General features: G+C 57.0%; 57 protein-coding genes (2 of these 57 running past the window's edge). 48 read left to right on the top strand and 9 right to left on the bottom strand.

Annotated elements, in window-relative coordinates:
• The 45 genes from AABE20_RS02205 to AABE20_RS01985 form a co-directional block, all read left to right on the top strand.
• Nucleotides 1–417, top strand: partial view of a sensor histidine kinase gene (locus AABE20_RS02205; RefSeq protein WP_338331606.1) — the final stretch only. The gene continues 957 nt to the left of window position 1, outside the view; the window shows 417 of its 1,374 coding nt (coding positions 958–1,374); its start codon lies off the left edge, out of view; its stop codon occupies nt 415–417.
• A 119-nt stretch (nt 418–536) separates the two neighbouring features.
• Nucleotides 537–3,710 carry an efflux RND transporter permease subunit gene (locus AABE20_RS02200; protein WP_338331605.1) on the top strand — a complete coding sequence of 1,058 codons (3,174 nt, stop codon included), beginning with the start codon at nt 537–539 and terminating at the stop codon, nt 3,708–3,710.
• Nucleotides 3,707–5,020 (top strand): efflux RND transporter periplasmic adaptor subunit, encoded by a 1,314-nt coding sequence (locus tag AABE20_RS02195; RefSeq protein WP_338331604.1) that lies wholly within the window; start codon nt 3,707–3,709, stop codon nt 5,018–5,020. The genes AABE20_RS02200 and AABE20_RS02195 overlap by 4 nt, the downstream gene beginning before the upstream one ends.
• A gap of 41 nt (nt 5,021–5,061) precedes the next feature.
• Nucleotides 5,062–6,630 (top strand): efflux transporter outer membrane subunit, encoded by a 1,569-nt coding sequence (locus AABE20_RS02190; RefSeq protein ID WP_338331603.1) that lies wholly within the window; start codon nt 5,062–5,064, stop codon nt 6,628–6,630.
• Between the two features lie 106 nt (nt 6,631–6,736).
• Nucleotides 6,737–7,171: a 50S ribosomal protein L11 gene (gene rplK / locus AABE20_RS02185; protein ID WP_338331602.1), complete on the top strand. Its 435-nt coding sequence runs from the start codon at nt 6,737–6,739 to the stop codon at nt 7,169–7,171.
• A 4-nt stretch (nt 7,172–7,175) separates the two neighbouring features.
• Nucleotides 7,176–7,868 carry a 50S ribosomal protein L1 gene (rplA, locus tag AABE20_RS02180; protein ID WP_338331601.1) on the top strand — a complete coding sequence of 231 codons (693 nt, stop codon included), beginning with the start codon at nt 7,176–7,178 and terminating at the stop codon, nt 7,866–7,868.
• 284 nt (nt 7,869–8,152) lie between these two features.
• Complete coding sequence (gene rplJ, locus AABE20_RS02175; protein ID WP_165990635.1) at nt 8,153–8,671, top strand: 50S ribosomal protein L10; 519 nt, start codon at nt 8,153–8,155, stop codon at nt 8,669–8,671.
• Between the two features lie 99 nt (nt 8,672–8,770).
• Nucleotides 8,771–9,145, top strand: a complete 375-nt coding sequence (gene rplL, locus AABE20_RS02170) for a 50S ribosomal protein L7/L12 (protein WP_338331600.1) — start codon at nt 8,771–8,773, stop codon at nt 9,143–9,145.
• A 213-nt stretch (nt 9,146–9,358) separates the two neighbouring features.
• Nucleotides 9,359–13,531 carry a DNA-directed RNA polymerase subunit beta gene (gene rpoB, locus AABE20_RS02165; RefSeq protein ID WP_338331599.1) on the top strand — a complete coding sequence of 1,391 codons (4,173 nt, stop codon included), beginning with the start codon at nt 9,359–9,361 and terminating at the stop codon, nt 13,529–13,531.
• A gap of 93 nt (nt 13,532–13,624) precedes the next feature.
• Nucleotides 13,625–17,800, top strand: a complete 4,176-nt coding sequence (gene rpoC, locus AABE20_RS02160) for a DNA-directed RNA polymerase subunit beta' (protein WP_338331598.1) — start codon at nt 13,625–13,627, stop codon at nt 17,798–17,800.
• A gap of 340 nt (nt 17,801–18,140) precedes the next feature.
• On the top strand, nt 18,141–18,512 hold the full coding sequence (rpsL, locus tag AABE20_RS02155) for a 30S ribosomal protein S12 (protein ID WP_003622698.1): 372 nt from the start codon (nt 18,141–18,143) through the stop codon (nt 18,510–18,512).
• 14 nt (nt 18,513–18,526) lie between these two features.
• On the top strand, nt 18,527–19,003 hold the full coding sequence (gene rpsG, locus AABE20_RS02150; RefSeq protein ID WP_165990632.1) for a 30S ribosomal protein S7: 477 nt from the start codon (nt 18,527–18,529) through the stop codon (nt 19,001–19,003).
• A gap of 90 nt (nt 19,004–19,093) precedes the next feature.
• Entirely contained in the window at nt 19,094–20,284 is a 1,191-nt protein-coding gene (gene tuf, locus AABE20_RS02145; RefSeq protein WP_086647124.1) for an elongation factor Tu, read from the top strand.
• A gap of 106 nt (nt 20,285–20,390) precedes the next feature.
• On the top strand, nt 20,391–20,699 hold the full coding sequence (gene rpsJ, locus AABE20_RS02140; protein ID WP_007282720.1) for a 30S ribosomal protein S10: 309 nt from the start codon (nt 20,391–20,393) through the stop codon (nt 20,697–20,699).
• Between the two features lie 10 nt (nt 20,700–20,709).
• Nucleotides 20,710–21,393, top strand: a complete 684-nt coding sequence (gene rplC, locus AABE20_RS02135) for a 50S ribosomal protein L3 (RefSeq protein ID WP_048852977.1) — start codon at nt 20,710–20,712, stop codon at nt 21,391–21,393.
• 4 nt (nt 21,394–21,397) lie between these two features.
• A complete protein-coding gene (rplD, locus tag AABE20_RS02130; protein WP_025826970.1) occupies nt 21,398–22,012 on the top strand; it encodes a 50S ribosomal protein L4 in 615 nt (204 codons plus the stop codon).
• Nucleotides 22,009–22,344 (top strand): 50S ribosomal protein L23, encoded by a 336-nt coding sequence (locus tag AABE20_RS02125; protein WP_059023541.1) that lies wholly within the window; start codon nt 22,009–22,011, stop codon nt 22,342–22,344. The genes rplD and AABE20_RS02125 overlap by 4 nt, the downstream gene beginning before the upstream one ends.
• A 16-nt stretch (nt 22,345–22,360) precedes the next feature.
• Nucleotides 22,361–23,191: a 50S ribosomal protein L2 gene (gene rplB / locus AABE20_RS02120; RefSeq protein ID WP_298798354.1), complete on the top strand. Its 831-nt coding sequence runs from the start codon at nt 22,361–22,363 to the stop codon at nt 23,189–23,191.
• Nucleotides 23,192–23,204: 13 nt separating this feature from the next.
• On the top strand, nt 23,205–23,483 hold the full coding sequence (rpsS, locus tag AABE20_RS02115) for a 30S ribosomal protein S19 (protein ID WP_012812769.1): 279 nt from the start codon (nt 23,205–23,207) through the stop codon (nt 23,481–23,483).
• A gap of 8 nt (nt 23,484–23,491) precedes the next feature.
• Nucleotides 23,492–23,902, top strand: coding sequence for a 50S ribosomal protein L22 (gene rplV / locus AABE20_RS02110; RefSeq protein WP_086647127.1), 411 nt, complete (start codon nt 23,492–23,494; stop codon nt 23,900–23,902).
• 3 nt (nt 23,903–23,905) lie between these two features.
• Complete coding sequence (rpsC, locus tag AABE20_RS02105) at nt 23,906–24,583, top strand: 30S ribosomal protein S3 (RefSeq protein ID WP_165990628.1); 678 nt, start codon at nt 23,906–23,908, stop codon at nt 24,581–24,583.
• Between the two features lie 17 nt (nt 24,584–24,600).
• Complete coding sequence (gene rplP, locus AABE20_RS02100; protein WP_025826957.1) at nt 24,601–25,017, top strand: 50S ribosomal protein L16; 417 nt, start codon at nt 24,601–24,603, stop codon at nt 25,015–25,017.
• Between the two features lies 1 nt (nt 25,018).
• Complete coding sequence (gene rpmC, locus AABE20_RS02095) at nt 25,019–25,255, top strand: 50S ribosomal protein L29 (protein ID WP_338331597.1); 237 nt, start codon at nt 25,019–25,021, stop codon at nt 25,253–25,255.
• A gap of 13 nt (nt 25,256–25,268) precedes the next feature.
• Entirely contained in the window at nt 25,269–25,538 is a 270-nt protein-coding gene (gene rpsQ, locus AABE20_RS02090; protein WP_025826953.1) for a 30S ribosomal protein S17, read from the top strand.
• 18 nt (nt 25,539–25,556) lie between these two features.
• Complete coding sequence (gene rplN / locus AABE20_RS02085; RefSeq protein ID WP_025826951.1) at nt 25,557–25,925, top strand: 50S ribosomal protein L14; 369 nt, start codon at nt 25,557–25,559, stop codon at nt 25,923–25,925.
• Nucleotides 25,925–26,245: a 50S ribosomal protein L24 gene (gene rplX, locus AABE20_RS02080; protein ID WP_165990626.1), complete on the top strand. Its 321-nt coding sequence runs from the start codon at nt 25,925–25,927 to the stop codon at nt 26,243–26,245. Before rplN ends, rplX begins: the two co-directional genes overlap by 1 nt.
• Before the next feature lie 10 nt (nt 26,246–26,255).
• Nucleotides 26,256–26,825, top strand: coding sequence for a 50S ribosomal protein L5 (gene rplE, locus AABE20_RS02075; protein ID WP_338331596.1), 570 nt, complete (start codon nt 26,256–26,258; stop codon nt 26,823–26,825).
• A 71-nt stretch (nt 26,826–26,896) separates the two neighbouring features.
• Entirely contained in the window at nt 26,897–27,202 is a 306-nt protein-coding gene (gene rpsN, locus AABE20_RS02070) for a 30S ribosomal protein S14 (protein WP_025826945.1), read from the top strand.
• A 9-nt stretch (nt 27,203–27,211) separates the two neighbouring features.
• The gene (gene rpsH, locus AABE20_RS02065) at nt 27,212–27,610 is read left to right on the top strand and encodes a 30S ribosomal protein S8 (RefSeq protein ID WP_165990624.1); all 399 of its coding nucleotides are present in this window, start codon (nt 27,212–27,214) and stop codon (nt 27,608–27,610) included.
• A 10-nt stretch (nt 27,611–27,620) separates the two neighbouring features.
• Nucleotides 27,621–28,154, top strand: a complete 534-nt coding sequence (gene rplF / locus AABE20_RS02060) for a 50S ribosomal protein L6 (RefSeq protein WP_338331595.1) — start codon at nt 27,621–27,623, stop codon at nt 28,152–28,154.
• Nucleotides 28,154–28,516: a 50S ribosomal protein L18 gene (gene rplR, locus AABE20_RS02055; protein WP_165990622.1), complete on the top strand. Its 363-nt coding sequence runs from the start codon at nt 28,154–28,156 to the stop codon at nt 28,514–28,516. The genes rplF and rplR overlap by 1 nt, the downstream gene beginning before the upstream one ends.
• Nucleotides 28,517–28,531: 15 nt before the next feature.
• A complete protein-coding gene (gene rpsE / locus AABE20_RS02050; RefSeq protein WP_048852990.1) occupies nt 28,532–29,107 on the top strand; it encodes a 30S ribosomal protein S5 in 576 nt (191 codons plus the stop codon).
• The gene (rpmD, locus tag AABE20_RS02045) at nt 29,100–29,285 is read left to right on the top strand and encodes a 50S ribosomal protein L30 (RefSeq protein WP_048852991.1); all 186 of its coding nucleotides are present in this window, start codon (nt 29,100–29,102) and stop codon (nt 29,283–29,285) included. Before rpsE ends, rpmD begins: the two co-directional genes overlap by 8 nt.
• Nucleotide 29,286: 1 nt before the next feature.
• Entirely contained in the window at nt 29,287–29,775 is a 489-nt protein-coding gene (gene rplO / locus AABE20_RS02040) for a 50S ribosomal protein L15 (RefSeq protein WP_338331594.1), read from the top strand.
• Between the two features lie 140 nt (nt 29,776–29,915).
• Nucleotides 29,916–31,268 (top strand): preprotein translocase subunit SecY, encoded by a 1,353-nt coding sequence (gene secY / locus AABE20_RS02035; RefSeq protein ID WP_338331593.1) that lies wholly within the window; start codon nt 29,916–29,918, stop codon nt 31,266–31,268.
• Complete coding sequence (locus AABE20_RS02030; protein WP_338331592.1) at nt 31,265–31,933, top strand: adenylate kinase; 669 nt, start codon at nt 31,265–31,267, stop codon at nt 31,931–31,933. The genes secY and AABE20_RS02030 overlap by 4 nt, the downstream gene beginning before the upstream one ends.
• 121 nt (nt 31,934–32,054) lie before the next feature.
• Nucleotides 32,055–32,432 carry a 30S ribosomal protein S13 gene (gene rpsM / locus AABE20_RS02025; RefSeq protein WP_086647139.1) on the top strand — a complete coding sequence of 126 codons (378 nt, stop codon included), beginning with the start codon at nt 32,055–32,057 and terminating at the stop codon, nt 32,430–32,432.
• A gap of 63 nt (nt 32,433–32,495) precedes the next feature.
• Entirely contained in the window at nt 32,496–32,888 is a 393-nt protein-coding gene (rpsK, locus tag AABE20_RS02020) for a 30S ribosomal protein S11 (RefSeq protein ID WP_025826926.1), read from the top strand.
• A gap of 110 nt (nt 32,889–32,998) precedes the next feature.
• Nucleotides 32,999–34,018, top strand: a complete 1,020-nt coding sequence (locus AABE20_RS02015) for a DNA-directed RNA polymerase subunit alpha (protein WP_025826924.1) — start codon at nt 32,999–33,001, stop codon at nt 34,016–34,018.
• Nucleotides 34,019–34,049: 31 nt separating this feature from the next.
• On the top strand, nt 34,050–34,475 hold the full coding sequence (rplQ, locus tag AABE20_RS02010; RefSeq protein ID WP_025826922.1) for a 50S ribosomal protein L17: 426 nt from the start codon (nt 34,050–34,052) through the stop codon (nt 34,473–34,475).
• Nucleotides 34,476–34,671: 196 nt separating this feature from the next.
• Nucleotides 34,672–35,712 carry an ABC transporter substrate-binding protein gene (locus AABE20_RS02005; RefSeq protein ID WP_338331591.1) on the top strand — a complete coding sequence of 347 codons (1,041 nt, stop codon included), beginning with the start codon at nt 34,672–34,674 and terminating at the stop codon, nt 35,710–35,712.
• Complete coding sequence (locus AABE20_RS02000) at nt 35,691–36,473, top strand: ABC transporter permease (RefSeq protein WP_408740567.1); 783 nt, start codon at nt 35,691–35,693, stop codon at nt 36,471–36,473. The genes AABE20_RS02005 and AABE20_RS02000 overlap by 22 nt, the downstream gene beginning before the upstream one ends.
• The gene (locus AABE20_RS01995; protein WP_338331589.1) at nt 36,461–37,276 is read left to right on the top strand and encodes an ABC transporter ATP-binding protein; all 816 of its coding nucleotides are present in this window, start codon (nt 36,461–36,463) and stop codon (nt 37,274–37,276) included. The genes AABE20_RS02000 and AABE20_RS01995 overlap by 13 nt, the downstream gene beginning before the upstream one ends.
• 85 nt (nt 37,277–37,361) lie before the next feature.
• Complete coding sequence (locus AABE20_RS01990; protein WP_338331588.1) at nt 37,362–37,595, top strand: hypothetical protein; 234 nt, start codon at nt 37,362–37,364, stop codon at nt 37,593–37,595.
• Nucleotides 37,596–37,649: 54 nt separating this feature from the next.
• Nucleotides 37,650–37,826 carry a DUF1328 domain-containing protein gene (locus AABE20_RS01985; RefSeq protein WP_165990613.1) on the top strand — a complete coding sequence of 59 codons (177 nt, stop codon included), beginning with the start codon at nt 37,650–37,652 and terminating at the stop codon, nt 37,824–37,826.
• 88 nt (nt 37,827–37,914) lie between these two features.
• On the opposite strand, the gene AABE20_RS01980 is transcribed toward AABE20_RS01985, so the two are convergent.
• The 5 genes from AABE20_RS01980 to AABE20_RS01960 form a co-directional block, all read right to left on the bottom strand.
• Nucleotides 37,915–39,468, bottom strand: coding sequence for an efflux transporter outer membrane subunit (locus AABE20_RS01980; RefSeq protein WP_338331587.1), 1,554 nt, complete (start codon nt 39,466–39,468; stop codon nt 37,915–37,917).
• Entirely contained in the window at nt 39,469–42,771 is a 3,303-nt protein-coding gene (locus tag AABE20_RS01975) for an efflux RND transporter permease subunit (protein ID WP_338331586.1), read from the bottom strand.
• A complete protein-coding gene (locus tag AABE20_RS01970; RefSeq protein ID WP_338331585.1) occupies nt 42,768–45,947 on the bottom strand; it encodes an efflux RND transporter permease subunit in 3,180 nt (1,059 codons plus the stop codon). The genes AABE20_RS01975 and AABE20_RS01970 overlap by 4 nt, the downstream gene beginning before the upstream one ends.
• Nucleotides 45,944–47,155 carry an efflux RND transporter periplasmic adaptor subunit gene (locus AABE20_RS01965; RefSeq protein ID WP_338331584.1) on the bottom strand — a complete coding sequence of 404 codons (1,212 nt, stop codon included), beginning with the start codon at nt 47,153–47,155 and terminating at the stop codon, nt 45,944–45,946. Before AABE20_RS01965 ends, AABE20_RS01970 begins: the two co-directional genes overlap by 4 nt.
• Before the next feature lie 179 nt (nt 47,156–47,334).
• A complete protein-coding gene (locus AABE20_RS01960; protein WP_338331583.1) occupies nt 47,335–48,729 on the bottom strand; it encodes an MFS transporter in 1,395 nt (464 codons plus the stop codon).
• Between the two features lie 112 nt (nt 48,730–48,841).
• Here AABE20_RS01960 and AABE20_RS01955 point away from each other — a divergent pair, with 112 nt between their 5' ends.
• From AABE20_RS01955 to AABE20_RS01945, 3 genes are all read left to right on the top strand, one after another.
• The gene (locus AABE20_RS01955) at nt 48,842–49,147 is read left to right on the top strand and encodes an ElaB/YgaM/YqjD family protein (RefSeq protein WP_338331582.1); all 306 of its coding nucleotides are present in this window, start codon (nt 48,842–48,844) and stop codon (nt 49,145–49,147) included.
• A 125-nt stretch (nt 49,148–49,272) separates the two neighbouring features.
• Nucleotides 49,273–49,902 (top strand): ribonuclease HII, encoded by a 630-nt coding sequence (rnhB, locus tag AABE20_RS01950; protein ID WP_338331581.1) that lies wholly within the window; start codon nt 49,273–49,275, stop codon nt 49,900–49,902.
• A complete protein-coding gene (locus AABE20_RS01945; RefSeq protein WP_338331580.1) occupies nt 49,899–51,002 on the top strand; it encodes a site-specific DNA-methyltransferase in 1,104 nt (367 codons plus the stop codon). Before rnhB ends, AABE20_RS01945 begins: the two co-directional genes overlap by 4 nt.
• 89 nt (nt 51,003–51,091) lie before the next feature.
• Here AABE20_RS01945 and AABE20_RS01940 read toward each other — a convergent pair whose 3' ends face one another.
• The 4 genes from AABE20_RS01940 to AABE20_RS01925 form a co-directional block, all read right to left on the bottom strand.
• Nucleotides 51,092–51,685 carry an ankyrin repeat domain-containing protein gene (locus AABE20_RS01940; RefSeq protein WP_338331579.1) on the bottom strand — a complete coding sequence of 198 codons (594 nt, stop codon included), beginning with the start codon at nt 51,683–51,685 and terminating at the stop codon, nt 51,092–51,094.
• A 69-nt stretch (nt 51,686–51,754) separates the two neighbouring features.
• A complete protein-coding gene (locus tag AABE20_RS01935; protein ID WP_338331578.1) occupies nt 51,755–53,905 on the bottom strand; it encodes a VWA domain-containing protein in 2,151 nt (716 codons plus the stop codon).
• Nucleotides 53,902–56,658, bottom strand: coding sequence for a DUF4159 domain-containing protein (locus tag AABE20_RS01930; RefSeq protein WP_338331577.1), 2,757 nt, complete (start codon nt 56,656–56,658; stop codon nt 53,902–53,904). Before AABE20_RS01930 ends, AABE20_RS01935 begins: the two co-directional genes overlap by 4 nt.
• A protein-coding gene (locus AABE20_RS01925; protein ID WP_338331576.1) for a DUF58 domain-containing protein crosses the window boundary here: on the bottom strand, nt 56,655–57,119 show its end. 534 nt of this gene lie beyond the right edge of the window; only the last 465 of its 999 coding nucleotides appear in the window; the start codon falls outside the window, past its right edge — the gene reads right to left on this strand; the stop codon is at nt 56,655–56,657. Before AABE20_RS01925 ends, AABE20_RS01930 begins: the two co-directional genes overlap by 4 nt.

Here is a 57,119-nt window from a genome sequence, read left to right as displayed (position 1 = left end):
TACGAACCCATTGCCGAAATGGAGGACAAAAAACTACAGGCCCTTCCATCCGCGGTGGAAGGGCAGGTATGGGGGGATCGGCATCTTCTGATCGAACTGCTGGCTAATCTGGTTGATAATGCTATCAAATTCACTCCTGAAGGCGGTAGTATCGTGCTGGATGTGCAACAAAAAGATGATGCAATCCTGCTGATCGTCACGGATACGGGCACGGGCATAGCCCCTGAGGAAAGACAGAATGTGTTGTCCCGCTTCTATCGTTCGGACAAGAGCCGGCACGTGCCCGGCAGTGGTCTGGGCCTGAGTCTTGTTTGCGCCATTGCCCATCTGCACGACGCAAACGTAAAGATAGAGAGCGGCCCCAATGGCAGGGGTACATGCTTCAGCATTGCTTTTCCGGCCCTGCTACAGGGCTAGAGCAATGGTTTGTAAAGATAATGTCATAAGCGGGAGAGGGATGTGCGGGTATCTACTGGCAAAATGACGACCATTTCCAGAATGATTGCCGGGCCCGTTGTAAGTCAGGGGCCAGGTGAATGAACCAGATTGTTCTTATAGCACTCAAAAAACCGTACACTTTTGTTGTGCTGTCCATCCTGATTCTTGTTTTTGGAATTAAGGGTATTTTCTCCACCCCAACGGACGTTTTTCCCAGTATCCGCATCCCTGTTGTGGCTGTTATCTGGCAGTATACGGGGCTTATGCCCGAGGATATGTCTGGCCGTGTGGTCTATTATTACGAACGCGCACTGACCGCGACCGTCAATAATATCGAACACATAGAAAGCCAGTCCTATTACGGGCGCGGGATTGTTAAAATCTTCTTCCAGCCCGGCACCAACACATCCGTAGCGCAAACCCAGATCACCTCTGTTTCCCAGACTGTGATCAAGCAGATGCCAACCGGGTCCACGCCGCCACTTGTGCTGGCGTATGATGCATCCTCCGTGCCGGTCATTACGCTTCAGGTGGCCTCCACCTCCATGACCGCGTCCGAGATTTATGATATGTCCTCCAACCTTATCCGGCCTGCGCTGGTTTCGGTGGCGGGGGCGGCTATTCCCAACCCGTATGGGGGTAAGCCGGGGAACGTTATGGTCGATCTGGACCCGGTCAAGCTGCTTGCACACAGCCTGTCCCCGGTCGATGTCTCACGCGCGCTTAACAGCCAGAACATTGTTCTGCCCGCAGGTGACCAGCGTATTGGTCCGTTTGACTGGATGGTCCAGACCAACGCCGCCCCGCGAGAACTGGATGAACTGAACGATATTCCCATCAAACAGGTCGGGCACGCGGTTGTGCGCCTGCGCGATGTGGCATGGGTGCATCAGGGTGGCCCGCCCCAGACCAACCTTGTGCTGGTCAAGGGCCAGCAGGGCGTTCTGATTGTGGTTATGAAGAGTGGTGATGCCTCAACACTGGATGTGGTGGCGGGGATTAAAAAACTGCTCCCCGGTATTGTGCAGACCCTTCCGCCCGGTGTGAGCATCCGTGTGCTCAATGACGCCTCGACCTTTGTTAAAGAGTCCGTGCAGGACGTGGTGCGCGAAATGATTACCGCCGCCATTCTGACCGGGCTTGTGGTGTTGCTGTTCCTCGGGTCGTGGCGTTCCACGGTTATTATTGCCACATCCATTCCGCTGGCCATGCTGTGCTCGATTATCGGGCTGGGCTGGGCTGGGCAGACCATTAACGTCATGACCCTTGGCGGGCTGGCTCTGGCGGTTGGTATTCTGGTCGATGACGCTACGGTCATGATCGAAAACATTGATGCCCATCTGGAGATGGACAAGGATCTGGAGACCGCCATTGTGGATGCGGCCAACCAGATTGTTATTCCAACATTTGTGTCCACCCTATGTATCTGCATTGTGTGGATGCCGCTGTTCCAGTTAACCGGCGTTGCGGGCTGGCTGTTCATGCCCATGGCGGAAGCCATTATTTTTGCCATGCTGGCGTCGTTCATTCTCTCGCGCACACTGGTGCCGACCATGGCCAAATACATGCTGGCCGCACAGGTTGCGGCGCATGCACATGGCCCGCAGGAGCCTAAAACAGTTTTTGGCCGGTTCCAGCGTTCCTTTGAGCGTGGGTTCGAGACCTTCCGCCATCGTTACCATGCCCTGCTGACGTATCTGATCGAGGTGCGTGGTACGTTTGTTCCTGTGTTCGTGCTGTGTTCGTTTGGTTCTCTGGGGCTGCTGTTTTTTGTTGGGCAGAACTTCTTCCCCGAGGTCAATTCGGATGTCATCGCCCTGCATATGCGCGCACCCATTGGCACACGGCTGGAGGAATCTGGCAAAATTTCCCAATTGGTGGACGCGGAGGTCGAGCGCACTCTGCCCGGGCAGGTGGAAGGCATTGTCAATAACTGTGGTCTGGCCTTCAGCCCGCTCAACATGGCCTATATTCCAACCCCCACTGTGGGCACGCAGGATTGCGATATTACAATATCGCTCAAGGATCAGGCCGCACCTGTTGCGGAATACCGGCGTCTGCTGCGCCACAGCCTGAATGAGAAGTTCCCCGGTACGCAGTTTTCCTTCCTGCCGGGGGATCTGACGGCCAAAATCCTTAACTTTGGTCTGCCATCCCCGATTGATGTGCAGGTTGTCGGGCGTGACCTGCCTGCCAACTTCCGCTTTGCCAACCGTATTGCCGAGAAGCTGCGCCATGTTACGGGCCTGACCGATATTTCGGTGCAGGAACCCATGACCACGCCAACCCTGCGTGTGAATGCCCGCCGGATGTACGCCTTGGGCACGGGTATCCGCGAGGCGGATGTGGCCGATAACGTGCTGGTCTCACTTTCTGGCAGTTCGCAGGTCGGGCAGGTTTACTGGCTGGATACCAAGACCGGGGTTTCGCATCTGATCGATATTCAGACCCCCGCCTCGTTCCTCCAGACCATGAATGACCTTGAGATTACCCCGATCGACAAAGGGGATGGCAACCCCAGTGGGCAGACACCCCAGATCTTGGGTGGTCTGAGCCAGATCGAACAGGTTGGAACTCCGGCCGAGGTTGCGCACTACAACATTATGCCCGTGTTCGACATCTATGCTTCCAACGAGGGGATTGATCTGGGCACCGTCTCACGCGAGGTGGAGCGGATTGTGGACGAGTTAAGGCCCGACCTGCCGCGTGGGGCGTCGCTTACGGTGCGCGGGCAGGCCGTTACCATGAACAGTGCCTATGTGCAGTTGCTGGCGGGGCTGGCTATGTCCATCCTGCTTGTTTACCTGCTGATTGTGGTCAACTTTCAGTCCTGGCTGGACCCGTTCATTATCATCACAGCACTGCCCGGTGCGCTTGCGGGCATTTCATGGAGTTTGTTCCTGACTCACACAACACTGTCCGTGCCTGCCCTTACGGGGGCAATCATGTGCATGGGCACGGCCACGGCCAACGCCATTCTGGTTGTGGCGTTTGCGCGCGAACGGCTGGATGAGCACGGAGATGCCATTCTGGCAGCACTGGAGGCAGGGTTTGAGCGTATTCGCCCTGTTATGATGACAGCCTCCGCCATGATTATTGGCATGTTGCCCATGTCCTTGAGCAATTCGCAAAATGCGCCTTTGGGCAAGGCGGTCATGGGGGGGCTGTTGGTGGCAACGGTGGCCACGTTGCTGTTTGTCCCCTGTGTGTTTGCAATGTTGCACAACAAAAAAGAAGTGCCGACGACAAAAGAAGAGGAAGCTGGCGTATGACCCCGGAGCACGACAACACGGGTGGCGTGGACGCCAAGGCAAAAGCAGCGGCGGCCGCCCGTAAAAGAAAAATGGGGTTTGCTGTTGTTGCGGGCGTGGCAGGCTTCCTGATCATTATGGGGCTTGTGCAAAGGCACTCGGCCTATGTGCAGCTTGCGCAGGAAACAGCGCAGGACGCGGTGCCTGTTGTGCAGATCATCTACCCGCAGCAGGGTCCAGATGAGCGTGAACTCTCCCTGCCAGCCAATATTGCCGCGTGGTATCAGGCCCCGATCTACGCTCAGGTCTCTGGCTACGTCAAAATGTGGTACAAGGACTTTGGCGCACGCGTAAAAGCGGGAGACGTACTGGCCGAAATTGATACGCCGGGTCTGGATGCCCAGTACGCCGCGGCCAAGGCTGACTATAATGTGGCTCTGGCCCGTTACAAACTGGCGCAGATTACCGCCCGACGCTGGAAGGCGTTGCAGGGCACGCAGGCCGTCTCCCAGCAGGAGGTGGACGTGCAGGCCGCCAATGCCGAGGCGCAGAAAGCACAGGTCGAGGCCGCTCAGCATGACGTGGAGCGTTATGCAGCACTTGAGGCGTTCAAAAAGATCGTTGCTCCGTTTGACGGGATTGTCACATCGCGCATGGCCGATGTGGGCGATTACGTGAACGCCGGACGGGGGGATGTGGATTCACGCGGGAATGCCACCGAACTGTTCAGTGTTGCGGACGTGCACGCCATGCGCGTGTTTGTGGCAGTTCCACAGGATTACGCGGATATTATCTCTCCACGCCTACAGGCGAACCTGATTGTACCGCAGTACCCCGAACGCACGTTCAAGGCCCACTATCTGGCGACCGCAAGCGCGTTCAACCCCAATACCCGCACCGTGACCACCGAACTGGTTCTGGACAACAAGAGCGGGGAGCTATGGCCAAATTCCTACGCCACGGCGACCTTCCGCGCACCGGCTGACCCTGACCAGCTTATTCTGCCCGAAGGGGCAATCGTGTTCCGGCAGGAAGGCACACAGGTGGCTCTGGTGGATGATAGCAACCATGTGCATCTGGTCAGTGTGGCCCTTGGGCGCGATCTGGGCACAACGGTGGAAGTGCAGCGTGGGGTTAAAAAAACGGATCGGGTGATCAACAACCCCTCCGCTGGCCTGCTGGATGGGCAGCTTGTGCGGATTGTCAAAGGCACACCCGGCTACAATGTGCCGCCTACACCCCCAGCAAAAGCGGCCCCGCCCAGCAAGGATGACACACGCGCCATGCCTGAAGATAACCGGCCCATGCCGGAATCCGGGGGGCGTCAATGAGGGGGAACGGGCAGGGCGCCAGACTTTTTGCATCACGGTTAATGCTTGGCACCTGCCTTTTGTCCGTGCTGGCAGGGTGCGACATGGCGCCAAGGTACAAGCCCGCTACCTTTGCCTACCCAGATAACTGGCACGGTGGCGGTGTTATGCAGCCAGCGGGTGGGGCAGATACAACGCTCAGTCCCAACTGGTGGACCGTGCTGGGAGACCCGGTGCTGAATGATCTGGAGGAACAGGCCATGCGCCTGAACCCGGACCTTCAGGCGCAGGCGGAGGCCTTCCTTCAGGCGCGTGATCTGGCCATGGAAGCCAAGTCAAAGCTTTATCCCCAGATCGGCGGCATGGCGGGGGGGGCAAAATACAAAGGCTCTGACCATCGTCTGTGGCGTGGGGCGGGGTCTACCGGGCCAATGTACATGTCGTCCGAGCAGTATTCGGGTACGGCTACGTGGGAGCCGGATTTCTGGTCTGCTATCCGTAACAAGACCCGCATGGCCAAGCAGAACGTGCAGGAACGCGCAGCGGACTACGCTGCGGCAAGGCTGAGCCTACAGGCCGAGCTTGCCAGCGATTACGTTATTCTGCGTGGGCTGGATGCGCAGGATGCCGTTTATCAGGATTCCATCCGGTACTATAAAACCGCGGTGCAGATTACCAATATGCGTCTGGCGGGCGCTATTGCGCCGGGTATGGATGTCTCCCGCGCGGAGGCGCAGCTTTACACCACACAGGCGCAGGAGACCGATATTCACACCCAGCGTGATGTTATGGAACATGCCATAGCAACGCTGGTTAATCAGGCTCCCGCCGCGTTCCACATTGCGCCGGTGGATAAGTTGAACTTTGCTCAGGGGCCATTGCCGGTCGCCCTGCCGTCCACATTGCTCGAACGGCGGCCCGACATTGCCGCGGCAGAGCGGCGCATGGCGCAGGCCAACAGGGCCATTGGGGTATCGCGCGCGGCTTTTTATCCGCATGTGACTTTTAACGCCATGACCGGGTTTATGGATAACGGGTTCGACCTCGCATCCCTTTCCAACTCCATGTACCAGTTTGGTGCGCAGGCCCTTCTCCCGCTGTTTCAGGGCGGGTTGCGGCGCGCGGACCTGCAACGGAGCTGGTCGCAGTACCGCGAGAAGGAAGACATGTACCGCAGCACGGTGCTGGATGCCTTCAGGGAGGTTGAAGATGGGCTGACGCGTGTCAACAGGCTCAAGGTGCAGGTGGGGCAGCAGTCCAACGCGGTGGACGCCGCATTGCGTACGCAGGGCATGACTATGGCGCTGTATACGGGGGGGCTGACCAACTATCTGGACGTTGTGGTGGCGCAGGTTGCCGCGTTGAATGCGCGCATCGCCATGGTGCAGACCTGCACACGCGCCATAGATGCCCGTGTGGAGCTGATTCGCGCACTGGGTGGTGGATGGTCGCGTAACCAGCTGCCTCGGGGCGAAAATGTGCTCATGCCCTTCAAGCCGCTCCAGTACAGCAATCTGCGTCAGGCTCCGGCTGCGGGCGGGATTACAACCGTGCGGGACCCGGCCAGCATGGACCTTGGTGGGGGCATAAAAACACACGTCCCTCTTGACAGTCCTTCCGCGCACAGGTAAGCGCGCTTTTCCTGATCGGAACGCGGGAGGTTTCTGCCAGCGCCTTGTGTGCAGGCAGGAATCGTTACGAACCGCGGTCCGGGTACATTTTTGAGGAGTCCCGGATATGGCCAAAAAAGTTGTTGGCTACATCAAGCTTCAGATTCCCGCTGGTAAAGCAAACCCTTCGCCGCCAGTTGGTCCGGCACTGGGTCAGCGCGGTCTGAATATTATGGAATTCTGCAAGGCATTTAATGCCAAGACCCAGGGCCTTGAGCCTGGTATGCCGATTCCTGTGGTGATCACTGCCTATGCTGACCGTACGTTCAGCTTCATCACCAAAACCCCGCCGAACACCTACTTCCTGCTCAAGGCCGCCAAGATTTCCAAAGGCAGCCAGACAGTTGGTAAGGGCGCTTCCGTGGGTAAGGTGACCATGGATCAGTTGCGTGAAATTGCAGCCCAGAAGCACCAGGACATGAACGCAAACGATCTTGACGGCGCTGTGCGCATGCTGGTCGGTTCTGCCCGTTCCATGGGTATTGACGTGGTGGAGGGCTAAGATCATGGCACAGAACAAGCGTCTTAGGGCTGCTCGCGCCAAAGTCGTTGCCGGTCAGGCATACAATCTGGACGAAGCGATTGCTCTGGTTAAGGGCAACGCAACGGCCAAGTTTGACGAAACGGTTGAAATTGCCCTGAACCTGGGTATCGACCCCCGTCATGCTGACCAGATGGTCCGTGGTTTTGTGTCCCTGCCCAACGGCACGGGCAAGACTCTGCGTGTTGGTGTGTTCGCACGTGGTCCCAAGGCTGAAGAAGCTAAGGCAGCCGGTGCTGACGTGGTTGGCGCGGAAGATCTGATGGAGCAGGTGCAGGCTGGCGAAATCGCTTTCGACCGCTGCATTGCAACACCGGACATGATGGCTCTGGTGGGTCGTCTGGGTAAGATTCTCGGTCCGCGTGGCCTGATGCCTAACCCCAAGCTGGGCACCGTGACCATGGACGTTAAGGGTGCCGTTACGGCAGCCAAGTCCGGTCAGGTTGAATACCGCGCTGAAAAGACCGGTATCGTCCATGCGGGCGTTGGTAAGGCTTCCTTCGGTGCGGACAAGCTGGCTGAAAACGTACGGGCATTTGTTGATGCCGTGCAGAAAGCCCGCCCAACCGGCGCTAAAGGCACCTACCTGAAGAAAGCTGCCCTGACCTCCACAATGGGGCCGGGCGTGCAGCTGGATGTCTCTGCCTTCGCAGGCTGAGCAAGAATGTGGCCGGGCTGGCCCCTGTGGTCAGTCCGGTGCATGAAAGAAGTGGTTTACTGCTTCTTATACCTGTCCGAGACCGCACGTGGCTTTGCTCTTAATCAGCTCTCCGGGGCTGGCGCGCGGTAAGACGGGGATGCTGGTTGCAAGCTGAGAGTTTTTCGGCAGTGCCAGATATTCCGTTTATCAAGGACAGGCGAGCGGGTTCTGTTTGTTGCAGAACCTAAAGGGCAACCCGTTCCCTCAGGTTTATATCTGATGGAACAAGACGGAGACGGGATTTGGACCGTACGGAAAAGAAGGCCCTTGTTGCCTCTCTGGCCGCCGTGTTCGCCGAAACGTCCATGGTTGTGGTTACCCGTAATAACGGGTTGACCGTAGCTGATGTGACGGATCTGCGACGCAAGGTGCGGGCAGCGGGTGCAGACTACAAGGTTGCCAAAAACCGGCTGGCAACTCTCGCCCTGGATGGGACCCAGTTCAGCGGCATCGCGCCGTTGCTGACGGGGCCGACCGCGCTTGCATGGGCGGACGAACCTGTATCAGTGGCGAAGGTGATCGTTGAGTTCGCCAAAACCAATGACAAGCTTGAGCTGCTTGGCGGTTCTCTTGGTTCTCAGGTGCTTGATGCAGCTGGGATCAAGGCTCTGGCCGAGCTGCCGTCGCTCGACACGCTGCGCGCGCAGCTCGTGGGTCTTATCTCCACGCCCGCTACGCGCATTGCCAGTGTTGTTCAGGCGCCGGCTGGCCAGCTTGCTCGTGTTTTTGGGGCCTATGCCAAAACGGGTGAAGCTGCCTGACCACGTGCTCCCGGTCGGGGGTATGTACAAGAAATTACGCGTAGCCTCTGTGTGGAGGTTGCGTTTTGCTAACCAGTGTTTATATTAGGAAGTCTGACTATGGCTGATCTTGCTAAGCTTGTTGACGAACTGTCCGTTCTGACCGTTCTTGAAGCTGCTGAACTTTCCAAGCTGCTCGAAGAAAAGTGGGGCGTTTCCGCTGCTGCTCCTGTTGCAGTTGCTGCTGCTGCTCCGGGCGCTGCTGCTGCTCCTGCTGAAGAGCAGACCGAATTCACGGTTATTCTGGCCGCCGCTGGCGAAAAGAAGATCAACGTGATTAAAGAAATCCGTGGCATCACGGGTCTGGGTCTGAAGGAAGCTAAGGACCTGGTTGAAGGCGCTCCCAAGACCGTTAAGGAAGGCGTCAGCAAGGACGAAGCTGCCAAAATCAAGAAGACTCTTGAAGATAACGGCGCAACCGTCGAAGTTAAGTAAGATTGCCTTGATCCCGGCCGTACTGGCTGGGGTGAAGGAAATTGAGGTTCTCGGGTGGGGGTGTATACCTCCGCCCGTTTGCCTGTTTCAGGTTGATCTGGGGCAGGTAGCCGGGTAAATCCGGTATGGTTTTGGCCGAAATAGGTCGGACCATCAGGCTCGCGGCAGACCACGAGCCTGATGGTCCGAGATAAGGGCGGGGCAGGAGCGACGATGAACGCAATCACCAAATCGTTCACAGGACGGAAGCGGATTCGCAAGAGTTTCGGGCGGATTCCCGAAATCGCCCCGATGCCGAACCTGATAGATGTGCAGCGCGCATCTTATGAGACTTTTCTTCAGGCCAATGTGTCGCCTGATGCGCGCATGCCTACGGGTTTGCAGGAGGTATTCCGCTCCGTATTCCCGATCAATGACTTTGCGGGTCGTGGTCGTCTGGAGTTCGTAAGCTACGAATTCGAAGACCCGAAATATGATGTTGAGGAATGCATTCAGCGTGGCCTCACATTCTCTGCGCCGCTCAAGGTCATTCTGCGTCTGATCGTGTGGGATGTGGACGAAGACACAGGTTCGCGCTCCATCCGTGACATTAAAGAGCAGCCGGTTTACATGGGCGATATGCCGCTCATGACTGATAACGGTACCTTTATCGTTAACGGCACGGAACGCGTTATTGTCAGCCAGATGCACCGCTCCCCCGGTGTGTTTTTTGACCACGACAAGGGGAAGACGCACTCATCTGGCAAATATCTGTTTGCCGCGCGCGTTATCCCGTATCGTGGCTCCTGGCTCGATTTTGAATTCGACGCAAAAGACCTGCTTTACGTCCGTATTGACCGTAAGCGTAAGCTGCCCGTCACCACGTTGCTGTATGCGCTTGAAGGTGCGGCCTCGGCTGCGGCCCGCAAAGCCAAGCTGGCTGAAGGTGGGGATGTGGATGCGCTGGATATTCATGGCATGGATGCCAATGAAATCCTTGGCTACTTCTACGATACGGTAACCTTCACCAAATCCGCCAAGGGTTGGGCGCGTCCGTTTGACGCCGACTCTTTCCGTGGTCTCAAGCTGCTGGCGCCGCTGGTGGATGCCGAGACAGGCGAAGTGGTGGCCGATGCCGAAACCAAGCTGACGGCACGCCTTGTTCGTAAAATCGCCGAAAAAACCCGTGAAGTGCTGGTGGGTGAAGTTGATCTGATTGGGCGCTTTATTGCGCACGATATGGTCAACATGAACACCGGCGAAATCTACGGTGAAGCAGGCGAAGAAATTACCGAAGCCCGTCTGGCCGCTCTGGAAGAAGCCGGGATTTCTGAACTGCCGGTTCTGGCGATTGATTCCGCCAAAGGCCCGTGGATCCGCAACACGCTGACCGTTGATAAAAACAGTGGTCGCGATGAAGCGCTGATCGACATTTACCGCGTCATGCGCCCCGGTGAACCACCGACTGCGGAAACCGCAGAAGCTATGCTGCAGGGCCTGTTCTTTGATGCTGACCGCTACGACCTGTCTGCGGTTGGTCGTGTCAAAATGAACATGCGTCTGGACATTGATGTGCCAGATACGGTGCGTGTGCTGCGTAAGGACGATATCCTGCGCACCATCAAGGTTCTGTGTGACCTGAAGGATGGTCGCGGTCAGATTGATGATATTGATAATCTGGGTAACCGTCGTGTTCGCTCCGTGGGCGAACTGATGGAAAACCAGTATCGCATCGGCCTGCTGCGCATGGAACGCGCCATTCGCGAACGTATGGGGTCTGTGGATATTGATACGGTCATGCCGCATGACCTGATCAACGCCAAACCTGCTGCTGCTGCGGTGCGTGAGTTCTTTGGTTCCTCGCAGCTCAGCCAGTTTATGGATCAGACCAATCCGCTGTCCGAAGTCACGCATAAGCGTCGTCTTTCAGCGCTTGGCCCGGGTGGTCTGACGCGTGAACGCGCAGGCTTTGAAGTCCGTGACGTGCATCCGACACATTATGGCCGTATCTGCCCGATTGAAACGCCTGAAGGCCCCAACATCGGTCTGATCAACTCGCTGGCCACGTACGCCAAGGTCAACAAATACGGGTTTATTGAAACACCGTACCGTCTGGTTAAGGACGGCGTGTTGCAGGACGGCTGGAAATACCTCTCCGCCATGGAAGAGGAAAAACTGGTTGTTGCACAGGCCGACGCCAAGGTGAACGATCAGGGCGCTTTGACCAGCGACCTTATTTCCGTGCGCCGTAATGGTGACTTCCGTCTGGTTCCCCCGACCGAAGTCACAGCCTGTGACGTATCGCCCAAGCAGCTTGTGTCTGTTGCCGCCGCACTCATTCCGTTCCTTGAGAACGATGACGCGAACCGCGCACTCATGGGTTCCAACATGCAGCGTCAGGCTGTGCCGCTGGTGCGCTCGGATGCGCCGCTGGTTGGTACAGGTATGGAAGCGGCTGTTGCGCGTGATTCCGGTGCGACCATTGTTGCCAAGCGTAACGGTATTGTGGACCAGATTGATGGTGCCCGCATTGTTGTGCGCTCGACCGACGCCAGCGGCGCCACGCAGGGGGTCGATATCTACCGCCTGCGCAAGTATTCCCGCTCCAACCAGTCCACCTGCATCAACCAGCGTCCGCTGGTCCATGTGGGCGATCAGGTCAGTGTGGGTGATATTATTGCTGATGGTCCTTCCACAGAACTGGGTGAACTGGCTCTGGGGCGTAACGTGCTGGTCGCGTTTATGCCGTGGAATGGGTACAACTTCGAAGACTCCATCCTGATTTCCGAACGGATTGCCAAGGATGACGTGTTTACCTCGATCCATATCGAGGAATTCGAAGTCATGGCGCGTGACACCAAGCTTGGTCAGGAAGAAATTACGCGCGACATTCCCAATGTTGGTGAAGAAGCCCTGCGTAACCTTGACGAAGCTGGCATTGTTTATGTTGGCGCCGAGGTTAACCCGGGCGATATTCTGATCGGTAAGGTCACACCAAAGGGCGAAAGCCCGATGACGCCGGAAGAAAAACTCCTGCGCGCCATCTTTGGTGAAAAAGCATCCGATGTGCGTGATACATCCCTGCGTCTGCCGCCCGGCACAACAGGTACCATTGTTGACGTACGTGTGTTCTCCCGCCGCGGTGTGGACAAAGACGAACGTGCAATGGCCATCGAACGGGCTGAAATCGAACGTCTGGCCAAAGACCGCGATGACGAACGGGCTATTCAGGAACGGTCTTTCTACAGCCGTCTGCGCGAAAAGCTGCTCGATCAGACCGCAGGTGCCGGTTACAAGGGTATTCGGTCAGGCACGGTCATCACGCAGGATGTGCTTGATGAGCAGCCTCGTGCAACGTGGCGGCACATTGTTGTCACCTCGGACAGTGTTATGGCCGAGCTGGAAACCCTGCGCCGCGAGTTTGATGCCGCCATTGCCCGCATTCAGGCACGCTTTGAAAGCAAGGTTGAAAAACTCCAGCGTGGTGATGAACTGCCACCCGGCGTGATGAAGATGGTCAAGGTGTTTGTCGCGGTTAAGCGTAAGCTTCAGCCGGGTGACAAAATGGCCGGTCGTCATGGGAACAAGGGTGTTGTCTCACGCGTGGTGCCTGTGGAAGATATGCCATTCCTTGAGGATGGTACTCCTGTTGATCTGGTTCTGAACCCGCTTGGCGTGCCATCACGTATGAACGTGGGTCAGATTCTGGAAACGCATCTGGGCTGGGCTTGCGCTAACATTGGTCGTGGCATTGGTGAGTTGGTGGATGACTACCAGCGCACAGGTGAGCGGCGTCAGGATCTGCTGGACCGTCTGAAAGACGTGTATGGCGACAAGGTCTATGACGATGCCATTGCGGATATGAGCAATGCCGAGCTGGTGGAACTGGCCAATAACCTGCGCAAAGGCGTGCCTATTGCGACCCCGGTGTTTGATGGTGCGTCCATTCCCGATATTGAAGCCATGCTGGAAAAGGCAGGCGTCAACAAATCGGGTCAGTCGCAGTTGATCGATGGACGGACGGGCGAACAGTTCGAACGTAAGACCACCGTTGGTTACATTTACATGCTTAAGCTGCATCACCTTGTTGATGACAAGATCCATGCACGTTCCATTGGTCCATATTCGCTTGTTACGCAGCAGCCGCTGGGTGGTAAGGCGCAGTTTGGTGGCCAGCGGTTTGGTGAAATGGAAGTGTGGGCGCTGGAAGCTTATGGCGCGGCATACACGTTGCAGGAAATGCTGACGGTCAAGTCGGATGACGTGTCTGGCCGAACAAAGGTTTATGAAGCGATTGTACGCGAACAGGATGACTTTGAAGCCGGTATTCCGGAAAGCTTCAACGTGTTGATCAAGGAACTCAAATCCCTTGGTCTCAATGTGGAGTTGGAGCAGGGGGCAGACTAACGGTGACTTTCCCCGCCACAATCCGTACTTATTTCAAGAAGGAGGCTGGAGCCATTGCTCCAGCGCTCCATTTCCCTTTGGGGGCTTCTGCACATGAATGAACTCATGAAAATTCTTGGCCAGACCGGCCAGGCAATGACCTTTGACCAGATCAAGATCCAGCTTGCATCTCCCGAGCAGATCCGGTCCTGGTCTTTTGGTGAAATCAAGAAGCCCGAGACCATTAACTACCGTACGTTCAAGCCTGAACGTGATGGCCTGTTCTGCGCTCGGATTTTTGGCCCGATCAAGGACTATGAATGCCTTTGCGGCAAATACAAGCGGATGAAGTTCCGCGGTATTATCTGCGAAAAATGTGGCGTTGAAGTTACACTGGCCAAAGTCCGGCGTGAACGCATGGGCCATATTCAGCTGGCCAGCCCGGTTGCGCATATCTGGTTCCTGAAGTCCCTGCCAAGCCGTATCGGCCTTATGGTTGATCTGACGCTCAAGGATCTGGAAAAAGTCCTGTATTTTGAGAACTATCTGGTTCTCGAACCCGGTACGTCTCCCCTTAAGCAGTACAGCCTCCTGAGCGAAGAGCAGTATCTCGACGCAATGGATGATTACGGCGAGGAAGGGATTGAAGTCGGTATTGGCGCTGAAGCGATCAAGAAGGTTCTTGAGCGCATTGAGTGTGATGCCGAGAAGGTAGAGCTGCGTCAGGCGCTCAAGGAAACAACGTCCGAAGCCAAGCGTAAAAAGCTTGTCAAGCGCCTTAAGTTGGTTGAAGCGTTCTCGGAAAGTGGTGCCCGTCCTGAATGGATGATTCTGGATCTGGTTCCTGTTATTCCCCCGGAACTGCGTCCGCTGGTGCCGCTTGATGGTGGCCGCTTTGCAACGTCCGATCTGAACGACCTGTACCGCCGGGTTATCAACCGTAACAACCGTCTCAAGCGGCTTATGGAACTGCGTGCGCCCGATATTATCGTGCGTAACGAAAAGCGCATGCTGCAAGAAGCGGTGGATGCCCTGTTTGATAACGGCCGCCGTGGTCGTGCGATTACGGGTGCCAACAAGCGTCCGCTCAAATCCTTGTCCGATATGCTCAAGGGTAAACAGGGGCGTTTCCGTCAGAACCTGCTGGGTAAACGCGTTGACTACTCTGGCCGTTCGGTCATTGTGGTTGGCCCCGAACTCAAACTGCACCAGTGTGGTCTGCCTAAAAAGATGGCGCTTGAGCTGTTCAAGCCCTTCATTTACGCCAAGCTGGAAAAATACGGTCACGCGACTACCATTAAAGCTGCAAAGCGGATGGTGGAAAAAGAGCGTCCGGAAGTCTGGGATATTCTTGAAGAAGTTATCCGCGAACATCCCGTTCTGCTGAACCGCGCACCAACACTGCATCGCCTTGGCATTCAGGCGTTTGAACCGGTGCTGGTTGAAGGCAAGGCTATTCAGCTGCACCCACTGGTCTGCACCGCCTTTAACGCCGACTTTGACGGTGACCAGATGGCCGTGCACGTGCCGCTCAGCCTGGAAGCCCAGCTTGAAGCGCGCGTTCTGATGATGTCGACCAATAACATCCTCAGCCCTGCTAACGGCAAGCCTATCATTGTGCCGTCTCAGGATATTGTTCTGGGGCTTTATTATCTCAGCCTCGAAACTCCCGAGTTTAAGGTTACGCCAGACCGTAACGAGTATAACGAAACAACGGGTGAACTGGTTAAGGCGGGTGCGCCGTCGTTCTCTTCCATTGGGGAAGTGGAATATGCACTGAGTGCGGGCGCGCTTAAACTGCACGACAAAATTCGTGCCCGGTTCGAGCAGATTGATGCTGACGGTAAGCGTGTTTATGAAACAGCCGTTACCACACCCGGCCGTGTGCTGATCGCACAGATCCTGCCCAAGCACGAAACTGTTCCGTTCTCCCTGATCAATCGCCAGTTGACCAAAAAAGCTGTGTCCGATGTGATCGACACGGTTTACCGTCATTGCGGTCAGAAAGAGGCTGTCATTTTCTGTGACCGTCTGATGGCTCTTGGTTTCCGCCATGCCGCCAAGGCTGGTATTTCCTTTGGTAAGGATGACATGATCATCCCGACTGAAAAGAAAGAACTGGTTGACCGGACTGCGACCGAAGTTAAAGAGTTTGAGCAGCAGTATCAGGATGGTCTGATCACCGCAGGCGAACGCTACAACAAGGTGGTTGACGCATGGTCCCGTTGCACGGACGAAGTGCAGGCGGCCATGACCAAGGAAATTTCTCGCCAAGAAGTTGGTAAGCCTATCAACTCGGTCTGGATGATGAGCCACTCCGGTGCTCGTGGGTCGCCGGCGCAGATGAAGCAGCTTGCCGGTATGCGCGGTCTGATGGCCAAGCCGTCTGGTGAAATTATTGAGCAGCCGATTATCGCCAACTTTAAGGAAGGTCTGTCGGTTCTCGATTACTTTACGTCGACCCATGGTGCGCGTAAGGGGCTGGCCGATACGGCACTGAAGACTGCAAACTCCGGTTATCTGACGCGTCGTCTTGTCGACGTGGCACAGGATAGCATCATTATCGAAGAAGATTGCGGCAGTGAGCGTGGTCTTACGGTTCGTGCGGTCATGGATGGTGGCGAAGTTGTTGCCTCTCTGTCCGAACGTATTCTTGGCCGTACGCTGGCTTCTGATGTTGTTGACCCCGTCACGGGCAAGGTCATTGCAGCCCGTAATCAGCTTGTTGATGAAGCTGATGCGGAACGCATTGAAACATCGGGTGTGGAAGTCATTCATATCCGCTCCGTGCTGACCTGCGATAGCCGTGTAGGCGTTTGCGGGCGCTGCTATGGCCGCGATCTGGCGCGTGGTACGCCGGTCAACATCGGTGAGGCTGTTGGTGTTATCGCCGCACAGTCCATTGGTGAGCCGGGCACCCAGCTGACCATGCGTACCTTCCATATTGGTGGTGCGGCCCAGCGTGGTGCTGAGCAGTCCATGATCGAAGCATCCCGCGATGGCAAAATTGTCATCCGTAACCGTAACGTGGTGCAGAACAGCCAGAACGTGCCAATTGTTATGGCCCGTAACTGTGAAATCCTGCTGACAGACGAAAAGGGTGCGGAAAAGTTCCGCTACCGTGTGCCTTACGGTGCGCGTCTGCTTACAACGGAAGGCGCTACGGTTTCGCGTGGTCAGAAGCTGGCTGAGTGGGACCCCTACACCCTTCCGATCATTACGGAAAAAGCCGGTAAGATTGAGTATCTTGACCTCATTGACTCCATCACGCTTGTCGAGCGTATGGATGAAGTGACCGGCCTGACCTCCAAGGTCGTGGTTGACTACAAACAGGCTGGTAAAGGTGTGGACCTGCGTCCGCGTCTGCAGCTTAAGGATGCCAACGGTGAGGTGGTCAAGCTGGATAACGGGTCTGAGGCACGTTACTTCCTGTCGCCTGAAACACTCCTGTCCATCGAAAATGGCGCAGAAGTGAATGCGGGTGACGTGCTGGCCCGTCTGCCGCGTGAAGGGTCCAAAACGCGTGATATTACCGGTGGTCTACCGCGCGTTGCCGAACTGTTTGAAGCGCGTCGTCCGAAAGACCATGCCATTATTGCGGAAATGGAAGGGCGCGTTGAATTCGGCAAGGATTACAAGTCCAAGCGCCGGATTGTTGTGAAAAATGACGAAACGGGTCATGAGCAGGAATACCTGATTCCTAAAGGCAAGCACATTTCCGTTCAGGAAGGTGACTTTGTGGAAAAAGGCGATCCGCTGGTTGATGGTCCCCGCGTTCCACACGACATTCTGAAGGTGATGGGCGTTGAGGCTCTGTCTGACTACCTGATCAATGAAATTCAGGATGTCTATCGTCTGCAGGGCGTGAAGATCAACGATAAGCACATTGAGGTTATCGTACGTCAGATGCTCCAGAAGGTTGAGATTCTGGAGCCGGGTGACACCACCTATCTGATTGGCGAAACGGTGGACCGCCTTGAGTTCGATGTGGAGAACACCAAGTGCCTCAATGCAGGTGAGCGTCCTGCGCTGGCAATGCCGGTGCTGCAGGGTATTACCAAGGCATCGTTGCAGACCCAGTCGTTCATCTCTGCGGCATCCTTCCAGGAAACCACGCGCGTTCTGACTGAAGCAGCAACTGCTGGTAAGGTCGATAAGCTCATGGGGCTGAAGGAAAACGTTATTGTGGGTCGTCTGATCCCAGCGGGTACAGGTAGCGTCATGAAGCGCCTGCGTGCCATTGCTGCGGAGCAGGACAAACAGCGCGTTAGCCGTACGGCTGCCGAATAAAGTCTTTATTATAAAGACAAAGAGGAAAGGCCGGGGCATTGCTCCGGCCTTTTTTTATGGGATTGGGTTGCGTGGATTAGAGAATCGCGGGGTAAAGCTTGACTTCTGGTGGGGGGAGCGGTAGTTAGCAGCCCTCAGCTTTGCTTATCTTGTGGATAGGTAGGGCACTCAGGTTCTCTGTATGAGTTTTAGCATGCGGTTGGCTTCCGGGGGGAAGCGGAGCCGGATGCCAATATAGCCCCATTCGGGTTGTTACCTGATGGGATCTTTTTAATGAAAGTCGGCTAGCCGCAGAAAATGCAGCTGGTCGACCGAACTGTGTAAGGATCGGGAAAGGCGCATGCCGACCATCAACCAGCTCATTGCCAAGGGGCGTAAGCCTGCAGTCAAGCGGAACAAAGTGCCCGCTCTGCAGGGCTGCCCCCAGAAGCGCGGTGTTTGCACCCGCGTTTATACGACGACACCGAAGAAGCCTAACTCCGCACTGCGTAAAGTTGCCAAGGTGCGTCTGACGAATGGCTATGAGGTGGTTAGCTATATTCCTGGTGAAGGCCATAACCTTCAGGAACATAGTGTTGTGCTTATCCGCGGCGGTCGTGTGAAAGATTTGCCGGGTGTTCGTTACCACATCCTTCGCGGTGTTCTCGATACGCAGGGTATCGCCAAGCGGCGTCAGCGTCGTTCGCTGTATGGCGCCAAGCGTCCGAAATAAGAGGAAGTTAAGGTATGAGTCGCCGTCATCGTGCTGTTAAGCGCGAGATCCTTCCCGATCCGAAGTTCGGAGATGTCGTCATTACGCGTTTTATGAACGCGCTGATGTTCGACGGTAAGAAGTCCACAGCAGAAAAGATTGTCTATGGAGCGATTGACTCCATGGCCCGTCGCAATGGTGCAGCATCCGACCCGATCGCGCTGTTCCACAACGCTCTGGACAACGTAAAGCCGGCCGTTGAGGTCCGCTCCCGCCGTGTTGGTGGTGCGACCTATCAGGTTCCGGTTGAAGTGCGCACTGACCGTCGTCAGGCTCTGGCTATCCGCTGGGTCATCGACGCTGCGCGCAAGCGTGGTGAAAACACCATGCAGGACCGTCTGTCCAACGAGCTTCTGGATGCCGTGAACAATCGTGGTGCGGCTGTGAAGAAGCGTGAAGACACGCATCGTATGGCTGAAGCCAACAAGGCATTCAGTCATTATCGCTGGTAATCCGTGAAAGTTCTGCTTTCCCTCTTGTCGAGGGATTGGGGCGCTTATAACAACTGCATCCCGGATATTTTTTGGGGCATGGAGTAAACAATGGCTAAGGCTAAATTTGAGCGGAATAAACCGCACTGCAACATCGGCACCATTGGTCACGTTGACCATGGTAAGACGTCTCTGACGGCTGCTATTACGAAGACCCTGGCAAAGACCGGCGGTGCTGAGTTCAAAGCATACGACATGATCGACGCCGCACCCGAAGAACGCGCTCGTGGTATCACCATTTCCACCGCTCACGTGGAATACGAAACCGCAAACCGTCACTACGCGCACGTCGACTGCCCCGGACACGCTGACTATGTGAAGAACATGATCACGGGTGCGGCTCAGATGGATGGCGCCATCCTCGTTGTGTCCGCAGCTGACGGCCCGATGCCGCAGACCCGTGAACACATCCTGCTTGCTCGTCAGGTTGGTGTGCCGGCTCTGGTGGTCTTCCTGAATAAGGTTGATCAGGTTGACGATCCGGAACTGCTTGAACTGGTTGAAATGGAAGTTCGTGAACTTCTGTCTTCCTACCAGTTCCCTGGCGACGACATTCCTGTAATCAAGGGCTCCGCTCTGGTTACCCTGGAAGATGGTGATCCGGAAGTTGGTGAAAACCGCGTTAGGGACCTGATGGATGCGGTTGACGCCTACATTCCGCAGCCCGAACGTCCGGTTGATCGTCCGTTCCTGATGCCGATCGAAGACGTGTTCTCGATCTCTGGTCGTGGTACGGTTGTGACCGGTCGTGTGGAACGTGGTGTTGTCAACGTGGGTGACGAAGTTGAAATCGTCGGCCTGAAAGACACCATCAAGACCACCGTTACGGGTGTTGAAATGTTCCGCAAGCTGCTTGATCGCGGCGAAGCAGGTGACAACATCGGCGCTCTGGTGCGTGGTACGAAGCGTGAAGACGTTGAGCGTGGTCAGGTTCTGGCCAAGCCCGGCTCCATTACGCCGCACAAGAAGTTCAAAGCAGAAGCCTACATCCTGACGAAGGAAGAAGGTGGCCGTCATACGCCATTCTTCACCAACTATCGTCCGCAGTTCTACTTCCGTACGACTGACGTGACGGGTGTTGTGCACCTGCCCGAAGGCACGGAAATGGTTATGCCCGGTGACAACTGCGCTATGGAAGTCGAGCTGATTGCTCCGATCGCCATGGACGAAGGTCTCCGCTTCGCTATTCGCGAAGGTGGCCGTACCGTTGGTGCAGGCGTTGTTGCCTCCATTATCGAGTAATCGATAAAGGATTAGAGACTGAGTGGCCCCGGCCGATTTATTCGGCTGGGGTCTTACTTGGCGGCCGGGTAAACCCGGACAAGTAAAGTGTTGGACTAAGAAACAGATGGACAACCAGAACATCCGCATTCGCCTGAAAGCGTACGATCATCGGGTGCTTGATAACAGCACGAAAGAGATCGTGAATACGGCGAAGCGTACGGGTGCGCGGGTTCGGGGTCCTATCCCGCTGCCGACGCATATCGAACGGTTTACGGTTAACCGTTCTCCTCACGTTGACAAGAAGAGCCGCGAGCAGTTCGAAATTCGGACTCATCGTCGTTTGCTCGATATTGTTGAGCCCACTCCGCAGACCGTGGACGCTCTCATGAAGCTCGACCTCGCCGCTGGCGTGGATGTCGAGATCAAACTTTAAGGTCCAGACGATGCGCACCGGATTGATCGCAAAAAAGTTGGGCATGTCCCGACTGTTCAAGGAAGACGGCACACATGTGCCTGTCACCGTTCTGCACGTTGATGAAGTGCAGGTGGTAGACGTTCGTACTCAGGAGCGTGATGGTTACGTAGCCGTCCAGCTGGGTATGGGCAACGCCAAGGTGAAAAACGTAACAAAACCCAACCGTGGCCATTTTGCCCGCGTGAAGGTTGAACCCAAGAAAACAGTTCGTGAATTCCGTGTGGCCGATGACGCTACGCTGGAAGTTGGGGCTGCTCTTTCTGCTTCCCATTTCGTTGTTGGCCAGAAGGTTGACGTGACGGGGACAAGCAAGGGTAAGGGGTTTGCTGGCGCCATGAAGCGCTGGAATTTTGCCGGTCTTGAAGCCTCGCATGGTGTGTCCATTTCGCATCGTTCGCATGGTTCGACCGGTAACCGCCAGGATCCCGGCAAGACCTTCAAGAACAAAAAAATGGCTGGTCATCTGGGTGATGAACGCGTGACCACCTTGAATCTGGAAATCGCAGCGGTCGATCCGGAAAAGAATCTGATCATGATTCGTGGCTCCGTTCCGGGAGCAAAGAATGGTGTCGTTCTCATTCGTGATGCGATCAAGAAAGCCCGCCACAGCGATGCGCCGTATCCGGCAGCACTTGTGAAGGCGGAGGCCTGAGATCATGGAAATCGAAATCAAGACACTTGATAACGGCACGGCTGGTTCAGCTACGCTTCCGGAAGAACTTTTCGGCGCAGCACCCCGGGCAGATGTAATGGCGCGCGTTGTGCATTGGCAGCTGGCAAAGCGCCGGGCTGGCACGCACAAGGTCAAGGGCATGGGCGAAGTGTCCGGCACGACCAAAAAGCCGTATCGTCAGAAGGGCACGGGTAGTGCGCGTCAGGGCTCCCTGCGTGCTCCTCAGTATCGTACTGGTGGCGTTGTGCATGGCCCTGTTGTGCGTGATCACGGCTACGACCTGCCTAAAAAGGTGCGTCGTCTGGGTCTGATCTCCGCTCTGTCCCAGAAGGCAGCGGAAGGCAAACTGGTTGTTCTGGATACCGCTTCCGGCGTGACCAAGACCAGCGAACTGGCAAAAAAGTTGCAGGGTCTCGGCTGGGGCTCCGCTCTGATTGTTGATGCATCCGTGGACGAAAACTTCGTGCGCGCTGCTCGCAATCTGCCGAAAATCGACATTCTGCCGACCATTGGCGCGAATGTTTATGACATTCTGAACCATGAGGTGCTTGCCATCACGCAGGCAGGCCTTGAAGGACTGAAGGAACGCCTGGCATGACGAATATTCTTGCTATTCGCAAGAAAGCCGAGCGTCTCTCTCGGGAGGCTCTGTACGACATCGTGCGGACGCCGGTCATTACCGAGAAGGCGACTGCGCTTTCTGAAAAAAATCAGGTTGTTTTCAAGGTCGCAATGACGGCTAGCAAGCCTGAAATCAAGGTTGCGGTGGAAACGCTGTTCGGGGTCAAGGTTGTTGGCGTCAACACCCTTGTCCAGAAAGGTAAAACCAAACGCTTTAAAGGGCGTCTGGGTCAGCGTTCTGACGTTAAGAAGGCGTTCGTTCAGCTTGCAGAAGGTCAGTCCATTGACCTGACCGCGAAGCTGGCGTGACCAAGGGTAGAAACTAATGGCACTGAAGCACTTTAATCCTGTCACGCCGAGCCTGCGTGGTACGGTTCTGATTGATCGTGCTGACCTGTGGAAGGGCAAGCCGGTCAAGCAGCTTACGGAAGGTAAGAGCAAGTCGGGCGGTCGTAATAATAACGGCCGTATCACGTCTCGCTTCCGTGGGGGCGGTCATAAGCAGTCCTATCGTTATGTGGACTTCAAGCGTCGTAAATTCGACGTGCTGGGTACTGTGGAACGTCTTGAATACGATCCCAACCGCACGGCATTTATTGCGCTGGTGAAGTACGAAGACGGTGAGCTGGCATACATTCTGGCACCGCAGCGCCTGAAGGTTGGTGACAATGTCATCGCCGGTGCGCGCGTGGATATTAAGCCAGGCAATGCAATGCCGCTTGCGTCCATTCCGGTGGGTACGATTATCCATAACATCGAACTGAAGCAGGGCGCTGGCGGCAAGCTGGCCCGTTCCGCTGGGACGTATGCTCAGTTGGTTGGTAAGGATTCGGGCTACGCCCAGATCAAGCTGCAGTCTGGTGAATTGCGTGTTGTACGCGGTGAATGCATGGCGACCGTAGGTGCCGTGTCCAACCCGGATAACATGAACCAGCATATGGGTAAGGCTGGTCGTTCCCGTTGGCTGGGTCGCCGTCCGCATAACCGCGGCGTGGTGATGAACCCGGTTGACCATCCGCACGGTGGTGGTGAAGGCCGCACATCTGGTGGTCGTCATCCGGTTACGCCGTGGGGCAAGCCCACCAAAGGTTACAAAACTCGGGTCAACAAGCGGACGGACGGTCTGATTATCCGTCGCCGGAAGACCGGCAAGTAAGGGGCAATAGAAGATGGCACGTTCCGTCTGGAAAGGTCCGTTCGTCGACGGGTATCTGCTGAATAAGGCTGAAGTATCCCGCGCATCGGGTCGGAATGAAGTGATCAAGATTTGGTCGCGTCGTTCAACGATTCTTCCGCAGTTCGTTGGTCTGACGTTCGGTGTTTATAACGGTCAGAAGTTCCTGCCTGTGCAGGTGACGGAGAATATGGTTGGCCATAAGTTTGGCGAATTCTCTCCCACCCGTACATTCCACGGGCATGGTGCTGACAAGAAGTCTAAGCGGGGCTAAGAGCACAGATGAGCAAGCCGAAGCATCCGCGCACGCTCGCGGAAACAGAAGCGCAAGCTATCACGCGTAACATTCGGGTTAGCCCCCGCAAGCTGAACCTTGTGGCAGGCCTGATCCGTAATAAACCTGCATCTCAGGCAATTGCGACGCTAACATTCTCCAAGCGCCGTATCGCTCAGCAGGTTAAGAAAACGCTGGAAAGCGCGATCGCTAATGCTGAAAACAATCACCAGCTTGACGTTGATCAGCTGGTGGTGAAAACGGCGGAAGTGGGTAAGTCCATTGTCATGCGGCGTTTTCACGCACGTGGCCGCGGTCGTTCCGCACGCGTCGAAAAGTTTTTCAGTCACCTGAAGATTGTTGTAGCCGAACGGGCCGTTGTGTCCGACACGGCTTCTTCCGAGCAGAAGGCGGCCTGAGATATGGGGCATAAAGTCAATCCGATCGGGCTGCGGCTCGGCATCAACCGCACATGGGACAGCCGCTGGTACGCAGATGCAGACTATTCCCGTCTGCTGCACGAAGATCTGAAGCTTCGTGCATTCCTGCGCCGCAAGCTGGCTGGTGCTGGCGTGTCCCGCGTTGTTATCGAACGCCCGGCTAAAAAGCCGCGCGTTACGATCTACGCAGCACGTCCTGGCGTTGTGATCGGTAAGAAGGGGCAGGATATCGACGCTCTGCGCAAAGAACTGACCCGTATGGCCGGTACTGAAGTTGCGCTGAACATCGTTGAAATCCGTAAGCCGGAAATCGATGCAACGCTTGTTGCAGAAAACATTGCTCAGCAGCTTGAACGCCGTGTGGCTTTCCGTCGTGCAATGAAGCGCGCCGTACAGTCCGCAATGCGTCTGGGCGCTCAGGGTATCCGGATCAACTGCTCCGGTCGTCTGGGTGGTGCTGAAATTGCACGTATCGAGTGGTATCGCGAAGGCCGTGTGCCCTTGCACACCCTGCGCGCCGACATCGATTACGGTACGGCAACGGCGAAGACCACCTATGGCACCTGCGGTGTGAAGGTATGGATCTTCAAGGGTGAAATTCTTGCTCATGATCCGTTGGCACAGGATCGCCGGGCGGCCGAACAGGCTCCTCAGCGCTGAGGAGAGGATAAAAAACAATGCTTTCCCCTAAGCGGACAAAATTCCGCAAAGCACATAAAGGCCGTATTCACGGCCTTGCAAAAAGCGGTACCACACTGAACTTTGGTACGTTTGGTCTCAAAGCTCTGCAGCCGGAACGTATTACGGCTCGCCAGATCGAGGCCTCCCGTCGTGCCATTACCCGCGCTATGAAACGTGCTGGTCGTGTATGGATTCGGATCTTTCCGGATATTCCGGTCTCGACAAAGCCCGCAGAAGTGCGTATGGGCTCTGGCAAGGGATCGCCTGAATTCTGGGTGGCCCGTGTGAAGCCTGGTCGTATTTTGTTTGAGATCGAAGGTGTTCCGCCGGAACTGGCGCGTGAAGCGCTGGCTCTTGGGGCCGCCAAGCTGCCGATCAAGACCAAATTTGTGACCCGAATTGGAGATGCGTGAGATGGTAAAGGCAGTAAAGCCAGCTGATTTGCGCGCTAAAACGGCAGACGAGCTTGAAGCTCGTCTGGTGGAACTCAAGCGTGAACAGCTCAACTTGCGTTTCCAGCGGGCTACCGGGCAGACAGAAGCGCAGAGCCGCGTCCGTGTGATCCGTCGTGAAATTGCGCGCATCAAGACAATTGCTGCGCAGAATGCAAAGAATGCAGCAGGTGCAAAAACATCTGCTGCCAATGCCTGAGGAGAGGTAGCCGATGCCGAGGCGCGTCCTGACCGGACGTGTGACGAGCGACAAGATGGACAAGACCGTTACGGTTCTTGTCGATCGTCGCGTCATGCATCCTGTGTATAAAAAGTTCATTCGTCGCTCCAAGAAATACGCGGCGCATGATGAAGAAAACATCTGCAAGACGGGTGATTCCGTGCGGATTGTTGAATGTGCGCCTATTTCTCGGCGTAAGACGTGGACCGTGATTTCCCGCAACGGTGAAGCCGTGGGCGTGGAAGCAACCGCGTCGGCCTAAACGTAAGGATTTCAGGTTATGATCCATCCCGAGACCAACCTCGATGTGGCCGACAATTCCGGTGCACGTCAGGTGCAGTGCATTAAGGTGCTGGGCGGTTCCAAGCGGAAGTCTGCCTCGGTCGGCGACGTGATCGTCGTTTCCGTCAAGGAAGCCATCCCCCGTGGGAAGGTGAAGAAGGGCGATGTTCACCAGGCCGTTATTGTGCGTACCTCTTACCCGGTTCGTCGTCCTGATGGCAGCGCCATCCGGTTCGACCGCAACGCTGCCGTGTTGATTAACAAGCAGCAGGAGCCGATCGGTACTCGTATCTTTGGCCCGGTCGTGCGTGAACTGCGTGCTAAGAAGTTCATGAAGATCATCTCTTTGGCGCCGGAGGTGCTGTAATGGCTGCCCGTATTAAAAAAGGCGATACGGTTGTCGTCATCACCGGCTCTTCCAAGGGCGTGCAGGGTGAAGTTCTGGAGGTTCGTCCTTCAGAAGATCGCGCTGTTGTACGTGGTGTTGCAATTGCCAAGCGCCATCAGCGCGCAAATCGTATGGGTGAAGAAGGTGGGATTATTGCCCGTGAGGCAGCCGTCCACCTCTCCAACCTGAAGCTGATTGATCCTGCATCCAAGAAGCCAACCCGCGTTGGTTTCCGTGTGCTGGAAAACGGCAAAAAAGTTCGCGTTGCCAAGGCGACTGGCGAAGTGATTGAAGGTTGAGAGGCCAGGTATGAGTGCGAATCAGGAAGGGCGTTCCCTCCCGCGCCTTCACCAGCGCTATGAGAGTGAACTTCGTGCCAAGCTGCGTGAGCAGTTTGGGTATAGCAACGAAATGCAGGTGCCGCGGCTTGAAAAAATCGTCCTGAATATGGGCGTTGGTGAAGCCGCTGGTGACCAGAAGAAGCTGGATACAGCTGTTGCGGAAATGACCCTTATTGCAGGTCAGAAGCCGGTCAAAACGGTTGCTAAAAAGGCAATCGCTGGCTTTAAGATCCGTGAAGGGCTGCCGATTGGCTGCAAGGTCACGCTGCGTCGGGCTCGGATGTACGAATTTCTGGATCGTCTTGTGACGATTGCGATGCCGCGTATCCGTGACTTCCGTGGTCTCCCTGCGACGAAAGGCTTCGATGGCCGTGGCAATTTTGCCCTTGGCCTGAAAGAGCAGATCGTTTTCCCGGAAATCGAATATGACAAAGTGGACGAAATCCGCGGTATGGACGTCGTGTTCGTGACCAGTGCGAAAACGGATGCTGAAGCTAAAGCTTTGCTGAAGGCGTTTGATCTTCCCTTCGTGGGATGATACAGGCTGCTTTATTGTGTGATCTTGGAAAACCGTCGAAGGTTTTCGAAGGGTTCCGGAGGTAATGTTGTATGGCTAAAACATCTGCCATCCTGCGTAATGCTAAACGCAAGCGCATGGCGGCACGGGATAATGAGAAGCGTACCGCTCTCAAAAACATTGTAATGGACCGTTCTTTGCCCGTGGAAGATCGGTTCGATGCGTCTCTCAAGTTGGCAGAACTGCCGCGTAACGGTTCTCGTGTACGCGTTCGTCTGCGTTGCAAGCTGACAGGTCGTTCTCGCGGTAACTACCGTAAGTTTGAGCTGTGTCGTATCGCTTTCCGTGATCTGGCCTCTGATGGTCAGATTCCGGGAGTGGTAAAAGCTAGCTGGTAAGGGCTCGAGATGTCGCTTTCAGATCCTTTGGGTGATATGCTCACCCGTATTCGCAACGCTCAGCGTGCGCGTCACAACTCTTGTGTTGCTCCGGCATCCAATCTGCGTGTGAACGTGCTTGAAGCTCTGCAGCGCGAAGGTTACATCCGTGGTTACAAGCGCGAAGACGTGCGGAAGGGTATTTCCCAGCTGCACATCGAGCTGAAGTACGCGGAAGGTGAACCGGTTATTCGCGAAATCCAGCGTGTTTCCCGCCCTGGTCGCCGCGTCTATTCCAAAATTAAAGAACTGCCGCGTGTTTGCGCTGGTCTGGGTGTTTCCATCCTGTCCACGCCGCGTGGTGTTCTGTCCGATGTAGAGGCCCGCGCCGCCAATGTTGGTGGTGAAGTCCTTTGCCGCGTATTCTGAGGAGGGATAAATGTCACGAGTAGGCAAGTATCCCGTCGAAGTTCCGGCAGGGGTAACAGTTTCCATCGCGGACGGTGTTTTTAAGGCCAAGGGTAAGCTGGGTGAGCTTTCTCTGCCGATCACCAGTCATGTTACGGCTGAAGTGAAGGATAATTCGGTTGTTGTGCAGCCGAATGGTACCGAAGCTCAGGCCCGCATGATGTGGGGGACAACACGCGCACTTATCGCTTGTGCGGTCAAAGGGGTTTCTGACGGTTTTTCAAAAACCCTGGAAATCAACGGGACAGGTTATCGTGCTGCCGTGCAGGGTTCTAACCTTGTTATGAACCTCGGCTTTTCACACGATGTGATCTATCCGATTCCGGCTGGCATCAAAATTTCTACCCCGCGTCCTACGGCGATTGTGGTGGAAGGGATTGATAAGCAGCGTGTTGGCCAGGTGGCTCTGGATATTCGTAGCTACCGCAAGCCTGAGCCTTACAAAGGCAAGGGTGTGCGTTACGATACGGAAACCATCCGCCGTAAGGAAGGCAAGAAGAAATAATGAGCACTCAGCAGGAATTGCGGAACCGGCGGCGTGCGCGTCTCCGTTTTCAGCTTCGCCGCAAGGCTGGTGGCCGTCCTCGTCTGTCGGTTTTCCGGTCTGGTAAGAACATCTATGCTCAGGTGATTGATGATGCGCAGGGTCTGACCCTTGCTGCTGCGTCAACGCTGGATAAAGAATTGCGTGAAGCCCTGAAAAATGGTGCGACGCAGGACAGCGCTGGTGCTGTAGGTAAGCTGGTTGCCCAGCGTGCTGTTGCAGCTGGCGTATCTCAGGTCGTGTTTGACCGGGGGTCTTATCTTTATCACGGGCGCGTCAAGGCCCTGGCGGAGGCGGCCCGTGAGGGCGGTCTCTCCTTCTGAGGAAAGGATCACGCAATGGCTCGTGAACCAAGAGAAGGCGGTCGAGGCGGCCGTGAGCGCGAACGCGAAGGCGATGAACTGGTTGATAAACTGGTAACCATCAACCGCGTTGCTAAAGTTGTTAAGGGTGGTCGGCGTTTTGCGTTTGCTGCTCTGGTTGTGGTTGGTGACCAGAAAGGTCGCGTGGGCTATGGCGCTGGTAAAGCGCGTGAAGTTCCCGAAGCTATCCGCAAGGCGACTGAGCGCGCAAAGCGTGGGATGATTCGCGTTCCCATGAAAGAAGGGCGTACGCTGCATCATGACGTTGCTGGTCACTTTGGTGCCGGTAAGGTTGTGCTGCGCTCGGCAGAAGCCGGGACCGGGATCATCGCTGGTGGTCCTATGCGTGCGGTTTTTGAAAGCCTTGGCATTAACGACGTTGTTGCCAAGTCTCTGGGAACCCGGAACCCGCATAACATGGTCAAGGCGACATTTGATGCCCTGACGCGTTGTGCAAGCCCTCGTGCTGTGGCTAACCGCCGTGGCAAGAAAGTGGCGGAAATCTTTGGCAAGCGTGACCAGGCTGCTGGTGCGGAGGCTGCTGATGTCTGATAAAAAAACTTTCAAGGTGATTCAGGTTGCGTCCGGTAACGGACGTAAGCCGGGTCAGCAGGAAACCCTGATCGGGCTTGGTCTGAACAAGATCGGGCGTGAAAAGGTTCTGGAAGATACCCCTTCTACCCGGGGTATGGTCCGCAAGGTGGCCCACCTGGTGAAGGTGGAGGACTGATATGAGACTTAACGAGCTTCGTGATAACGAAGGTGCTCGCTACCGCAAGAAGCGGCTCGGGCGCGGTATTGGTTCCGGTAAAGGCAAGACGTCCGGTAAGGGTGTTAAAGGCCAGAAAGCGCGTGAGGGTGTGTCCCTGAACGGGTTTGAAGGTGGTCAGCTCCCGATTTATCGTCGTCTGCCGAAGCGGGGCTTTAAAAACATCTTCCGCAAGGTCTATGCGCCAGTTAACCTTGGTGCTGTAGAGCAGGCGTTGGCTGATGGTAAGCTGGAAAACGGCGCACCCATTACCGAAGAAGCTCTGAAGAAAGCTGGTCTGGTTGGGACTGGCAAGTACGCAGGGGTTCGTATTCTTGGTGAAGGCGAGCTGACAAAAGGCGTTTCTTTCGAAGTGTCTGGCGTTTCTGCTTCTGCTAAGGCTGCCATTGAAAAAGTCGGCGGCAGCATCAAGCTGCTGGTGGCGGCACCTGTGGAAGCTAGCGCCTCCTGATTGGCGTGGGAGAGAGAATGGTGGGAGACCCTGTTCTCTCTTTCTTGCCCAGATCAGAACAGTTGTCTGATATTTTTCAGGCAATCATACCAGCGTCTCCACTTTACGTGGCGGCGCTGTTTGTGTGAAAGGACGGATGCATGGCTTCCGCGGCCGAACAACTGGCTGCCAATTTTAACGTAGGCTCCTTTGCCAAGGCGACGGAACTCAAGAAACGGATCTGGTTTACGCTGGGTGCGCTGATTGTTTATCGTTTGGGAACGTATATTCCTGTGCCCGGCGTAGATGCTACGGTTATGGGGCAGCTTCTGGCGCAGCATCAGGGCGGCATTCTTGGCATGTTCAATATGTTCTCGGGGGGCGCTCTTGGGCGTATGACCGTGTTCGCGTTGAACATTATGCCCTATATCTCTGCGTCTATTATTGTGCAGTTGATGTCTACGGCTGTGCCCTCTCTTGAATCTCTCAAGAAAGAGGGTGAGCAGGGGCGCAAAAAACTTAACCAGTATACGCGTTACCTGACCGTGCTCATCGCTGTGTTTCAGGCATATGGTATTGCGATCGGGCTTGAGAATGTTCAGAGCGGCGCGGCGGTCGTAAACCCGGGACCACTTTTTCTGGTGACATGTGTGACCGCACTTGTTGGCGGCACAATGTTCCTGATGTGGTTGGGGGAGCAGATTACGTCTCGTGGTGTTGGTAACGGCATCTCGCTCATCATTTTTGCCGGTATTGTCGCTAATCTGCCGCATGCGTTGGTGAGCCTTTTCCAGTTGGGCTACACTGGGGCGCTGTCGTCTTTCTTTGTGCTGCTGTTCCTTGTGTTGGCCGGTTTGACCATCATGTTCATTGTGTTCATGGAGCAGGCACAGCGGCGCGTTGTTATCCAATATCCCAAACGCCAGATGGGGCAGCGGATGTTTGGTGGAGACACGACACATATGCCGCTCAAGGTGAATACGGCTGGTGTCATCCCACCTATTTTCGCCTCGTCGGTTCTGCTGATTCCTGTAACCCTTGCTGGTTTCATGAATGGTAAGTCGTTGCCCGGATGGCTGTCGTTTTTGGGTGAGGAACTAGGGCAGGGGCAGCCTTTATATCTGCTATTCTACGCGTTGATGATTATCTTCTTCTCGTATTTCTATGCTGCGGTGACCTTCAACCCGGCAGAGACGGCAGATAACCTGCGTAAGCAGGGTGGGTTCATCCCTGGCGTCCGCCCCGGTGGTTCTACCGCATCCTACTTCGACAAGATCCTGACGCGTCTGACGACCATTGGCGCGGCTTATATGGTTGCTGTCTGCCTGTTGCCGCAGATATTGATCAGCCGCTACAATGTGCCGTTCTACTTTGGTGGGACCAGTCTGATCATTATTGTGTCAGTTACGATTGATACGGTCACGCAGGTTCAGTCCCATCTTGTGGCGCACCAGTATCAGGGTCTTATGCGTAAGTCTCGTGGTGGCCGGAAACAGAGGATCATCAGACGATGAACATTATTTTTCTGGGTCCGCCAGGGGCCGGGAAAGGTACCCAGTCCAAGCTTCTGGAAGAGCGGCATGGGCTGATCCAGATTTCCACGGGGGATATGCTGCGTGCGGAAGTTGCACGTGGCTCCGAGGTGGGGAATCAGGCAAAGGCGCTGATGGTTGCGGGCAAGCTTGTGCCCGATGCCTTGATCATTGCCATGCTCAAAGACCGGATCGCCCAGTCGGATTGCCAGAATGGGTTCATTCTGGACGGTTTTCCACGGACTTTGGCGCAGGCTGAAGAGCTGGATGCCATGCTCGCGGCGGATGGAAAAAGCATCGATGTCGTGCTTTTTCTGGATGTGAATGAAGAGATCCTTGCCGATCGTATTTCAGGGCGTTTCACCTGTGCACAATGTGGACAGACCTACAATGAAGCGTCCAACCCTCCTGCAAAGGAAGGTGAGTGCGATACGTGCGGGAGCCATGAGTTCAAGCGCCGTGCAGACGACAAGCGTGAGACAGTTGTTGAGCGCCTGAAAGAATACCGCAATCTTACAGCGCCGATTCTACCGTTTTATGAAAAAACGGGCCGTTTGCGTAAGGTGAACGGCATGCTTTCGACTTCTGAAGTAACGGCAGAAATCGAAGCAGCGCTTGAGGATAGCGGCACGATCACGAAGAAGTGATCAGTTTTCGTTGACTTGTAACGGTGGTCGGTATATTTCGCGGCCACCAAGTGAAATCCGCCCAGTCAAAACAGGGCTATGAGCCGTTCGCTGTAAAAGCGGGCGAACAGGAGTATAAGGCGTGGCACGTATTGCCGGCGTGAATGTCCCGACAAACAAGCGGGTTGTGATCGGGCTTCAGTATATTTATGGAATTGGCGCATCTAAGGCGGCAGAAATCTGCAAGTCCTTGGAGATTCCGGAAGCAAAGCGGGTTAACGAACTCAGCGACGATGAAATCATGAAGCTCCGTGAGCTGATTGATGGCACCTATCGCGTTGAAGGCGACCTGCGTCGTGAAATTGCGATGAACATTAAGCGCCTGATGGATCTTGGTTGCTACCGCGGCCTGCGTCATCGTCGTGGCCTGCCGGTTCGTGGCCAGCGGACGCACACCAATGCCCGTACCCGCAAGGGTAAGGCAGTGGCCATTGCCGGTAAGAAGAAAGCAACGCGTTAATCCAATCCGCTAAGGCGGCCAGCCTGCACACGCAGGCTGGACAGGGACTGAGGTAGAAAAGACATGGCGAAAGCCGCAACACCGCGTGTTCGTAAAAAAGAGCGTAAGAACATTATTTCGGGCGTGGCGCATGTGCTCTCCACGTTCAACAACACCATGATCACCATTTCTGATGCTCAGGGGAATGCTATCTCCTGGTCTTCTGCTGGTGCGCAGGGCTTTAAGGGCTCGCGGAAGTCTACGCCTTATGCGGCGCAGGTTGCGGCTGAAGATGCTGGCCGCAAGGCCCGTGAACACGGCATGGAAACACTGGAAATTGAAGTTTCCGGTCCTGGGTCGGGGCGTGAAAGCGCACTGCGTGCTCTGCAGGCCGTTGGTTTCACGATCACTTCCATCCGTGATATGACACCTGTCCCGCACAACGGCTGCCGCCCGCGCAAGCGTCGCCGCGTCTGAGCTTACGAGCGGAAAGGCGGCCTGATAGCGAGCCGTCTTTCCATTTGTTGTGTCCACTTCAGAGAAATCGCTGCGCAAGCAGTGGTTTTTCGTATTGAAAGGCCGGTCCATTGGTCCTTCAGAAAAACTGGCAATCTCTGATCAAGCCCGAAAAGCTTGAAGTTGAATCCGGAGTGGAGCCCGCTCGTATCGCAACCGTAGTGGCTGAGCCGCTGGAACGCGGTTTTGGTATGACGCTCGGTAATGCTCTGCGTCGGGTTCTGCTGTCTTCTCTTCAAGGTGCTGCGGTCACAGCGGTTCAGATTGACGGCGTTCTGCACGAGTTTTCGTCTGTTGCCGGTGTGCGGGAAGATGTGACTGACATCGTCCTCAACATCAAGCAGCTGGCGTTGCGCATGCACGGTGAAGGGCCGAAGCGTATGGTGCTGACGGCTACCGGCCCCGGCGAAGTGCGCGCAAGCCAGATCCAGACGGGTCATGATATTGAAATCATGAACCCCGATCTGGTCATCTGCACGCTCGATGACGGCGTTAAGCTGGGTATGGAATTCATTGTTAATACCGGAAAAGGCTATGTTCCTGCGGCGGCTAACCGCCCGGAAGATGCGCCGATTGGCCTGATCCCGGTTGATGCAATTTATTCGCCCGTCAAGCGCGTGTCCTACAAGGTGGAGCCGACCCGTGTTGGTCAGGTCACCGACTATGACAAGCTGCTGCTCACGGTCGAAACAAATGGTGCGGTCACGCCAGAAGATGCCGTAGCACTTGCTGCGCGTATTCTGCAGGATCAGTTGCAGCTCTTCATCAACTTTGATGAGCCGCGTCCTGTGCAGGCTGAAGAGCCTGAGGATGATCTGCCGTTCAACCGTAATCTGCTGCGCAAGGTGGATGAGCTTGAATTGTCTGTTCGGAGTGCAAACTGCCTGAAGAACGACAACATCATCTACATCGGGGATCTGGTTCAGAAGAGTGAGCAGGAAATGCTGCGCACACCGAACTTTGGCCGTAAATCCCTGAACGAAATTAAGGAAGTCCTGACCTCCATGGGGCTGTCCTTGGGTATGAATGTCCCGGCCTGGCCGCCGGAAAATATTGAAGAGTTGGCAAAGCGGCTTGATGAGCCGTTTTGATCTGACTTTTCTCGATACTAGGAACTGAACCATGCGTCACCGGATTGCCGGCAGAAAGCTCGGCGTTACCTCTTCTCATCGTGCAGCCATGTTCCGCAACATGGCTGTGGCTTTGATCAAACATGAGCAGATCACCACCACGCTTCCCAAAGCGAAGGAACTGCGCCCGTTTGTTGAAAAGCTGATCACCCTTGGCAAGCGTGGCGATCTGCATGCACGCCGGCAGGCATTTGCTGTGCTGCGTGATGATGTGATCGTGAAAAAGCTGTTTGCAGCCGTGGCTGAACGCTACAAGGCGCGCAATGGTGGTTACACGCGCGTCCTGCGTGCTGGCGTACGCTACGGCGATGCCGCACAGATGGCCGTGATCGAACTGATCGACCGCGATGTAAGCGCTAAAGGGCAGGACAGCGGTCCGCGCCCGGAAGTGGAAGATAAGCAGGACCTCGCTGCTTAATTCTTTGCTTTCAAGCAGAATGAAGGAAGCTGGCTCCTCGGAGCCAGCTTTTTTTATGTCGTGTGCTCGTGCCTGCTATGTGTGAGAAATGTGCGTGGAATAAAATCATTCCATGATTGCGAGTGAGTGATTGACAAATTCGAGAATATATCCACTTTTATTTTTGATAAAATATTTCAGTGAAAGAGATAACATCATGAAACGCGCGTTAGTAAAAATGTTAACGCTCGCCACCGTGGCATTTGGATGGGCTGTCAGCCCGGTGCAGGCGGCTGAGAGCATTCGTATCGGCTACATTCCTGTTCTGGGGTCTTCCGCGCTCTTTGTGATCGATGGTGAGGGCTGGGCCAAGCAGGCGGGGCTGGATGTGCAGCTTGTTCGCTTTACGTCTGGTCCGCAGGCTATTCAGGCGCTGGTTTCGGGGCGGATCGATGGCTATGTTGCGGGCGTTCTGCCGTTGTTGCAGGCCCGTGCGCATGGTGTGGATGTTAAGGTTGTGGCCACGGCCTCGATCGAGGAACTTTCCGTCATTGCGCGAGGGGCGCTGGCGCAGGGCATTAAGCCTGATGGAGACGGCGGGTTAGCGCCTGATGACGTTAAAGCCATTTTTGCGCGCTTCAAACAGGACCAAAAGCGCCTGCCGCGTCTTGCGGCACAGCCTGCGGGGTCCGTGCCTGATACGCTGCTGCGCTACTGGTTGCAAAAACAGCTCGACTTTGCACAGGTCAACACTGTTGCCACCATTGTGGGGGTGGATATTGATGCCGCCCAGCAGGCATTTCTGGCAGGTGCCGTTGATGGCGCGGTTTTGCGCGAGCCAGCACTGACGGTTGTTAAAACCCGTCTGCCCGATGCCCGTATTCTGGCCTCTGGTCATAACATGATGCCCGACCAGCCCGGCTCCGTTCTGGCTATTGTCAAACCGGATGCGCCTGAGCACAAAGCATGGGCGGGAACACTGACAAACCTGTTCGTCCGCGCGACAACGCTGCTGGCCCAGCACCCGGATGATGCCGTACCATTTGTGCAAAAAGCGCTGGGTGGTGGTATGCTGAATGACGATGTTATGAAAACGGCGTTGGAGCATTCGGCATCCCGGTTTGTGAGTGATCCGGCGCGTATTGTGGAAAGTGTTAAGCAGTTGCAGGAGTTTGAAGTGTCCGAAGGTCTGCTGCGCAAGGCTGAACCTGTGGAAGACCTGTTTGATACGGGTTTGTGGCAGCAGGCCAAGCCGTGAGCATAAAGCTGTCTGGTTCTGTCCGCCTTGGGCTTGGGGTGGCTGGACTTGTTTTGTTCTTTGGTTTGTGGGAGGCAGCAGTCCAGTCCGGGCTGCTGCCATCTGGTATGGTGCCTGCGCCGTCCTCCCTTGGCCCAGCTTGGCTGGACGAGGTAAGGGGCGGGTTCTGGCAGCAGGCTATTCTGGATAGTCTGAATCACTACCTGCTGGGCCTGCTGATTGGTTCGGTCCTAGGGGCCGGGCTTGGCATATTGTGCGGTATGCTGGGTCTGCTGGATAGCCTGCTGGAAGGGGTTGTCCGCCTGTTGCGGCCCGTGCCGGGGCTGGCTTGGGTGCCGTTTGCCATTTTATGGTTTGGCCTGAGCACAGCCGGGGCAACCTTTGTGATTGCCATATCGGTTTTTTGGATCAACTTTTATGCAGCCCATAGCGCCGTAAGGGGTGTTGATCCCGAACTGTATGAACTGGCCTCTGCCTTCGGGCATGGCAGTTTTGTCGGGCGGTTGTTCAAGATCGTGCTCCCCGCTTCCGCTCCCGGTATTATGGCAGGGCTGCGGACCGGGTTGGGGCAGGGGTGGATGTCTGTTGTGGCGGCTGAACTGTTTGGTGTGCCGGGCATTGGTGCGCGTATGATGCAGGCTTCCAGCCTTCTGGCGACTGATGTTGTCGTCGTTTACATGCTGACCATGGCCATGCTGTATGCCATTACCGATTTTCTTTTTGGGTTTGTGCGCAAATGGGTTCTCAGATGGCAGCCATAAACGGGGCGGATGTGGTTGCCTCTTTGCATGATGTTGGTCTCTCGCATGATGGGGGCGCGCATTTTGTGCTGCGGCATGTCAGCCTAACACTGGCGCGTGGTGAGTTTGTTGCACTTTTGGGGCCATCAGGCGTGGGGAAGTCCACGCTGCTGAGAGTGCTGATGGGCCTGATGCACCCGACCGAAGGCCAGACAGGTGGCTCCGCCTGCATGGCCGGGGCAGGGGCGCATGCCACGCGGCGCAGCCGAGCCATGGTTTTTCAGGATGCGCGGCTGCTGCCGTGGCGCTCGGTGCTGCGGAATGTGATGTTTGGGCTGGAAGGCCTGCACCTGAACAAAAATGAAAAAAAAGCTCGCGCGCAGGAGGCCCTGCGGCTTGTCGGGCTGGAGGAGGAGGCAGACCGGTTGCCCCGCCGCCTGTCTGGCGGACAAAGGCAGCGTGTGGGGGTTGCCCGCGCCCTGACCGTGGACCCGGACCTGCTGCTGATGGACGAACCTTTTGGCGCGCTGGACCCTATTACCCGCACAAGTCTGCAAGAAGAATTGCAGCGGATATGGCAGCAGACGCACAAAACAGTCCTGTTTGTCACGCATGATATTGAGGAAGCCCTGCGCCTTGCCACGCGTATTGTGGTGCTGGCTGGTGGACCGCCTGCGGGTATTACGGGCGAAATTGTGCTGGATATGCCGCAGCGCAACCCCGATAGCCCTGCCTTTAGAACATACGCTGCCCGTTTGCGCGCCATGATCGCAGGGGAGCCTGATCCGGGTGGGGAAGCCTACTGGCGCTCGGCTGAAATCTAGTCTTGAGCAAAAAAATCGTTCACATAGGCATCTTTAGGGGTACGCCGCGCGTTACCCTTTAATCCAGTATGGAGGACATCCTCTTATGAGTGATGAGAGCAAGGCAGATTTTGGTCTTGAGGATGGTATTGGCAACCTTCAGGACGGGGCCGATGGCCTTTTGGGCAAGGTATCCAGTTATGATGCCCTTGATCCGGGCAAACGGAGTGCTGCTGCTGAAGCACTGCGTGATGTTGTTATTGACCAGCCCCTGTTTGCCGTTGCCACGGCGGGGATTGTTGGTCTGATTATTGGAATTTTCCTGCGGCGCAGGAAGTAAGGCGGCAAGGGCGTTTTTGGCTCTGGCCGGGATTTGAATGCAAGGGAGTGCGTTATGCTAAAACTGGCACTGTTTTTTCTGGTTATTTCACTTGTTGCAGGGCTGTTTGGTTTTGGTGGAATTGCCTCTGCCTCGGCCGGTATGGCTAAAATTCTGTTCTTTATCGCCATTGTTCTGTTTGTGGTGTTTCTGGTTGTCGCCCTGCTGGCCGGTCGTGCGGTCATGAAGTAACGGGCCGGGCTACCAGTAGCCGGGTAAAAAAAACCTCCGGGGCCAAAAGCTCCGGAGGTTTTTTGTTGGGGTAGCCTTTGCGTGGCGGCTAGTTTTTGTCTTTTTGGATAAAGGACGGCAGGAAGGGGTTGTCCGTTTGCATGGAGTTTTTGCTCGGCAGTTCGGAGGCATTCCACCCCCCACCAAGAGCTTCCACCAGACTGACGGAGTCCAGTATACGGCTTTGCTGGATTTGCAATGCGGTCTGCGCGTTGGACAGAGCCGTAACCTCGGCGGTAATCACGGTCGTGTAGATCTGAGTGCCTGCCATATATTGGTTAAAGGCAACGGTTACGGCTTTGTTGGCGGCTTGGAGTGCAACATGCTGCTGGTCCGCCTGATCGGCCAGAATACGCAGGTTGGAAAGCTGGTCTTCCACCCCCTGCAGGGCCGTGAGCACGGTCTGGCGGTAAGTGGCCACATAAGCATTGTAGTTGCTGTCGGCCTCATGCACGGCGGCGGTTCGCGCACCCCCGGCAAAGAGTGTTTCCGTGGCTGATGCGCCTAGCGACCATATGCGGTTTGCAACCTGCACGAGCGAGCCAACCGGGTCCCCACTATAGGAGTAGGTCGCGGTCAGTTTGACATCAGGGTAGAAGGCCGCCATGGCCGCGCCAATCTGGGCGTTATATTCCTCCATCCGGCGCTCGGCGGCGGCAATGTCGGGGCGGCGCTGGAGCAGGCTTGCAGGCACCATGACCGGAATGGCCGGAATGGCGCGTGGCAATGCCCCGTGGGGGATGGAAAGGTCGGCGGGGGCTTTGCCCATAAGCACGGCAATGGCGTGTTCGTACTGGGCGCGGGCTATACCGGTTGCGGTTGCCTGCGCGCGGGTCTGCTCCAGTTGTGTCTGGGCCTGAAGCAGGGCGGTCGGGTCTGCGGTCCCTGCTTCATACTGGTTTTTGGTAATCTGGTAGGACCGCTCATAAAACGCCACGTTTTTGGTCAGCAGGTCGTACAGACTGTCCTGATATCGTAGGTTGAAATAGGCCGTGGCCAACTGTGCCTGATAGGACAGGCGCGCATTGGCAAGGTCAGCGGCTGTGGCCTGTGCCTCGGTCACCTGTGCCTGAATCTGCCGCCGGATTTTGCCCCACAAATCCAGATCCCATGATGCGGTCGGCCCCATGGCATAGGTGTTTTCGGTCGAGTTGGAAGGGGTGGATGTTGTGCTGGTGCTACCGCCGGACCCATAATTGATAATGGTGCCGCTTGAGCGTGACCCACGCCCCGAACTCTGCCGGTTGAAGGACAAGGCGCCACTGAGCGTTGGATAAAGCTGTGCCCGTATGGAGTTAATGGTGGCGCGGGCGTTGCGGTAGCGTGCCTCGTACTGAATGATGTTCTGGTTGTTAATATCCACCTGCGCTTCCAGCGCATTCAGTTGCGGATCGTTGTAGATCGTCCACCACGTGCCTTTGGGCAGGCTGGCCAGTTGCGGCGTTACATACTGCCACCCCGGTGCTGGACGAAGCTCCTTGAACACGGGGGAGATAATGGGGGTGGGTTGCTTATAATTCGGCCCCACCATGCAGCCAGCCAGAACGGCAGGGGCCAGCAGCAGGGACAGGCGAAGGGAACGGAAGGGACGGTAAAAAGGCATTCAGCTATCCTGCCTGAAACTGCGGGAAAACGAAAACGAGCGGATAAAGGAACCAGCACGCGACTGCCATGTATCGAACATCAGATAAATGACAGGCGTTGTGTAAAGTGTGAGTGCCTGACTGACGATCAGCCCCCCAACAATGGCAATGCCCAGCGGGTGCCGCAGTTCCGCACCGTATCCATTGGTGACCATAAGGGGGGCAGCGCCAAGGGCAGCTGCAACCGATGTCATCATAATCGGGCGGAAGCGGAGGAGGCAGGCGGTGCGTATGGCGTCATGGGCGGACATACCCTGTTCGCGTTCAGCCATAATGGCAAAATCCACCAGCATGATGGCGTTTTTTTTCACAATGCCAATCAGCAAAATCACGCCAATCATGGCAATAAGGGAAAATTCCTCCCCCGCCAGTTGCAGGGCCAGCAAAGCGCCTACACCAGCCGATGGCAAGGTGGAGAGAATGGTCAGCGGGTGCACGTAACTTTCGTACAGCACGCCCAGAGTAATATACACGGCCACAAGGGCTGCCAGAATAAGCAGAGGTTCATCACTGACCGCTTTCTGGAACTGTGCGGCATTACCAGCAAAACTGCCATGAATGGTGTTGGGCATGTGCAGGGCAACCTGCGCTGTGTTGATGATCTGCGTTGCCGTACCAAGGGATACCCCCTTGGCCAGATTGAACGAAAGCGTTGCCGCAACCGCCAGACCCTGATGATTGATCGAAAGCGGGGTGCGGCTGGGAACCAGACGGGTTACCAGTGTGAGTGGCACCATGGCCTCGGACGCGGTGCTCACGGCCGACCCGTTGGATGCACCAGCGCCGCCCGCCAGCGCATTGGCGATCTGGTTTTTGAAGGAGAGGGAACTCTGGATGGCCTCCGTACTGGTGGAGCCGGTGCTGGAGGCATTGCGCACCCGTATGGTGTTGGATTTGGTGCCCCCACCAGCGGAACCCCCGGCAACACTAATCCAGACCTGCATCAGACTTTCCGGGTTTGACCAGTTTTTGGGGTCGGCCTCCATAATCACGCGGTACTGGTTCAGCCGGTTATAGATGACCGATGCCGCGCGCTGGCCAAACGCGTCGTATAGCGTGTTGGACAGGAGCTGGGGGGTAATGTTCACACGGGCGGACGTATCACGGTCGATCTCGGTGCTGATGGCCGAACCACCAAGCTGCACGTCCGAGGACAGGGTTGTCAGTTCCGGGTGGCGGCGCAGTTCCGCCAGCAGGCGGGATGTCCATTCGTAAAGTTCGGAGGAGTTTTCGCCTTCCAGCGTATACTGGTAGGCGGCGTTGCTCTGCCGTGCGCCCGAACGGATGGCCCCGGGCTGCATAAGAAAAAAACTGGCTCCAACCAGATTGCGCAGCTTGCGGTTCACACGCGCGATCAGTTCGGTTGGGGTGTCGCTTCGGTCACTCTTGTCCTTGAGCTGCAAAAACAGCCCCGCCTCGTTGGAGGAACCACGGCCACCAATAAAGGAGGATACACTCTCCACGTCCCGGTCGTGCAGGAGCACGTTTTGCACCTCGGTCAGCTTTTTGGCCAAGGCTCCGAAGGAAATCGACTGGTCACCCTGCAAGTGCCCCATGAGCATGCCGGTATCTTCCACCGGAAAAAAACCCTTGGGCATGAGTACGAATAACGCGGCGGTAAGGGCCAGCGTAAAGGGCAGGCTGAGCAATACGGTCTTGTGGTACCGCAGGGCCATATCGAGCGAGCGGGTATAACCTGCCTGCATGTGGTCCAAAAAGGCGGTCATGGCGGCAATGGCGTGGCGCATAAGGCTGCCCGAACCAGCCGGCGCCACGCCCGTTTTGTGGGGAACCAGCAGATAGGCCGCCATCATGGGTGTTAAGGTCAGGGACAGCACCATCGAGATCAGAATGGTGATGGAGACCGTCATGGCAAATTCATGGAACAGGCGGCCAGCCAGCCCGCCCATGAGCAGAATGGGCAAAAAGACGGCGATAAGGGAAACCGAGATTGAAATAACCGTAAAGGCGACCTCGGCGCTGCCTTTTATGGCGGCATCGCGCGGGTGCAGTCCTTGCTCAATGTAGCGGGCTATATTTTCCATAACCACAATGGCGTCATCCACCACAAAGCCGGTGGAAACCGTAAGCGCCATGAGCGACATGTTGTCGAGCGAAAAACCAAGCAGGCGCATAACGCCAAAGGTCGCCACAATGGAGGTGGGCACCACCACGGCGGGAATAAGCGTCATCCGCCATGAGTGCAGGAAGAGCAGCACCACCAGCACCACCAGTACGACCGAGATCAGCAGCGTAAGCTGCGTATCCACCAAAGCGGCACGAATGGTGAGTGAGCGGTCCAGCCCCACATGCAACGCCACCCCACCGGGCAGGGCGGATTTGAGCAGGGGCATTTCGGCATTGATCTGATCCACCGTGTGAATCACATTGGCGCCAGCCTGAGGGAACACAACGGCAATAACCGAGGCCTGACCATTGTAGTACCCGGCGTTGCGCAGGTCCTCCACACTGTTCTGCACCTGCGCAACATCGGCCAGTCGCACGGGGCGGTTGTTGCGCCATGCAATAATCAGGTCACGGTAGTCCTGCGCTGTGCGGACCTGATCATTCGTGTCCAGTGTGTAGCGCGCACCGTTCTGGTCAATAATGCCTTTGGGCGTATGCGCGTTGGCCGAGGCAAGGGCTGCGCGTACGTCCTCGAACCCAATCCCGTATTTGAACAGGGGGAGGGGGTTTATTTCCGCCCGGATGGCGGGCAGCGCACTCCCGCTGATTTCCACCTGACCAACCCCCTGTATGGCGGACAGGTGCTGCACCAGAACGTTGGTGGCGTAATCGTACAATTGTGGGCGGGTGTGGGTGTCCGACGTTAAGGTCAGGATCAGAATAGGTGCGCCGTTGGGGTTGGCTTTGCGGTAGCTCGGGTTCTGCCGCAGCGAAGACGGCATGTCCGCATGGGCCGCCTGAAGGGCCGCCTCCACATCACGCGCAGCCCCGTTAATATTGCGCGAGAGGGCGAACTGGAGCGTAATCCGTGTACTGCCCTCGGTGGATTGGGATGTCATTTCCGTCACATCCGCAATCTGGCCCAGATGCCGCTCCAGTGGGGCGGCTACAGCACTTGCAATTTCCTCCGGGGAGCCACCAGCCTGCCGCGCCTGAATCTGGATGACCGGAAAATCCACATTAGGCAGGTCGGCAACCGGCAGGCCGCGATACCCCAGAAGGCCCCCAAGGAACAGGGCTATGGTCAGCAGGATGGTGGCAACAGGCCGGTCAATAAAAATCCGGCTGATGTTCACGGCACGGCCTGCCCGTTAGGGGGGGAGGTCGTGCGGGCGTGGCGTAGTTTGCTCCATTTGTGCGCCCATGTATCCAGCGTCAGATAAATGACCGGCGTTGTAAACAGCGTAAGGAGCTGGGAGAGGGCAAGCCCGCCAATAATGGCCAGCCCCAGCGGGTAGCGCAGTTCAGACCCGGTCCCGTGCGAGAGCACCATGGGCACAGCCCCCAGCATGGCCGCCAGAGTGGTCATGAGAATGGGGCGAAACCGCAGGGTTGCTGCCGTGCGGATGGAGCGCAGGCTGTCCATCCCATGTTCACGCTCTGCTTCCAGTGCAAAGTCGATCATCATGATGGCGTTTTTCTTCACAATCCCGATCAGCAGTACAATGCCGATAATCCCCATAATATCGAGGTTCACACCGGCTACAATCAGGGTCAGCAACGCGCCAATAGCGGCAGAAGGCAGGGTGGAGAGAATGGTAATGGGGTGGATAAAGCTCTCGTACAGAATACCCAGCACAATGTAGACGGCAATAATGGCGGCCGCGACCAGGAACAGTTCGTTGCTGAGCGAGCCTTCAAACGCTGCCGCAGTCCCTTGGAAAGATGTCTGGAAAGCGGAGGGGAGGTGAATATCCGCCTCCGCCCGGCGAATGGCTGCCGTAGCATCCCCCAGCGCATAGCCGGGTGCAAGGTTGAAGGAGATGGTCGTAGCCGGGAACTGCCCGAAATGGGTCAGCAACAGAGGAGCGGTTTCCTGCGTGACCTTGGTAACCGCAGGCAGCGGCACCAGCCCGGAAGTGGGCGAACGCGTAGGCCCGGACGTGCTTTCCCCCGTATTGCCACTAATACCGGGCAGATAGAGCTGGCTGAGGGAGGACAGGTCCGTCTGGAACTGCGGGTCCGCTTCCAAAATCACGCGGTACTGGTTGGACTGCGTATAGATTGTGGAAATCTGGCGCTGGCCAAAGCTGTCATACAGCACGTTATCAACCGTCTGGGGGGTTACGGAGTAACGTGCCCCCGTGGCGCGGTCGAGTGTTACGCGTGCGACCAGCCCTTCGGCCTGCAGGTCGGAGGTTACATCCGCCAGTGCCGGTTCTTGCTGCAGGCGTTCGATCAGCTTGGGCACCCAGATTTTGAAGGCGTCGTAATCGGGGTTTTCCAGCAAAAACTGGTACTGCGTGGCAGAGACCGTGGTGTCGAGCGAGAGGTCCTGCACGGGCTGGAGATAGAGTCTGATGCCCGTAACCTGCGCTGTTTCCTGCTCAAGCCGCGCAGCAATCTCGGTCGCGGAGGAGGATCGGGCGTCATGCTCTTTCAGGTTGATCAGGAACCGGCCCTGATTGAGTGTTGCATTCTGCCCGTCCACCCCAACAAAAGAGGACAGGGAGGCCACATCCGGGTCTTTGAGAATAACACTGGCCAGTTCCTGCTGGTGCACCTTCATGCTCTCGAACGAGATGGACTGTGCCGCAACGGAAATGCCCTGAATAACCCCCGTATCCTGTACGGGGAAAAACCCTTTGGGAATGTACCAGCCCAGAACGCCGGTCAGCACCAGCGTGCCTACGGCTACGCCCAGCGTCAGCTTGCGCCATTCCAGCACCACATCCAGCATACGGTCATAGGCCGCAATCAGGCGTTCGGTTGCGGTTTCCATCCGAGCGGACCAGCGCAGGAACGGTGTTGCCGCCGTTCCCGCATCATGCGGGCGTTCGGAAAGGATGCGCGCACACATCATGGGCACCAGCGTGAGCGACACCACGGCGGACAGAATGATGGTGGTCGCCAGTGTCAGTGCAAATTCGTGGAACAGGCGCCCCACCACATCGCTCATGAACAGCAGCGGAATAAGCACGGCAATGAGCGATATGGTCAGGGAGATAATGGTAAACCCGATTTCCCCCGCACCCTTGAGTGACGCACTCATGCGGTCCTCGCCCGCTTCCACATAGCGCGAGATGTTTTCGATCATGACAATGGCGTCATCCACCACAAAGCCGGTGGCGATGGTCAGGGCCATGAGCGAGAGATTATCAAGCGAGAAGTCGAGCAGATACATAATGGCCAGCGTGCCAATAATGGAGAGCGGCACGGATAGGCTGGGAATAATGGTGGCGGGCACATTCCGCAGGAAGACAAAAATAACGGCCACAACCAGCACAAGAGCCAGAAAAAGCTCAAACTGCACATCCGATACGGATGAGCGGATGGTTGTGGTGCGATCAGTCAGGGGCACAATATCAATGCCCGGCGGGAGCGTCTGGCGCAGGGCGGGCAGGGTGGCCTTAACATTGTCCACCACCGCAATCACATTGGCGCCGGGCTGGCGCTGCACGTTCATGATCAGGGCCGGGGTTTTGTTGGACCACGCGGCAAGCTGCGTGTTTTCGGGGCCAATCACCACCGTGGCCACATCGCGTATGCGCACAGGCCCGCTGCTCTGGTAGGCAATAACCTGATTGAGCAGCATTTCAGGACTGGTAATCTGGCCATCTACCCGCAAGGTGGCCGAGCGTTGCGCACCATCAAACGTACCCGTGGGGGAGTTGACGTTCACATTGCCAATGGTCGTGCGCAATGTGTCCAGATCAATACCGTAAGAGGTCAGCTTGGGAACATTCACCCGCACCCGGTAAGCCTTGCGGTTCCCGCCCGAGAGCGTGACCAGTCCTACACCCGAAATCTGGCTGATTTTTTGCGCAAGTCGTGTATCCACGTAGTCTTCCACTTCGGGCAGTGGAATGGTGGCGGATGTAATGCCCAGCGTAAGCACGGGTGTGTCCGCCGGGTTGACCTTGGCGTAAACCGGGGGGGCGGGCAGGTCGGTTGGCAGCAGCGAGTTGGCCTGATTGATGGCGGCCTGCACCTCCTGCTCCGCCACATCCATGGACATGGACAGGTCAAACCGCAGGGTAATGACCGACGCCCCACCTGATGAGCGCGATGTCATCTGGTCCAGACCGGGCATCTGGCCAAGCTGGGTTTCCAGCGGTGCGGTCACCGAGGTCGCCATAACATCTGGCCCGGCGCCGGGGTAGAAGGTCTCTACCGTTATGGTGGGGTAATCAACCTGCGGCAGCGCGGAAATGGGCAGAAAATGATAGCCCAGCAACCCGGCCATAAAAATGGCCAGCATCAGCAACGTGGTTGCAACGGGCCTGCGAATGAAAATGGCGGATGGGTTCACGGCGTAGCATGGTCCGGCGTTGGGGTGGGAGCCGTGGAGGGAATGGTTACCTTAATTCCCGCGCGCAAATGGTCCGTGCCGTCCGTGACCACCCGGTCACCATCCTTCAGCCCGGTGGTAACAACACTGAGTGTGCCGTTGGAAATACCAGTGGTTACCGGCTGCACGCTCACCGTGTCATCATCCTTGACAACATATACGAACAGGCCGGAGGGGCCGGTCTGCACGGCGGTTGTGGGCAGAAGCAGAACGTGGTCCAGCGTTTTGACCAGCAGGCGGGCATTCACAAACTGGTTGGGGAACAGGTGTTCGTCTTCATTGGTAAAAATGGCGCGCAGGCGCACGGTGCCGGTTGCCGTATCGATCTGGCTATCCAGCGTGCTGACCGTGCCATCGGCTATTTTTTGCGTGTTGGAACTGTTCCATGCCGAAACGGGGAGCGACTTGCGGGCCTGCAACTGGGCAAACACCTCGGGCAACTGGTCCTGCGGCAGTGTAAAAATGACCGATATGGGCTGCATCTGGGTCAGCACCGCCAGCCCGCCAGACTGGCCAGCAGCAACATAGTTGCCCTGATCAACCGCGCGAATACCAATGCGCCCATCCACAGGGGCGATAATGTGGCAGTAGATCAGTTGCAGCTTCTGGTTATCAATCAAGGCCTGATCCGCCTTGACCGTCCCTTCGAGTTGCTGGACCGTAAACTGCTGGTCGCGCGCGGTTTTGGCGTCAATACTGTCCTGCTTGATCAGGCGCTGGTAGCGTCCGCTATCCACGCGGGCCTGTTCAAGCTGCGCCTTGTCCTGCGCCAGCTGGCCCTCGTACTGCTCCAGTTGGACCTGATAGGGGCGGGGGTCGATGAGTGCGAGCAGGTCGCCCTTATGCACATGCTGGCCTTCGGTAAAAAGCACCTGCATCAGGTAGCCTTCCACACGGGTTTGCACGGTTACGTTGGTAATGGGCACAACCGTGCCCAGTTCGGTCAGTTCCACGGGCATGCTACCGGCATGGACAGTCTGCACGGCCACGGGCTGGCTCTGGCTGGAATCCGCCGTGCTGTGGTGCGTTTTGTGCCCTGCCTGCGGGCGCAGGAAGGCAAAGCCTAAAATACAGGCCCCTACCAGAACACCACCTGCCAGAAGCAGGCGTTTTTTGGAGGAACGTGGTTTGGCGGGAGTGGTGGAGGAGGGCGGAGTGTTATCGTCCATGAGGTGCGCTGTTCGTTAACCTAAGTTGCGTCAGAATGGTCAGGGGAACGCTGTGCATAGGGGCACCCTGCTGATGGAGGGAAAGTGTGCTGAACTCTTCGCCTAAGTGCAAGCCTCGTCATTGAAAGCATGCATAAAATAACATTTCTCTATGTAATTTGTGCGTTAAAAACGTGCATTTAACGGCGGTTGCCGCTCATGTTCGCCCCTGCAGAAGGAGAAAGTGCGGCGCATAACGGCACGGCAAGAAGGGATATGGCGCCTGTTACAACAAAACCAAGCGCAAAATCGGTCATGTTTGCAGGGGTGTTGTGGTGCAGTCTGCTCAGTATGGTCAGGGTGGCCGCGGCAATGCAGATGCCAGCCGAAAGCATGATCTGCTGCATGGTGGAGTACAGGCTGGTTGCGGCACTCATCCTGTCTGCTGGAATGTCGGCATAGGCAACGGTGTTATAGGCTGAAAACTGAAGAGACTGCGCAGCCCCAGCCAGTGTGAGCACGAGCGAGAGAAGCCATAGCGGGTACGAGGGGCGAAAAAGCGCTATCATCGCAAAAACCAGAGCTGCCGAAGAGCCATTGGCCATGAGAATGGTGCGGAACCCCCAGCGTTTGAGCAACGCTGGCACAAAAGGGCGCATGGCAATGGCCCCAAGTGGCGCCACAAAGGTCACAAGTCCGCTTTGTGCGGCACTCAGCCCGGCCCCGATCTGCAAAAAGGAGGGGAGCAAAAATGGTAGCGAACCCACGGCAATGCGTGAGGCAGCCCCCCCGAAAACAGAGATACGGAACGTCTGGAACCGCATGAGCCGCAGGTCCAGCAGCGGAAAAGACGTACGCCCCGCGTGGTGGGTGTACATCCCCAACAGGACCAGCCCTACGCACAAAAAGCCCGTAACCAGCGCGGGGGAGCCTGTGCCATGGCTGAACATTTCGGCAAAAACGGACAGAATCGCCAGCCCCCCGCCAGCCAGAAAAAGACCTTTGAGGTCAAACGGAGGGGGGGATGGCTCACGCACCTCGGGAATAAAGCGGTAGGTCAGGAGCAGGCCGACCAGCCCGACTGGAATGTTGAGGTAAAAATTCCACCGCCATGTCAGCCATGTTGTAATATACCCCCCCACCACAGGCCCAAGCAGCGGACCAAGGGTTGCAGGGAGCATCATCCATGTCATGGTGCGGACAAGCTGGTCCGCTGGTGTGCTGCGAATAACCGCCAGCCGCCCCACAGGCACCATAAGTGCTCCACCAATGCCCTGTATGGTGCGCATGACTGCCAGAAAAAGCAGGGAATGGGCGGTGCCGCAAAAAATTGAACTGCCCACAAAAATGCAGATCGCCAGCATCAGGATCGTGCGGCTGCCCAGACGGTCCGCCAGCGCGCCAGATGCGGGAATAAAAATGGCCAGCCCGATAATATAGGATGTCAGGGCGACAGAGGTGGCCACTGTGTCCACATGCAGGCTGTGGGCAATGGAGGGCAGGGCGGTCGCCAGAATGGTGCCATCAAGCTGTTCCATAAAAAACATGGAACCAACAATGAGCGCAGTCAGTTGTGTGGACGTCGGAGAAGGCATGCCTAGTCAGAGACGCGTTTTTGCGGTCTGATGCAACAGGCGATCGTGCAGATCTCCGGTCGCTTTCATGCGCGGACCGTTACAGAATGGTTCAGAAAAGGAGAAAGTCGTCATGGCTAAAGATAAAATCGACACCATCGAAAACAAGATCGACGCCAAGGTCCGGGACGTTCAGGGACATGTCAAGGATGCCGCTGGTGGCCTGACCGGTGATATCGGTCTTCAGGTCGACGGAAAGGTCGATCAGTTCACCGCACACATGCAGGAAGATTTTGCGGACCTGTATGAAGAGGGCGAGGGCGCGGTAGAAAAAGCTGTGACCTTTGTGCGGGATAAACCCTTGCTTTCATTGGGAATTGTTTCGGTTGTGGGGATCCTGCTCGGCTGGCTTTTCTTCCCCCGTCGTAGCCGTTCCTGAAAAATCATTTGACCGGGACTCTTGCGCACCCGGGTAAAAAAATGCTTCTCCTTCCCTACGGAGTCGCGATTGCTGCGACTCGGTAATTTTAACCGAGTCGTTTCAAGCGGACGGGAAGGGAAGCAATGCCGGATTTCAGGCGTGAACAACAGCATGGCGGTCTGGTCGCCGGAGTGGATGAGGTGGGCCGTGGCCCGCTGGCCGGTCCGGTTGTGGCAGCCGCCGTGGTGTTCGCCCGCGGCGTGCCAGATGACCTTGCCGCCATTATTGATGATTCCAAAAAATTAAAACCCGCTGTGCGCGAGGCCATTGCCAGGCGCCTGCCCCATGTGCCCGGTGTGGCCATTGGCGTGGGCGCTGCCTCCACGGCGGAAATTGACCGTATCAACATCTACCATGCGTCCCATCTGGCCATGCAGCGCGCAGTTGCCCGCCTGCCGGTCAAGCCGGACCATGTGCTGGTGGACGGCAACAAAATTCCAGATTTCGGGTGCAGTGCGGAAGCCATTGTGGGTGGGGACGGGGTCAGCCTGTCCATTGCCGCGGCTTCCATTGTGGCCAAGGTGGTGCGTGACCGCATTATGGCGCGGCTGGACGTGCGCTGGCCCGATTATGGATGGGAAAAAAATGCAGGATACGGCACGGCGGTTCATCGTCAGGCCCTCCTGCATACAGGTGTGACCCCGCACCACAGAAAAACATTCGGCACCGTACGCCGGCAGATGGAACATTTGAAAACGGAGACCCGGGCATGAGCGGCGCAAAAGCAGTTTCCATGGACCTCCCACTTGACGAAATCCTGCGGGGTGAATGCGTGGAGACCATGCGTACCCTGCCTTCGGGTTCCGTGGACTGCATTTTTGCTGATCCGCCATACAACCTGCAACTCAGGGGTGAACTCCGCCGCCCTGATGACAGTGTTGTCGATGGCGTGGATGATGACTGGGACAAGTTTTCCGACCTGCAGGAATATGACCGCTTTACGCGTGAATGGCTGAGCGAGGCCCGCCGTCTTTTACACAAGGACGGCACAATCTGGGTTATTGGCTCCTACCATAACATTTTTCGCCTTGGCGCCATTCTGCAGGACCTCGGGTTCTGGATTTTGAACGATGTGGTCTGGCGCAAGTCCAACCCCATGCCGAACTTCCGGGGCCGTCGTTTTACCAACGCGCACGAAACACTGATCTGGGCCGCCCGCAGTCAGGATAGCCGCTACCGCTTTAACTATCAGGCCATGAAGGCGCTGAATGACGATGTGCAGATGCGCTCGGACTGGTACCTGCCACTGTGCACGGGCAATGAGCGGCTGCGGAACGAACATGGGTTGAAACTGCACCCCACCCAAAAGCCCGAAAGCCTGCTGCACCGCGTATTGCTGGCGTCCACAACGGTCAATGACGTGGTACTCGACCCGTTCTCCGGTTCAGGCACAACCGCTGCCATGGCCCGCCGTCTGCGCCGCCACTTTGTGGGCATTGAGCGGCACCCGGACTATGTGGAAGCCGCCAAGGCCCGCGTGGCCCGTGAAGTGCCATTGGATGATGACGCCATACAGACCACGCAGGACAAGCGCGAAGCACCGCGCGTGCCATTTGGCAGTCTGGTGGAGCAGGGCGCGCTGGTGGCCGGGACGGTCCTGAGTGATAAAAAACAGCGTATTCAGGCAACGGTTGCCGCCGATGGTACGTTGGTGAGTGGGGCCAAACGTGGTTCGATCCACAAAATGGGGGCCATGCTGACCAACGCACCATCATGCAATGGCTGGACATTCTGGCATTTTGAGCGTGAGGGCGTTTTGCTGCCGCTTGATGTGCTGCGGCAGGAAAGTCTGGGTGGCACAGTCGCACTGTAAAGGCTGGATCAGGCTACGGACTGGCATAAAAAAAGGGGGCATTTGCATGCCCCTTTTTTTATGAACCCAGATGAAAGCCAAGGACCGGATTAGCTGCCGCCAAAGCCCAGAAAGCCGATGGCTGGCTGGGCACTTCCCCCCGTGCGGTCATAGCGCGGGTCGTGTGCTTTGCTTTTTGTATCTTCATCATCATAGGCACTGCCACCGCCCATATGCAGATCGGATGTGCTGACCGCGTCCGTGCTGTCACTCCCCCGAATGCTGCTGGAATTGCGCAGGGACAAAAGCAGGAAGGTAATGGGGTTACGGTTCAGGTCGATGGACATATCAAGCGGCGTCTGACCCAGAATATTGTGCCCGTTCAGGTCCGCGCCACGGTTAATGGCATCACGCGCGGAGGAAACGCTGCCCCGGTTTATGGCCTCGAACAAAGCAACCGTGGGTTCAATATCCCTGTTGGGGTGCCCGCCCCCTTCGCCCGCTTCATCATCTCCCCCTTCGGCACCGGGAATGGCGGTGGGCGGGGCTGCATGCTTGGCGGCCTTGGCGCTTTCCGATTTTTCGGCAGCTTCGGCCGCAGCAGCCTGATCCTCGGCCTCATCGGCAAATGCCGGAACCGCTACAAGCATGGCAAGGCTGCTGAAGAGCAGAGCGGATGAAACAAGGCGTGGAAAACGGGTCATTGTCTGTCCATCAATACAGGTAGTCTTTAGCGTATCACACCCCATGGGAGCGGAAAAGACGGCCCATTCCTATCGGGTGCGGCCTTCGCGCCACCATGCGGCAAAGAGCAGCATGAGTGCGAACACCATGGCAAGGGGTGCAGGCAGGAGTGGTATGGGGGTTCTACCCGTTACCAGATGTGCATCACGCTGCGCAAAAGCCAGCCAGTCATTCCCGTGCAGCGCGCCGGATGTGGCCAGTTTTGGCTCAGGTGTTCGCATGCTGGCTGTGGTATCGCCCAGCCAGAACACGCCGCCGCCGGTCATTCTGGCCATATCGGCCACACGGGTTGCGGTTGCGCGCAGGTCGGTCTGTTCTGGCGTGTTGTCCTGTTCGGGGGCTGCGTAGGTGGTGTGCGTACCATCAGAAATACGCCAGATACCAGAGTCCGTTATGGGCACATGGGCTGACTGCGTTCCTTCATCCCCAGCGGTATGCAGGGTTACAGTGCTGGTCTGCCCGGAGGGGGATGTGAGCGTTATGGCCGCAGCGGCTGGTGCGCCAATGCTGTGGCGGGTTATGTCAAGCGCGTCTGGGGTCATGCTGGCCGTAAGCTGCTCTTCCTCCAGTTCCGGCTCCTTCATCAGCCAGTGCGAGATACGGCGGAGCAGTTCGGCCTGTGGGCCGCCGCCATCCTCGCCTCGTGACCAGAGCCATATCTGGTCGGACAGGAGGAGTGCTATCCGACCCTGATCAACCCGGTCCAGCACCAGCAGGGGGCTGTTGTCCGGCCCGTTCATCAGCACTTCGCCGTGGGTGCTGTCGGGGTGCAGGGCGCGGTACCACGGCCCCCACAGGCCGGGAACGGCTGCGGGGCTGCCAAGCTGCGCATCGGCTTTTGGCGCACCCGGAAGGGACGCCGTAACCGGGTGCCTACGCCCTGTGTCTGTCAAGGTGGGGCGGAAGCGGCTGATGAGCATACTGCTCTGGTCCGGGGTAACGTGGGCGGGCAGCACATCGCCCACCGGGGTATCCTGCAAGGAACCCGGACCAATAAATTCTGGCCCGGCGGTCAGGAGCAGACCCCCACCACGGCGCACGAAACTGGCAATGTTTTCCAGATAACTGTGCGGCAGAATATGCCTGTTTTCAAAACCATCGAGAATGATCAGGTCAAACTGGTTAATTTTTTCCTGAAACAGTTCGCGCACGGGGAATGCAATAAGAGCCAGATCGGATAGCGGGGTGCCATCGTCCTTTTCAGGCGGACGCAGGATGGTAAAGTGGATCAGATCCACCGAAGGGTCTGCCTTGAGCAGCCTGCGCCAGACCCGCTCGCCCTGATTGGGGGTGCCCGAGATCAGCAGCACCTTCAGCCGGTCCCGAATGCCGGTAATACGGGCCACGGTCTGGTTGTTCAGTTGCGAGACTTCACCCGGCAATGCAGATGCGGACAGGCTGACCAGCAGTGGCCCCGGCTGGGTTACGGGAACGGTAATGTCCTGCGGTGTGCCACTCAGGACCGGAATACGCCGTGCTTCCTCCCCATTGATCCGCACACTCAGTTCTGCTGGAGTGCCAGCCTGCGTGCCCGGCCCCATGTCGTCCACCTGCACACGCAGTTTGGCACTCTGGCCTGCAATGGCGTAGGGAGGGGCCTGTAGAACACTCAGCTTGCGGTCTTTTTGCTCCTTGCTGGCACTGAGCAGAATGTGCAGGGGCAAAGTCGCGCGGGTGTTGGTGTCCAGCAGGGGGCGCAGGCGTTCGGGTATGGTGGTGGGCACATCGGCAATTTCACCATCCGTTACCATCATGGCTCCGGCAAACTGGGCGGGAGGAATGTCCGCCGCCGCCTGATCCAGTGCGTCAAACAGTTTGGTGCCGTCATGCGTGTTGCCACGCACGGTTACGGTGCGGATGTTCAGCCCGTCCACTTTGGTCTGGGCCAGTGTGTCTGCTGCCTGCCGGGCTATGGCGGCGCGCTGGTCAAGCGCCATGGAGGGGGACTGGTCTACGATGAGCAGCGCCGTCTGGGGGAGTGTGCGCCGCTGCTCATGGTAGCGTTGCGGCCCGGCCAGCCACAACAGCACCACACACACACCGCACAGGCGCAGAATGGCTCCGCCAGTACGGGTGAACAGCCCCCATCCGCACAGGGCCAAAGCCAGAAGCCCCAGCAGGGTGAGCACCCATAATGGCAGCAAAGGTGCAAAACCCAGAGAGGCAAAGAGGGGGGTCATGGCTTGTCCTCCAGCCGTTTGAGCAGCATGGGAACATGCACCTGATCAGCCTTGTAGCTGCCCGTCAGGGCGTAAATAACGGTGTTCAGCCCAAACCGGTACGCTTGCAGGCGCTGGTCACTGCCGCCGGGGATAACGGCAAATGGGGTATTGCCCGCACTGTCTACCGCCCATGCATGCGCCCAGTCCGCCGAGCCGATAATAACCGGGCTGACATCATCATTCTCGGCGTCTCCCTCCTTGGCGACCCATATGGGCTGGCCTGCATACCGGCCGGGAAAGTCGTGGAGCAGATAAAAGGTGTGGGCCAGCAGGTGGTGGTCGGTCATGACCACCAGCGGAGGCACTACAAGGCCGGTTGTCACCCGGCGCAGGGCAGCACCCGTGCCCGGTGCATCGGCGGTAAAAGTGGTGTCGGCAGCACTTGTGCCGCCATCTTGCCCTTGTGTGTCAATCAGCAGAATACCGCCATGCGCCATAAAGGTGTTCAGGGCTGCCGTCATGGCCGGGGTTGTTGTGGCGTCCGCTGTAATCGGCCAGTACAGCAGCGGGTAATAGCTCAGATCATCCGTGCCGGGGTGCACGGCATCGGGGTGCCCCATAACGGCGGATGTGCGGGCGTTTACAAAGTCGGACAGCCCCTGCAACCCGGCGCGGGAGGCGTCATCCACATCCTCATGCCCGGTGGCAATGTAGCCCAACCGGGTTTCCAGTGCTGCTGCGGGCACTTTGGCCGTGCTGTTCAGGTCCTGCGCATGAAGGGGGGCGGGTGGTGTGCCAAGGGTTGCAAACAGCACGAGCAGGGGGGCGGCGGCTTTGGGTGTTAAAAATTTGCCTGCGCGCATAAGGCCAACAGCCACACCGTCGAGCAGTAACAGAACAAGAGCGCCAAGCAGACAGTAACGCCCCAGTGGCATATCCGGCTTCTGGCCTGAAGAGTCGGTTATGGTGCCCACCGGTTGTGCCGGTTGCAGGCTTTGCAGCCCTGTGGCGGCATTGAGTGCCCTGTGTCCGTCCGCTGGGCCATACAGGCCGGGTGGGTGCATGGGGGAAACAGACGTTGTGGCAAAAACATTGCCCTGAATGCCCTGCGCTGTTGGTGGGGGTGGGCCTGCCATGCCCTCTCCATCCAGTGTTATGGCGGGGGCAAGCAGTGTGTTGTCCGCTGGAATGCTCAGCCCGTTGGCATGCTCCGTCAGGCGTTGCAGCATGCTTACAAACAGACCGGACAAGGGCAGGTTGGACCAGTCCGCCGTGCTGCTGACATGGAACAGAATAACCTCGCCCTTGCCCAGTTCCGCATGTGTCACCAATGGCGTGCCATCGGCCAGACGCGCCCATACATGCGTGCGCAGATCAGCCGAAGGGCTGGCCAGCACCTGCCGCGAAATTGTGACATCGGCTGGAATATCCAGCCCCCGGAAGGGAGATGTCTGCTCGAATGGGGCCAGTTTTTGCGGCGTGCCCCATGTCATGGAGCCACCAAGCTGGCGCGCGCCGTCCAGTAGAGGCACAGGTAGCAGGTTCTGGGCTGTGTCTGGCGCGTTGGGCATGGTGTCCGCATCGTGCTGGCTGCCAGCCAGTGCGGGGCCTGCAAAGCGGATGAGCGTGCCGCCGTTTTTTATCCAGTCCAGCACGGTTTTCTGGCTTTGGGCGCCCGCCAGTGTGCCATCAGGTGCGATCAGCACGGACAGGGGGCGGGCCAGCAATGTTTCCAGATTACCCTCATGCAGGTCGGACAGAGGGGCCAGTGCGCGGCGGAGGTAAAAGACCGAGCCGATGAGCGGTGTATCTGCCCCCCCGCTGGAGAGCAGGCCAACGGGGTGCAGGCGTGTGTTCTCGTCCAGTAGAACTGTGGTGGCGGCACTCGCGATGCCTTGTACGGCCAGCGTATCAATCCGGTTGCGAACGGTTATGGGCAGGTTAATGCGAACATCCGCCTGTGTGGCATTGGCAGCCACGGGTACGGGTACGACGGCCAGCGTGCCACCATCTGTTGCACGGGCCACCACATGCACAAGGCGGGGCTGTGGGGAGGGGAGTGTGATCAGGCGCGCCATAGCCCCGTCTGCTGCTGGGGTTGTGGGGGCAAGTGCCAGGCCAGCCTGAGTGGAAAAGCGGATTTCCTGCACGGTTCCGCGCGCGCGCAGGGCTTGGGCAAAGGCATCATCTCCGCTTTGGGCAACGCCATCGGCCAGATACACAACACGGGCAAAGGGCGTTGCGGGCAGGTGCAGGATCTGCTCGGCCATGCGTGCGCGGTCCACGGGCCATGGGCTGGGGTGGTGGCTGTTAAGCATCTGCCGCACAGTGGCTGCGGGTTGTGGCGTATGGGCCGGGGTTGCATCCTCCGCCTGTGGGGCAGTGCCCAATACCAGCACGCTGGATTGCGTGCGTTGTGCATCGTCCACAATGCTCAGTGCTGTGCTCAGGCGGTCAGCCCAGTCCGCAGCACTCAGCATTCCGTCATCAAGGACCAGCAGAACAGGGCCGTGGGTCTGCACCACATGGCGGGTGCCGGGAATAAACGGACGGGCAAACCCGATAACCAGTAACCCAATAGCCATAAGGCGGAGCAGCAGCAGCCATAGGGGGGAGCGTGCGGCTTCCGTTTCCTTCGGGCGTAGTCTGGACAGAAATGCAATGGGGGGAAAAACCTGCTGGCGCGCGCGTGGCGGGGTCGCACGGAGCAGCCACCACACAAGCGGCAGGCTGAGCAGGGCGAACAGCAGGGCGGGGGACTGGAAGATCATACGCGTTGGCTCATTTGGGCGTGGAGCGCCAGCAGCGTGGGGAGTGGTGGCGTATCGGTCTGGTGGTGTGCGAACACATGGCCAGACCGGCTTATGGTCTGCTCAAGCCACTGCTTGCGGGCCGTAACAAGGGCTGCGTAATCCGGGCGCAGGCTTTGCACGTGGGGCAATTCCAGCGGGGCCTCTCCCTCAAGACCGCAGAATTCGGTACGGCCGGAATAAGGGAGTGTGTTTTCGGCCGGGTCGCTCACATGCAGCACGTAGGCCCGTGCCGGATGGGCCGCCAACTGGCGCAGGCAATCGTGTAACGGGGCATCGGGGCAGAGCAGGTCGCTGGCAAGCAGCAGGCGTGTGCGCCGGGGCACAAGGGCTGGGGTGGGGAGCGGGGTAGACGTAGGCTCGGCACTGGCCGCCAGCCCACATAGCCCCAGCGCCAGCCGTTCCAGCGCGGAAGGGGCCGG

It is taken from the genome of Acetobacter zythi (assembly GCF_963921165.1).
Lineage (GTDB): Bacteria > Pseudomonadota > Alphaproteobacteria > Acetobacterales > Acetobacteraceae > Acetobacter.
Note: the sequence above shows the minus strand (reverse complement) of the source record. Positions and strands in the feature narration are given on the sequence as shown.

Bases quoted from the DNA above. Each gene is read 5' to 3' on its own strand.
- AABE20_RS02200 (WP_338331605.1), top strand. From the start codon at position 537: ATGAACCAGATTGTTCTTATAGCACTCAAAAAACCGTACACTTTTGTT.
- AABE20_RS02195 (WP_338331604.1), top strand. From the start codon at position 3,707: ATGACCCCGGAGCACGACAACACGGGTGGCGTGGACGCCAAGGCAAAA.
- AABE20_RS02190 (WP_338331603.1), top strand. From the start codon at position 5,062: ATGCTTGGCACCTGCCTTTTGTCCGTGCTGGCAGGGTGCGACATGGCG.
- rplK (WP_338331602.1), top strand. From the start codon at position 6,737: ATGGCCAAAAAAGTTGTTGGCTACATCAAGCTTCAGATTCCCGCTGGT.
- rplA (WP_338331601.1), top strand. From the start codon at position 7,176: ATGGCACAGAACAAGCGTCTTAGGGCTGCTCGCGCCAAAGTCGTTGCC.
- rplL (WP_338331600.1), top strand. From the start codon at position 8,771: ATGGCTGATCTTGCTAAGCTTGTTGACGAACTGTCCGTTCTGACCGTT.
- rpoB (WP_338331599.1), top strand. From the start codon at position 9,359: ATGAACGCAATCACCAAATCGTTCACAGGACGGAAGCGGATTCGCAAG.
- rpoC (WP_338331598.1), top strand. From the start codon at position 13,625: ATGAATGAACTCATGAAAATTCTTGGCCAGACCGGCCAGGCAATGACC.
- rpsL (WP_003622698.1), top strand. From the start codon at position 18,141: ATGCCGACCATCAACCAGCTCATTGCCAAGGGGCGTAAGCCTGCAGTC.
- rpsG (WP_165990632.1), top strand. From the start codon at position 18,527: ATGAGTCGCCGTCATCGTGCTGTTAAGCGCGAGATCCTTCCCGATCCG.
- tuf (WP_086647124.1), top strand. From the start codon at position 19,094: ATGGCTAAGGCTAAATTTGAGCGGAATAAACCGCACTGCAACATCGGC.
- rpsJ (WP_007282720.1), top strand. From the start codon at position 20,391: ATGGACAACCAGAACATCCGCATTCGCCTGAAAGCGTACGATCATCGG.
- rplC (WP_048852977.1), top strand. From the start codon at position 20,710: ATGCGCACCGGATTGATCGCAAAAAAGTTGGGCATGTCCCGACTGTTC.
- rplD (WP_025826970.1), top strand. From the start codon at position 21,398: ATGGAAATCGAAATCAAGACACTTGATAACGGCACGGCTGGTTCAGCT.
- AABE20_RS02125 (WP_059023541.1), top strand. From the start codon at position 22,009: ATGACGAATATTCTTGCTATTCGCAAGAAAGCCGAGCGTCTCTCTCGG.
- rplB (WP_298798354.1), top strand. From the start codon at position 22,361: ATGGCACTGAAGCACTTTAATCCTGTCACGCCGAGCCTGCGTGGTACG.
- rpsS (WP_012812769.1), top strand. From the start codon at position 23,205: ATGGCACGTTCCGTCTGGAAAGGTCCGTTCGTCGACGGGTATCTGCTG.
- rplV (WP_086647127.1), top strand. From the start codon at position 23,492: ATGAGCAAGCCGAAGCATCCGCGCACGCTCGCGGAAACAGAAGCGCAA.
- rpsC (WP_165990628.1), top strand. From the start codon at position 23,906: ATGGGGCATAAAGTCAATCCGATCGGGCTGCGGCTCGGCATCAACCGC.
- rplP (WP_025826957.1), top strand. From the start codon at position 24,601: ATGCTTTCCCCTAAGCGGACAAAATTCCGCAAAGCACATAAAGGCCGT.
- rpmC (WP_338331597.1), top strand. From the start codon at position 25,019: ATGGTAAAGGCAGTAAAGCCAGCTGATTTGCGCGCTAAAACGGCAGAC.
- rpsQ (WP_025826953.1), top strand. From the start codon at position 25,269: ATGCCGAGGCGCGTCCTGACCGGACGTGTGACGAGCGACAAGATGGAC.
- rplN (WP_025826951.1), top strand. From the start codon at position 25,557: ATGATCCATCCCGAGACCAACCTCGATGTGGCCGACAATTCCGGTGCA.
- rplX (WP_165990626.1), top strand. From the start codon at position 25,925: ATGGCTGCCCGTATTAAAAAAGGCGATACGGTTGTCGTCATCACCGGC.
- rplE (WP_338331596.1), top strand. From the start codon at position 26,256: ATGAGTGCGAATCAGGAAGGGCGTTCCCTCCCGCGCCTTCACCAGCGC.
- rpsN (WP_025826945.1), top strand. From the start codon at position 26,897: ATGGCTAAAACATCTGCCATCCTGCGTAATGCTAAACGCAAGCGCATG.
- rpsH (WP_165990624.1), top strand. From the start codon at position 27,212: ATGTCGCTTTCAGATCCTTTGGGTGATATGCTCACCCGTATTCGCAAC.
- rplF (WP_338331595.1), top strand. From the start codon at position 27,621: ATGTCACGAGTAGGCAAGTATCCCGTCGAAGTTCCGGCAGGGGTAACA.
- rplR (WP_165990622.1), top strand. From the start codon at position 28,154: ATGAGCACTCAGCAGGAATTGCGGAACCGGCGGCGTGCGCGTCTCCGT.
- rpsE (WP_048852990.1), top strand. From the start codon at position 28,532: ATGGCTCGTGAACCAAGAGAAGGCGGTCGAGGCGGCCGTGAGCGCGAA.
- rpmD (WP_048852991.1), top strand. From the start codon at position 29,100: ATGTCTGATAAAAAAACTTTCAAGGTGATTCAGGTTGCGTCCGGTAAC.
- rplO (WP_338331594.1), top strand. From the start codon at position 29,287: ATGAGACTTAACGAGCTTCGTGATAACGAAGGTGCTCGCTACCGCAAG.
- secY (WP_338331593.1), top strand. From the start codon at position 29,916: ATGGCTTCCGCGGCCGAACAACTGGCTGCCAATTTTAACGTAGGCTCC.
- AABE20_RS02030 (WP_338331592.1), top strand. From the start codon at position 31,265: ATGAACATTATTTTTCTGGGTCCGCCAGGGGCCGGGAAAGGTACCCAG.
- rpsK (WP_025826926.1), top strand. From the start codon at position 32,496: ATGGCGAAAGCCGCAACACCGCGTGTTCGTAAAAAAGAGCGTAAGAAC.
- rplQ (WP_025826922.1), top strand. From the start codon at position 34,050: ATGCGTCACCGGATTGCCGGCAGAAAGCTCGGCGTTACCTCTTCTCAT.
- AABE20_RS02005 (WP_338331591.1), top strand. From the start codon at position 34,672: ATGAAACGCGCGTTAGTAAAAATGTTAACGCTCGCCACCGTGGCATTT.
- AABE20_RS01995 (WP_338331589.1), top strand. From the start codon at position 36,461: ATGGCAGCCATAAACGGGGCGGATGTGGTTGCCTCTTTGCATGATGTT.
- AABE20_RS01990 (WP_338331588.1), top strand. From the start codon at position 37,362: ATGAGTGATGAGAGCAAGGCAGATTTTGGTCTTGAGGATGGTATTGGC.
- AABE20_RS01985 (WP_165990613.1), top strand. From the start codon at position 37,650: ATGCTAAAACTGGCACTGTTTTTTCTGGTTATTTCACTTGTTGCAGGG.
- AABE20_RS01980 (WP_338331587.1), bottom strand. From the start codon at position 39,468: ATGCCTTTTTACCGTCCCTTCCGTTCCCTTCGCCTGTCCCTGCTGCTG.
- AABE20_RS01965 (WP_338331584.1), bottom strand. From the start codon at position 47,155: ATGGACGATAACACTCCGCCCTCCTCCACCACTCCCGCCAAACCACGT.
- AABE20_RS01960 (WP_338331583.1), bottom strand. From the start codon at position 48,729: ATGCCTTCTCCGACGTCCACACAACTGACTGCGCTCATTGTTGGTTCC.
- AABE20_RS01955 (WP_338331582.1), top strand. From the start codon at position 48,842: ATGGCTAAAGATAAAATCGACACCATCGAAAACAAGATCGACGCCAAG.
- rnhB (WP_338331581.1), top strand. From the start codon at position 49,273: ATGCCGGATTTCAGGCGTGAACAACAGCATGGCGGTCTGGTCGCCGGA.
- AABE20_RS01945 (WP_338331580.1), top strand. From the start codon at position 49,899: ATGAGCGGCGCAAAAGCAGTTTCCATGGACCTCCCACTTGACGAAATC.
- AABE20_RS01940 (WP_338331579.1), bottom strand. From the start codon at position 51,685: ATGACCCGTTTTCCACGCCTTGTTTCATCCGCTCTGCTCTTCAGCAGC.
- AABE20_RS01935 (WP_338331578.1), bottom strand. From the start codon at position 53,905: ATGACCCCCCTCTTTGCCTCTCTGGGTTTTGCACCTTTGCTGCCATTA.
- AABE20_RS01930 (WP_338331577.1), bottom strand. From the start codon at position 56,658: ATGATCTTCCAGTCCCCCGCCCTGCTGTTCGCCCTGCTCAGCCTGCCG.